This is a genomic window from Mesorhizobium sp. M1406 (genome assembly GCF_040317555.1).
Lineage (GTDB): Bacteria > Pseudomonadota > Alphaproteobacteria > Rhizobiales > Rhizobiaceae > Mesorhizobium.
The window spans coordinates 1-56,086 of sequence record NZ_JAMYKW010000024.1; the positions used below are offsets into that span (position 1 = coordinate 1).

Below are 56,086 nucleotides of genomic sequence, written 5' to 3' on the forward strand. Positions count from 1 at the left end.
CGTCGCAAGGAAGCTTCTCGTCGTCCTAAACGCCATCATTCGAGACAAAAAAGCTTTCGCATGAACACAGTTGCCATGCCGCGACATCAGCCGAGGAATGCAGCGGAACGGATTCTGGACCGTCGCAACGCCTTGATGTCGCGGGGATCCTGGGGTCTGCGCCGCGCTTCGCTCCTTGCTGCGCCCCAGGATGACGATGCGCGAGGTGTGTCAGCTAACCCCTTTTCCCCGTCAGCGTCATGTCGAAATCAACAATGTTGGAATAGATCGGCGTGCCGACATCCATGCCGTAGCGCGAGCGCAGCACCTTGCCGGTGACATGGAATTTTATGGTGCCAGCCTTGAGACCGCCAAGCTCGGCCGTGAATTTTTCCGGGAACGTCTTGCCGCGCGCCGTCAGCCGGCCGGTGACGAGGGCCGTGGTGTCGCTGGTGCGGGTCACGCTGGTCGAACGGAACTGGATTTCCGGGCTGTTGGCGGTGTCGAACACCGCGTCGGAGCGCAGAAAGGCATCGATGCGGCCCTGGCCGGTGCCGACGCTTTCGGGAAAGATGGTGAAATTGACCTGCGAGCGCCCGACCTCGGAATTGTCGATGCGGATCGTGCCCTTGAAGCGGGCGAAGGCGCCGTTGAGGCCGCCGCCGCCGACCTTGCCGATGGAAAAGCGGATGCTGGAGCTGGCCGGGCTGACCGAATAGCTGCCGGCGGCGGCGCCAAGCGCGACGGCAGCGGAAACAGGCATGGCAAGGCAAGCGGCGACCGCCGCAAATCCGAGGATGCGCATGTACATGGAGGTGTTCCTTTTTTGGGGCAGCACATTCTACGCGCCCTCTCCCAATGAACGAGCGAGCCGGCCGCTCTATTCCCCACTGTCTCCTGACGAAGGCGTGATCATGCGCGTGAGCACGCCATTCCTGAGCTGGAAATGGTGCCGCAGCGCCGCCGCGACATGGAGAGCGACCAGCGCCATGCCGGCATAGGCGAGATGCCAATGCGTTGCCGCCCAGAAACTCTCGGCCGCGTCCGATTCGGCCAGCGGCAGGTTCGGCATGACGAACAGATTGAACGGCAGGCTGGGGACCTCCAGCATCGAGACCGACACCAGCGCCCAGCCGGACAAGGGCAAGGCAAGCTGAAAGGCATAGAGCGCAAGATGCGCGAGCGGGGCGGCCCGACGCTCCAGGATCCCGACCGAGCGCGGCAGCGGCGGCCATACATTGCCAAGGCGCCAGGCGATGCGCAGGATGATCAGGCCGAGCAGCAGAAAGCCGAAGGATTTGTGCAGCTGGATCAGTTCGAAAGCGGTGCGCTGACTGGTCAGCCGCACCATGACGAAGCCCAGCCCGAACTGGCCGATGAAGACCAGCGCAATCAGCCAGTGGAGAATAATCGCGCCCCAGCCGTAGCGGGTTGGAGTGTTGGTGATCGATGTTTGCATGATTGGCAAACGCCGCCGAACTACGCTTTCTTCCCGACGGCAGCGCTGCCCCCTTCATTGCCCTGCCGGGCATTTCTCCCCGTAAACGGGGTGAAAGAAGCTGGCCGCGACGCCGGCGCAATCCTTGCGACGTCGGCGACTGGCGAAATCATCGATAAGGCGTCCCTCGCCCCGTTTTACGGGGAGAGGATGCCGGCAGGCAGGTGAGGGGCGGCGCCAGCCTTGGCTAGGCATACCCCCCAAACGGAGACGATTGCGCCGCCGCTCTCTACCCACTCACCTTGAAGAAATCGACAAACGCCCTGAGCGCTGGCCGCATCTGGCGTCGGCTCGGATAATAGACAAAGAAGCCATCGAAAGAGGGACACCAGTCCTCCAGCACGCGGATCAGCCTGCCGTCGGCCAGCGGGGCACGGACATAGTCCTCGAAGACGAAGGCGAGCCCGGCGCCGTCGACCGCTGCCTGCGCGATCAGATGGTCCTCGCCGACGATCAGCGGACCCTCGACGGAGATTTCGATCTCCTCGCCGTCCTTCTCGAACTCCCAGCGGTAGAGGATGCCGCTGGAGAAGCGGAAGCGGATGCAGCGGTGATCGGCGAGATCGTGCGGATGGCGCGGTTTGGGCATGGTCTCGAAATAGGAAGGAGCGGCAACCACGGCACCCCGGATCGATGGCCCGATCCGCACCGCGATCATGTCGCGCTGCAGGCTTTCGCCGAGCCGCACCCCGGCATCGAAGCCGCCTTCGACCACATCGGTGAAGCGATCCTCGACGACGATCTCCAGCACGATATCGGGAAAGGCCTGGGCAAAGGCGCCCAGCCGTGGCGCCAATGTGAGCTGTGCGGCGGTGCGGGGCACGGTCAGCCGCAGATTGCCCGCCGGCCGGTCCCGCGCCTCGACAGCCGTCTCCAGCGCCAGGTCGATCTCCGACAGCGCCGGCCGCAGCCGCTCCAGCAATTGCGCACCCTCTTCGGTGGGCGCGACGCTGCGCGTGCTGCGCGACAGAAGGCGAACGCCAAGCCGCGCTTCGAGGCTGGACACCGCATGGCTGACCGCCGACGGCGCGATGGCCAGTTCCCTGGCGGCGCCGCGAAAGCTGCCGCATTGGGCGACGGTCGCCAGAACCGCGAGTTGTGAGAAATGGGCTCGATTCATTGATCTATCTTTTAGTACAGGCCGTGCGGCCGAACGACGATTATCGAACATAGGGCAAGGCGCTATTTTTGTCGCATCACAACAAGGAGACGCGTGATGCAAACCCGCAAGCTTGGAACTGAATTGAACGTCTACCCGGTCGGCCTCGGCTGCATGGGCATGAGCTTCGCCTATGGCGGCCAGGCGGAAGTCGACGCGATCGCCACCCTGCACCGCGCCGTCGAGATCGGCGTCAACTTCTTCGACACGGCGGAAGTCTATGGCCCCTACGAGAACGAGATTCTGCTCGGCAAAGCGCTGAAACCGGTGCGCAACAAGGTGACCATCGCGACAAAATTCGGCTTCAAGATTTTGGAAGAAGGCACCGGCATCGACCGCATGGCCGGCGTCGACAGCCGTCCCGAGCACGTCAAGGCCGTCGCCGAGGCTTCGCTGAAGCGGCTGGGCACCGACGTCATCGACCTCTACTACCAGCACCGCGTCGACCCCAACGTGCCGATCGAGGATACAGTCGGCGCCATGGCCGAACTGGTGCGCGAGGGCAAAGTGCGCGCGCTCGGCCTGTCGGAAGCGAGTGCCGCGACCATCCGGCGGGCCCATGCCGTGCATCCGATCGCTGCCGTGCAGAGCGAATATTCACTGTGGAGCCGCGACCCGGAAGACGAGGTGTTCGCCGTCTGCCGCGAACTCGGCATCGGCTTCGTCCCCTACAGCCCGCTCGGCCGTGGCCTGCTCACCGGCACGATCGCCAAGCCCGAGGCTTTGAGCGATGACGACTGGCGCCGTGGCCTGCCGCGCTTCCAGGCGGACGCCATGGCCGCCAACGCCGCCGTCATCGCCACGCTGGAAATGCTGGCGGCTGAAAAGGGCGTGACCTCGGCGCAGCTGGCGCTGGCCTGGGTGCTGCACCAGGGCGATTTCATCGTGCCGATCCCGGGTGCGCGAAAAATCCATCATCTGGAGCAGAACACGGCAGCGGCCGGGATCGAGCTGAGCGTAGCCGAGGTGGCGGCCATCGGCGATGCGCTCTCGCCGGACAAGGTCGTGGGCAAGCGCTATACGGAGGAGCTGCTGGCGCTGGTGAATGGGTGAGTCAGGTCACCGTTGGAGGGGGCGCTTCGGCGCCCCTTTTTCATGCGAACGTGACAGCGAAGGTTGCGAGAAGTCAGCGCGAAACACCCCCTCTGTCCTGCCGGACATCTCCCCCGCAAGGGGGGAGATCGGATGCCGTTGCTGCTTTCGCCAATCGCCAAGGTTGCAGGAGGAGCGACAAGGCCGAAGCTGCCAATCTCCCTCCTTGCGGGGGAAATAGCCGGCAGGCCAGAGGGGGGTGCCTCGCGCCGACGTCTTTGCTTCGGCATCACTACCAAGGCACCACTGAAATCTCCGGCCAGTGCTCCCTTGCCCGCGCGCCCTTCACCTCATGCGTCCGTTGGTTGTCCAACACCCGGTTCGGCACGATGCGGAACGAGAAGATGTCGTCGAGCCCGAACGGCGCAACCAGATCGAGCTGCCCGTCCGCATCGTATCGGACACCGACCGCATGGGTCTTCGACGCGAAATAGCTGACGGATTCGCTGGAGCTCATATAGCGCGGGCACGACTGGCCGAATTTCTGCGGATACCACAGATGCACCCGTGCCTGGTTGCGCACCTCGACCGGCAGCCGCAGCCCTTCGAAATGCACCGCCGCCCGGCAGATCACCGCGTCCTCAGCCTCATAGGACAGGTCGCTGTCATCGAAATAGAACAGGTCGACATCCCTAATGCCGTAGCCCAGCGGCTTGCCGGTCAGCTGGTTCCAGATGGTGTTGTAGAGCGCGCCGGAAACCATAAGCCAGTCCGGCAGCTCCAGCGCACGCACGCGCGCCAGCGTTTCGGCAAGCAGCGGGTCAGCCGAGACGATCTCAAGAAACGCCGTGCGTTGCGTTTCGAAAGGAAGGCCGGAATAGCGCAGATGGTCCATCGCCCCTTGGAGGGCGATTCGCCACCTGCCTGCAAGTCTTGGTTCCTGCGCAATTCCCAAGGGAAAGCGCTATGCGCTTTCCATTGGAAAATCGCTACGCAGTTTTCCTGGAATTACTCTACCCGCGCAGAACGCCGCCGGTCTGCTTGCCGACATTGTCGACGATGCGCTTGGCCAGCGCCTCGAAATCCTCGTCGGTCAACGTCTTCTCGACCGGCTGGATCGATACTTCGATAGCGATCGACTTCTTGCCCGCTCCGAGCGAGGCACCTTCGAAAATATCGAAGACCGAAACGCCTGATATCAGCTTCTTGTCGGCGGCGAGCGCCGCGCGCGCCAGCGTGCCGGCCTCGACGGTCTTGTCGACGACGAAAGCGAAGTCGCGCTTGACCATCTGGAAGGCGGAGAGCTCGAGCTTCGGCTTGGTTTTCGTCGGCTTGGCCTTGGGCTCGGGCACGGCATCGACGAACACTTCGAAGCCGCAGAGCGGCCCGGAAACATCGAGGCCCTCAAGCGCCTTCGGGTGAAATTCACCGAACGTGCCGAGCACGGTTTTCGGGCCGAGCTTGATCGTGCCGGAACGGCCGGGATGATACCAGGCCGGACCGCCCGCCTCGATCTGCAGCCGCTCGACCGGCGCACCGCAGGCTTCGAGCGCGGCGATGGCATCGGCCTTGGCGTCGAACACGCCGACCGGGCTCGAATTGCCGGCCCAGTTGCGGCCGGAGCCGTCGAGCTTGGCGGTGCCACGGCGTACGCCGGCGGCAACGCGCCGCTGCTGGTCGGCGCCGTCGCCTTCGTAGGTGCCAGAGACTTCGAACAGCGCCACGTCGCCGATGCCCCTGTCGGCATTGCGCTGGGCGGCGGCAATCAGCCCCGGCAGCAGCGACGGCCGCATGTCGGACATGTCGGCGGCGATTGGGTTGGCAAGCTTCAGCGCGGTCTGGCCGCCACCGAACAGTTCGGCATGTTTGGCCGGAATGAACGACCAGGTGACGGCTTCCATCATACCGCGCACGGCAAGCGCGCGCTTGGCCGTGCGGGTACGGACCTGCAGCGTGGTGAGTATCCTGGCGTTGACCGCGTCATGCGCGCCGAGCGGCTGCGGGGCGATGTTGTCGACGCCGTGGATACGCATCACCTCCTCGACCAGATCGGCCTTGCCGTCGACATCGGGGCGCCAGGACGGCACGGCGACGTTGACGGTATCGCCCGACCCCTCGGGCTTGAAGCCGAGGCGCGACAGGATGTCGAGGCTTTCCGCCTTCGCCACCTCGATGCCCGTCAGCCGCTTCACTTCCGAAAGCGGGAAGGAGACGATCTTGGGCGTGTGGCCCGCATAGCCGGCCACTTCGATCTCCGTCGGCGTGCCGCCGCAGAAATCGAGCACCAATCTGGTCGCCAGCTCGACGCCGGGAACCATGAATTCAGGATCGACGCCACGTTCAAAGCGATAGCGCGCGTCGGTGATGATGCCGAGCGTGCGGCCGGTGCGCGCCGTGGTGATCGGATCCCAAAGTGCCGATTCGATCAGCACGTCCGACGTGTTCTCGTCGCAGCCCGAGTGCTCGCCGCCCATGATGCCGGCGATCGATTCGACGCCGTCTTCATCTGATATGACGCACATCTCCGGCGTCAGCGTGTATTCGCGGCCGTCGAGCGCCTGTACCTTTTCGCCATCGCGCGCGCGGCGCACGGTCAGATTGCCGGCGACTTTGCTGGCGTCGAACACATGCAGGGGCCGACCGCGGTCGAAGGTGACGTAATTGGTGATGTCGACCAGCGCGCTGATCGGCCTGAGACCAATGGCGATCAGCCGCTGCTGCAGCCATTTCGGCGACGGGCCGTTCTTGACGCCCTTGACCAGCCGCAGCGCGAAGCCGGGGCAGAGTTCCGGCGCTAGGATCGTCACCTTGACCGGGCACATGCCGTTGCCGACATGGGGCATGATAGCGCCGCCGACGAGACGGCCAAGTCCACTCGCCGCCAGATCCCTGGCGATGCCGTAGACGCTGGTGGCGTCCGGCCGGTTCGGCGTCAGGTTGATCTCGATGACCGGATCGTCGAGATGCGCGTAGGCAGCGAAGCTGGTGCCGACAGGCGCATCCTGGGGCAGGTCGATGATGCCGTGGTGCTCGTCGGACAGTTCCAGCTCGCGCTCGGAACACATCATGCCGTGGCTTTCGACGCCCCTGATCTTGCCGACCGTCAGCGTCACGTCGATGCCGGGCACGTAGGTGCCGGGCGCGGCAAAGGCGCCGATCAGACCGGCGCGGGCATTGGGCGCGCCGCAGACGACCTGCACCGGTGCCTTGCCGTCGCCGGTGTCGACGGTGAGCACGCGCAGCCGGTCGGCATCGGGATGCTGCACCGCCGTCAGCACCCTGGCGATGACGAAGGGTTTCAGGCTCGACTTGTCGTCGACATGCTCGACTTCGAGGCCGATCGAGGTCAGCCGCTCGACGATCTCGTCGAGCGAGGCGTCGGTCTCGAGGTGGTCCTTGAGCCAGGAGAGGGTGAATTTCATTGGACTATTCCGTCTGGTCTTTTGACGCTTGATTTCAGATGTCTCGGCAAGTCGTCGGACATATGTAGAAAGGGAAGCTGCTCGCTGACATAGGCATGCAGTGTCGGCTTGAAATCGGCCGGCATGTCCATGGCGCCGAGCATGAAATAGATGTCGTCCTCCAGCCGCTCGTCGACATAGGCGATGGGCGAGCCGCAGACGCCGCAGAAGGAGCGCGTCACCGGGCCGTTCTCGAACATCTTCAGCGCCTTGCCGGTGAACGCGACCTGACCGGCCAGGAAGCCGACAAAGGCCGATACCGGCGCGCCGCTCGCCCGCCGGCAATCGCCGCAATGGCAATAGCTGACGTGATGCGGTTCAGCCGAGGCCTCGAACCGCACGGCGCCGCAGCGACAGCCGCCGGTGTGCGGCGCTGTCATGCGCTTAGGCCTCCGAACAAGGTCGGCATGTCGAGCGGCCTGAAGCCGTAATGCGACAGCCAGCGAACATCGGCGTCGAAGAAGGCGCGCAGGTCCGGCATGCCGTATTTCAGCATTGCGATGCGGTCGATGCCCATGCCCCAGGCAAAGCCCTGATACTCGTCCGGATCGAGCCCGCCATGGCGCAGCACGTTGGGGTGCACCATACCGCAGCCGAGGATCTCCATCCAGTCGGAGCCTTCGCCGAAGCGCACCTCGCCGGGCCGCGAGCGGTCGCACTGGATGTCGACCTCGAGGCTCGGCTCGGTGAACGGAAAGAAGGATGGCCGGAAGCGCATCTTAACCTGCGGCACCTCGAAGAAGGCCTTGCAGAACTCCTCCAGCACCCACTTCATGTTCGCGACATTGGCCGTCTTGTCGATCACCAGCCCCTCGACCTGATGGAACATCGGCGAGTGGGTAGCGTCGGAATCCTGACGATAGGTCTTACCCGGAATGACGATGCGGATCGGCGGCTTCTTCGTCTCCATGGTGCGGATCTGCACGGGCGAGGTGTGGGTGCGCAAAAGCTTGCGCTCGCCCTTCTCGTCCGGCTGGAAGAAAAAGGTGTCGTGCATTTCGCGCGCCGGATGGCCTTCGGGGAAATTCAGCGCGGTGAAATTGTAGTAATCGCTCTCGATATCCGGACCTTCGGCTATGGAGAAACCGAGATCGCCGAAGATCGCCGCGATCTCGTCGATGACCTGGCTGATCGGATGGATGCGGCCGCGCTCAGCCGGCGACTGCCGCACCGGCAGCGTCACGTCGACCTTTTCAGCGGCCAGGCGGGCTGTGATCGCCACATCCCTGAGCTCGGCCTTGCGGGCCGTCAGGGCATCGGTGACGCGGTTCTTGAGGCCGTTGATGGCCGGACCCTTCACCTGACGCTCCTCGGCGGTCATGGCGCCGAGCGTCTTCAGCATTTCGGAGATGGAGCCCTTCTTGCCAAGAGCCGCGACGCGCACGGCCTCGATCGAGGCCTCGTCGGAGGCCGATGCGATGTCGGCAAGCAGCGAGGCCTCCAGGGCTTCAAGATTTCCGGCTGTGTCGTTCACGGCGAAACTCTCTCGATCGGGCGACCGGCACCATTTTGGTTCGTCGTCACCATTTTGTTTACATCAGGCATAAGAAAAACCCGCGCCAGCCGTGCCAGCGCGGGTTCCCCAAATCAGAATTGCGAATGCTTGGGAAGCGCTGGTCTTAGGCGACAGCGCTTTCAAAAGCGTTCGGCGTGGTGTTCTTCAGATATTCGAGCGCCACCTTGGCCTTGGCGACCAGGGCTGCGAAAGCCTGCGGCTCGTGGATGGCCATGTCCGACAGGATCTTGCGATCGATCTCGATGCCGGCCTTGTTGAGGCCGTCGATGAAGCGGCCGTAGGTCAGGCCATGCTCGTGGGTCGCCGCGTTGATGCGCTGGATCCACAGCGCGCGGAACGAGCGCTTGCGGTTCTTGCGGTCGCGGTAAGCGTACTGCAGCGACTTTTCCACCGCCTGCTTGGCGATGCGGATGGTGTTCTTGCGACGGCCGTAGAAGCCTTTCGCAGCTTTCAGGACCTTCTTGTGCTTGGCGTGCGAGGTGACGCCTCTCTTTACGCGTGCCATGTCATGATCTCCTTAAAAGCAATTCCAGGAAAAGTGCCCTTGCGGTTTTCCGTTCGGAATTGCGTAAAACAAATGCGTGTCCGGACCGAATGCCTTATTTGAGCGGGATGTTATCCAAAAAGTCTGCAACTTTTTGGCATCACGCCTTAGAGGCCGTTCGGCAGAAAATTCTTGATGACCTTCTTGCCATCCGGTTCAGCCAGAACCATCGTGCCGCGGGCATTTCGAATGAACTTGTTGGAACGCTTGATCATGCCGTGACGCTTGCCGGCCGCAGCCGACAGGACTTTACCCGTACCTGTGATCTTGAACCGCTTTTTTGCAGCGGACTTGGTCTTCATCTTGGGCATTTTGCTACTCCGTTTCTATGAGGTCCCTGTCGTGCCTCCGGCACTCCACGCCTCTTGTCTTGTTCGCTTCGGGCCGACCAAAGCCCGAAAAGCAAATGAAACCGCCACGGCATGCCCTGCCGGGCGGTTTTCTTGAACGGCGGTCCTATACGTCAAAGCCGGCTGCTGTGCAACACCTGTAGAGATGCGGCTCTGCCCTTGAGTCAGGGCAGCCGGAACAGCACCGGCAACATGCCCGACTGCTGGGCGCCATCGATCAGCTCGAAGGCCGGCAGCGCGACGAGGAACACCAGGCCGTCGAGCAGCGTGGTCAACAGCAGGCGCGGCTTGAAGCTGCCGGTATCACCCTCCTGGTAGAGGGAAAGCTTCGGGAAGAAGCGCGGCACTCTCGCCAGATAGGCCTGATATGTGGCGGGAAGCGCTTCCTTGAGGAATTTCTCCTCGCGCAGGATGACGATATGGAAGGCGCCCGCGCACAGCACCGCGAACAAGATGATGCCGGAGAATGAGCCGATCTGGGCGCCGACACCGGCCGCGGCCACGGTCGAGAACACATAAAGGGGGTTGCGGGTGATCGAGTAGGGCCCGCCGGTCACCACCTCGGAAGATTTGCGCCCGCCTATGTAGAGCGTCGACCAAAGGCGCCCGACGATGCCGAGGAAAATCAGCAGCACGCCGAACATTTCAATCGACTCATGCACCGGCGTGTCGGGCGGAAACGTCGATTGGCCGAATAGCAGCGCCGCGAACAGCACCGCCACGAGCCCGGCGAGCACCATCCGGCGCGTATGCTGGTAGTTACCCAGCCCGTATTTGAGTTCTTTGTCCAAGGTTGGAATCCGATCGTCGAAGAGCCTGATGTCGTCCCAAAAGTGGCCCCGGTTTTGGGAAGACGACATAAGAAAGAACCGGCGATCGCAGCCTCGGCCAAGAAAACGGGCGTCCCGCCGATCGCCGGGACGCCTTGGGATGTAATTCAGGCGGATTTAAGCGCGATACCAAGCCTGACGCCATCGCGTCTCAGGTGTGTTGCCCAGCACACCTTAGCGCGGCGACAGCACCATCATCATCTGGCGGCCTTCGAGCTTCGGTTCCGCCTCGACCTTGGCGATGGTCGCCACTTCCTCGCGGACCTTGTTCAGAAGCTGCATGCCGAGTTCCATATGCGCCATCTCGCGGCCACGGAACCGAAGCGTCAGCTTGACCTTGTCGCCTTCCTCGAAGAAGCGGCGAACCGCCTTCATCTTGGTCTCGTAGTCATGGCTGTCGATGTTCGGGCGCATCTTGATCTCCTTGATCTCGATGACCTTTTGGTTCTTGCGCGCCTCGGCCGCCTTCTTCTGGTTGGCGTATTTCAACTTGCCGAGATCGAGGATCTTGACGACGGGGGGCACCGCATTGGGCGATATCTCGACGAGATCGAGCCCAGCCTCTTCGGCGAGCAGCAATGCGTCGTTGATGGAAACATCGCCGCGGTTCTGGCCTTCGGCGTCGATAAGCTGGACCCGGGGAACCCGGATATCACGGTTGGAGCGCGGGCCATCCTTGGTCGGCGCCGCTGCTTTGAAAGGTCTGCGAATGGTCGTGGTCTCCTTGGCCGTTTCGTTCAGGGTTTGTCAGTGTTGATGCGTGACGCGTCAATGTGGTGAGCGCGCGGGCGGAGTCAATAGCACAGCATTGACAGAAAATCACCCTGATCGCTGCCCTGCACCAAACAAAGAACATCGCGAGCACTTTCCGCCTCGCCGCTGGCTGTGCCACAAGACCGACGTTGAGGAAAAAGCCATGACTGTCACGCCCCCACTCTTTCTGGATATCGATGGATCGCGCATCGCGGTGCGCCATGCTGCCGGCTCCGCCCCCGGCATCGTCTGGCTCGGCGGCTACAAGTCGGACATGCTGGGCACGAAGGCGCAGACGCTGTCGGACTGGGCGGCAAGGGAAGGCCGCGCGTTCCTGCGCCATGATTATTCCGGCCATGGCGAATCCGGCGGCGCCTTTGCCGACGGCACGATTTCGACATGGCTTGCGCAAAGCCTTGCCGTGTTCCGGCATTTCACCAAGGGCCGGCAGATCCTGGTCGGCTCCTCGATGGGCGCCTGGATCGCGCTGCGCATGCTGCAGGAATTGCGCAAGGCGGGCGACAGCAACGTCTCCGGCCTGGTGCTGCTGGCTCCGGCGCCAGACTTTACCGCTGAACTGGTCGAACCGGTGCTGACCAAGGCGCAGAAACGCGACCTCGCCAAAAAAGGCTTCTTCGAGGAGCCGTCGGACTATTCCGCCGAGCCCTACATCTACACACGCGCCCTGATCGAGGATGGGCGCGACAACAGGGTGATGACGGGCCCGATCGACACCCATTGCCCGGTGCACATCCTGCAGGGGCTGGCCGATACGGACGTGCCGACAAGCCATGCGCTGAAGCTGGTCAGCCTGCTGCCGGCCGACGACGTGACCTTGTCGCTGATCCCCGATGGCGACCACCGCCTGTCGCGGCCGCAGGATCTCGACATGCTGGTGCGGGCCGTAGACACGATGGCACAAAGGGGAAACTGATGCGCCTTTCCATTCCGATATCCGCCTTCGTCGCGGCGATCGTCGGCTTCGGGGGCACGCTGGCCATCGTCATTGCCGCCGCCAAGGCGGTCGGCGCGACGCAGATCGAGACGGCGAGTTGGGTAACGGCGATCTGCCTGGCGATGGCGATCGAGTGCCTGTGGCTGTCCTGGCGCACGAAAATGCCTGTTATCACCGCATGGTCGACGCTGGGTCTGGCGCTGATCGCCGCGTCGAGCGGCTTTTCGATGAACGAGGCGGTCGGCGCCTTCATCGTCACCGGCATCCTGTTGATCGCCACCGGCCTGTTCGGACCGCTGACGCGGCTGATCGCCAGGATACCGGCGTCGGTGGCATCCGGCATGCTGGCCGGCATCCTCGTCAGCTTCGCCATCAACGCGGTCAAGGCCATCCCGGCCGATCCCTGGCTGATCCTGCCGTTGATCGCGGCCTTTTTCGTCATCAGGCTGTTCAATCCGGCGGTGTCGGTGCTGGTCGTGCTGATCGGCGGCGGCCTCGCGGCATTTCTCACCGGCCGCGTCGGCGGCCTGCCGACACTGGAACTGTCGACGCTGACGCTGATCGCGCCGCGGTTCAGCGCCGCCGCGATCATCGGTCTCGCACTGCCGCTCTATCTCGTCACCATGGCTTCGCAGAACCTGTCCGGCCTCGCCGTGCTGCGCGCCGCCGGCTATCACCCGGAGCCGGGCCCGCTGATCGGCGTCACCGGCCTGTTTTCGCTGTTGTCGGCGCCATTTGGCGGCTCGACCACCAATCTGGCGGCGATTTCGGCGGCGATCTGCACCGGGCCCGACGTCCATCCGGACCCCACCGAGCGCTGGAAGACCGGCCCGTTCTATGCGCTCGCCTATCTCGTCTTCGCCATTTTCGGCGCGTCGCTGGTGGCGATCTTCGCCGTCCTGCCGCAGAGCCTGATCGTGCTGGTGGCGGGTCTGGCGCTGATGTCGCCGCTTGCCAATGCTTTGTCGATCGCCTTGAAGGACGAAGGCGAACGCATGCCCGCCACCGTCACCTTCGCCGTCACCGCTTCGGGGCTGACGCTGTTCGGCGTCGGCGCGGCATTTTGGGGACTTGTCGCCGGATTGGTCCTGCTTTTCCTCGAAGCACTCAAAAAGCAACAATCATTTCAGCCGCTTGTCCGGATTTGGCGGACATTGTCTTGAATCGCCGTTTTCTTCTTCCCATTTCGATTCCACGCAGCCGGTCTTGGCTGTCTCCAACCGAAGGAATGGGAGAAAATGAACACATCCGCATTGATCCGCCCGGCCTGGACGCCGGCAACCATCGCGTTGATGGTGATCGGTTTCATGGTGTTCTGGCCACTCGGCTTCGCCATGCTCGCCTACATCATCTGGGGCGACCGCCTCGAGGGCTTCAAGCGTGACGTCAACCGTGCCACCGACGGCATCTTCGCCGGCTGCCGCCGCGGTTCCGACAAGGCCGCGCGCTGGGGTCACGGCTCCGCCCGCACCGGCAACGTCGCTTTCGACGACTGGCGCGAAAAGGAACTCGAGCGCCTGAACGAAGAGCGCCGCAAGCTAGACGAGATGCTCACCCAGTTCGACGAGTACGCCCGCGAATTGCGTCGCGCCAAGGACCAGGACGAGTTCGACCGCTTCATGGCCAACCGCAACAAGTCGACGGCGCCGACGAAGACCGACCCGGGCACCGGAACGACCACCAAGCGTGGCAAGGGCTCGAACCTGCTTGACGACTAGCGCATCGGCCCGAAAATCGACTTCGATTTTCGGAAAGCACGATGCGTAGATTCAAAAGTGTTAGAGCGTACTTTGTGCGTCCAATTGGACGCACGTCGCTCTAATGACCCGGCGACTGGTCACATCGTGAAAAACGGCGTCGCGAAAGCGGCGCCGTTTCTTTTTTGTTCTATTCGTTTTCCTCGAATCACGTATCGTCCGGCCATGTCTTTCGGCTTCTTCCGCAATTTGACAAAGCCCAAGCCCGCGCCCGAAGAGCGCGAGCATGTCGTTGCCGGCCGCTCGCTGCCGCTCAAGATCGTCGAGAACGACCGCGCAAGGCGCCTGACGCTGCGCATCGATTCCGGTGGCCGTGGCCTGCGCATCACCGTGCCGCCGGGCCTGCGCCGGGGCGAGGTGGAAAAATTCCTCGACCGCCATCAGGACTGGCTGGAACAACGGCTGGCCAAGGTCCCGGCTCGGCCGCAGGTGCGCCCCGGCATCAAGATCCCGGTGCGTGGCGTGGCGCACCGCATCGTCCACGAGCCTTCAAACCGCGGGACCGTGACGGTGTCGAGCGATGAGCGCGGCCCGCTGCTGATCGTGCATGGCGACCGCATTCACCTGCCGCGCCGCATCGCCGACTTTCTCAAGCGCGAGGCCAAGAAGGAGATCGAGAAGCTGGTGCTCAAGCACACGCAGGCGCTGGGCAAGCGCGCCAAGGCCGTCCGCTTCAAGGACACGTCGAGCCGCTGGGGCTCCTGCACCTCCGACGGCAATCTGTCCTTTTCCTGGCGGATCATGATGGCGCCGTCGCCGGTCATAAATTATCTCGTCGCGCACGAGGTTGCGCATCTCAAGGAAATGAACCACGGTCCGAAATTCTGGAAGCTGTGCGAGCAGCTTTGCCCGGACACCGAGCGCTGCAAGGCCTGGCTGAAGCGCAATGGCGGCGCGCTGCAGGCGATTGCGTTCGAGTAACGTCAATCGTCATTCGCGGCGTTGAGTTCATCCGGTCGCAACCCCTCGTCGCCATGATGCGGCCACGGCAAAAAATTGCCGTCGAAGGCATCGCTGCCGAAATAGTCTAGAGCGCGGTGAGCCTCGGCGCCGTTGAAGGCGGCCTTGTCCATCAGGTGCGCGATGACCTCGCGCGCCTGCGAAATCTTCTGCCTGAGTTCGGCAACGGTTCTCTCGGTCATGATCCTGCTCCCGCCTTGTCCATCCATAAGTAGCGCCTTTGGCCTTGCCGGCAAACAGTATGCTTTTTCTCGACTCTTTTCGCTTTTCATGCCAATTCCCGCGCATGGCACTCGACATCAAGATCTGCGGCTTGAAGACCGACGGGGCACTCGCTGCGGCGCTGGCCGGCGGCGCCAGCCATGTCGGCTTTATTTTCTTCCCGAAAAGCCCACGCTATGTCGAGCCTGCCGAGGCTGGCCGCCTGCGCGAGGCTGCGCGCGGCAAGGCAATGGCGGTTGCCGTCACCGTCGATGCCAGCGACGCCTTCCTGGACGAAATCGTTGCCAAGATGCAGCCCGATATGCTGCAGTTGCACGGCTCGGAAACGCCGGAGCGGGTGGCCGAGGTCAAAGCCCGCTATGGCCTGTCGGTGATGAAGGCGCTGCCGCTCAGTGAAGTTGCCGATCTGGAGCGGATAAAGCCGTTCATCGGTGTCGCCGACCGCTTCCTGTTCGATGCCAAGCCGCCGAAAGGCTCCGAACTGCCGGGCGGCAATGGTGTTGCCTTCGACTGGCGCATTCTTGCCGGCCTTGACGGCGGCGTCGATTACATGCTTTCCGGTGGGCTCAACGCCGTCAACATCGGCGATGCCCTTCGGCTTGCCAACCCGCCCGGAATAGACATCTCCTCAGGCGTGGAAAGCGCGCCGGGCGTCAAGGATCCGGCGCTGATCGAACAATTTTTCCGGGCCGTCAGGGCAGCGCGAGACAACCGCGCCGCCTGACCGGTTCAATCCAGAGCATGTGGGAACCGGTTTTCCGACAAGGACATGCTCAAGACATCAAGATGCCAGGAGATCGGCGATGAACAAGCCGGCGACACCCAATTCCTTCCGCACCGGACCCGACGAACAGGGCATGTTCGGCATTTTCGGCGGTCGTTTCGTTGCCGAAACGCTGATGCCGCTGATCCTCGACCTGGAGCGGCACTGGAACGAGGTCAAGAACGATGCGGATTTCAGGGCTGAACTCACCGACCTGTCCACGCACTACGCCGGGCGGCCCTCAAAGCTCTATTTCGCCGAGGGGCTGACTAGGCATCTCGGTGGTGCAAAAGTCTATTTCAAGCGCGAGGATCTGAACCACACCGGTTCGCACAAGATCAACAACTGTCTCGGCCAGATCCTGCTGGCCAAGCGCATGGGCAAGAAGCGCATCATCGCCGAAACCGGTGCCGGCCAGCACGGCGTGGCCTCGGCCACGGTCGCGGCCCGCTTCGGCTTTCCCTGCGTCGTTTATATGGGGGCCACCGACGTTGCCCGGCAAAGCCCCAATGTCTTCCGCATGAAGCTGCTCGGCGCCGAAGTGCGGCCGGTAACCGCCGGCCACGGCACGCTGAAGGACGCCATGAACGAAGCCCTTCGTGATTGGGTGACCAATGTCGAGGATACTTATTACCTGATCGGCACCGCCGCCGGACCGCATCCCTATCCGGAGCTGGTGCGCGACTTCCAGTCGGTGATCGGCATCGAGGCGCGGGCGCAGATCCTCGAACAGGAAGGCCGGCTGCCGGACACCATCATCGCCGCTGTCGGCGGCGGTTCCAACGCCATCGGCCTGTTCCATCCGTTCCTGGACGACAAAGAGGTCCGCATCATCGGCATCGAGGCCGGCGGACGCGGCCTCGACGGCATCGAGCATTGCGCCTCGATGAATGCAGGAAAACCCGGCGTGCTGCACGGCAACCGCACCTATCTCCTGCAGAATGCGGACGGCCAGATCATGGACGGGCATTCGATCTCGGCCGGTCTCGACTATCCCGGCGTCGGTCCAGAGCATTCCTGGCTGCGCGACTCGGGCCGCGTCGAATATGTACCCATTCTCGACGACGAGGCGCTGGAGGCCTTCAAGCTGACGACGCGGGTCGAAGGCATCATCCCGGCGCTGGAATCGGCGCATGCCATCGCGCATGCGGTGAAGATCGTGCCTGGGATGGATAAGGACCAGATCGTCATCGTCAACCTGTCCGGTCGTGGCGACAAGGACGTGCATACGGTGGCCTCGATGCTGGGCATGGAGATCTGATCATGGTGACCCGCATCGATCGCCGCATGGCGAAGCTGAAGACCGAAGGCCGCCCGGCGCTCGTCACCTATTTCATGGGCGGCGACCCGGACTACGACACCTCGCTGTCGATCATGAAGGCACTGCCGGGCGCGGGCGCCGACATCATCGAGCTCGGCATGCCGTTTTCCGACCCGATGGCCGACGGTCCGGCTATCCAGGCCGCGGGCCTCAGGGCGCTGAAAGGCGGCCAGACGCTGGTCAGGACACTGAAAATGGCGTCGAAGTTCCGGACGGGCGACAATGAGACGCCGATCGTGCTGATGGGCTACTACAACCCGATCTACATCTACGGCGTCGACCGCTTCCTCACGGATGCTATTGCCAGCGGCATCGATGGGCTAATCGTCGTCGACCTGCCGCCGGAGATGGACGAGGAACTGTGCATTCCGGCGCTCAAGGCCGGCATCAACTTCATCCGGCTGGCAACGCCGACAACCGACGACAAGCGCCTGCCCAAGGTGCTGCAGAACACGTCAGGCTTCGTCTATTATGTGTCGATGACCGGCATCACCGGCTCGGCGCTGGCCGACACCGGCAAGGTGGCGGCGGCGGTCAAGCGCATCAAGGGCCACACCGACCTGCCGGTCTGCGTCGGCTTCGGCGTCAAGACCGCCGAGCAGGCCCGCGTGATCGGCGCCAATGCCGACGGCGTCGTCGTCGGCACCGCGATCGTCAATGCCGTGGCCAACGTGCTGGGGCCGAAAGGCGAGAAGACCGCCGACCCTGCCGAAGCCGTCGCCACGCTGGTCAGCGGCCTTGCGCAAGGTGTGCGCTCGGCCCGCCTTGCTGCCGCCGAATAGTTCTCCTACCTCAGCTTTGCGCATGTCGTTATCCCAAAACCGGTTTCCACTTTTGGGCGACATGCACTAACTCTTCGTCAGGACAGGAGCCGAAGCGATGAACTGGATCACCAATTACGTTCGTCCGAAGATCAATTCGATGCTCGGCCGGCGCACCGACATGCCCGAGAATCTCTGGATCAAGGATCCGGAGACCGGCGAGATGGTGTTCCACAAGGATCTGGAATCCAACCAGTTCGTCATCCCTTCGTCAGGTCATCACATGAAGATCTCGGCCAAGGAGCGGCTGAAATTCTTCTTCGACGACGGCAAATACGAGACCCTGGACAACCCCAAGGTCATGCAGGATCCGCTGAAATTCCGCGACGAGAAGCGCTATGTCGACCGGCTGAGGGACGCCAAGGCCAAGACCGGCCTGGAAGACGCGATCATCAACGCGCTGGGGACCGTCGAGGGCCTGCCGGTTGTGGTCACGGTGCAGGACTTCGCCTTCATGGGCGGATCGCTCGGTATGGCCGCGGGCGACGCCATCGTGCGTGGCTTTGAAGCGGCCCTGCAGCGCAAGCGGCCGTTGATCCTGTTCGCCGCCTCCGGCGGTGCCCGCATGCAGGAAGGTATTTTGTCGCTCATGCAATTGCCGAGGACCACGGTCGGCGTCGACAGGCTGAAGGAAGCAGGCCTTCCCTACATCGTTGTTTTGACCAACCCGACCACCGGCGGCGTCACTGCCTCCTACGCCATGCTGGGCGACGTACATATCGCCGAGCCCGGCGCGCTGATCGGCTTTGCCGGACCGCGCGTCATTGAACAGACGATCCGCGAGAAATTGCCGGACGGCTTCCAGCGCTCCGAATATCTGATGGAGCACGGCATGGTCGATATGGTGGTGTCGCGGCTGGAGTTGCGCGAAACCATCGCGCGGCTGCTCAAGATGCTGCTCAAGCTGCCGGAGGAGCAGAAGCCGCTGGAGCCGGAAATCCTGCCGCCGGCCACCATTGCGACGGAAGCCCGACCGCAAGCCTGACGCGACATCGTGCGCCGCGACCGCGATTGCGCGCGCCTCGCGACCCGCATAGGATTCTTCCATGATGACGCTTGCCGCCGACCGCGAAATCGAAGCCCTGATGGCGCTTCACCCGAAAGGCTTCGACCTTTCGCTCGACCGCATTTCGCGGCTGCTGGAGCGGCTTGATAATCCGCAGGACCGGCTGCCGCCGGTCATCCACATCGCCGGCACCAATGGCAAGGGCTCGTGCGCCGCCTTTTCGCGCGCCCTGCTCGAGGCGGCGGACTACCGCGTCCATGTCCACACCTCGCCGCATCTGGTCAACTGGCACGAGCGCTACCGGCTGGCCGCCGATGGCGGCGGCAGGCTGGTCGAGGACAGGGTGTTCGCCGATGCCATCGCCCGCGTCGCCAGGGCCAACGAAGGCGAGACGATCACCGTCTTCGAGATCCTCACCGCCGTCACCTTCCTCTTGTTTTCCGAACACCAGGCCGATGCCGCCATCATCGAGGTCGGGCTCGGCGGCCGCTTCGACGCCACCAATGTCGTCAAGGAGCCGGCCGTATCGGTGATCATGCCGGTGTCGCTCGACCACGAGGCCTATCTCGGCGACCGTGTCGAACTGATCGCCGCTGAAAAGGCCGGCATCATCAAGCCTGGCTGCCCGGTGGTCATCGGCGCACAGGAAAGCGAGACGGCGCTGCAGGTGCTGATCGAAACCGCGGAGCGGTTGGAGTGCCCGACCTTCGTCTACGGCCAGGATTTCCTCGCCTTCGAGGAAAACGGCCGCATGGTCTACCAGGACGAGGACGGTTTGATGGACCTGCCGCCGCCACGGCTGCCGGGGCGCCACCAATTCGCCAATGCGGCGGCGGCGATCGCCGCGGTCAAGGCGGCCGGTTTCGAGATCAGCCATCGCGCCGCCGAAAAGGCGATGATCAATGTCGCCTGGCCCGGCCGCATGCAGAAGCTGGCGCAGGGCCGGCTGGCCGAACTGGCGCCGAAGGGTGCCGACATCTGGCTGGACGGCGGCCACAACCCGGGCGCCGGCGTGGTTATTGCCGAAGCACTGGCGGAGCAGGAAGAAAAGAACCCGCGTCCGCTCTTGCTCATCTCCGGCATGATCAACACCAAGGACCAGAGCGGCTATTTCCGCGCCTTCAAAGGCTTGGCCCGGCATGTCTACACAGTGCCGGTGAGCCTCAGCGAGGCCGGCGTGCCGAACGACGAACTGGCGATCTGCGCGACGGAAGCGGGACTGACGGCCGAGCCGGTGAGTTCCGTTGCCAATGCGCTGATGCTGCTGCGCGACACCTGGGACGGCCCGCCGCCGCGCATCCTGATCGGCGGTTCATTGTACCTAGCCGGCGCGGTGCTGGCCGAGAACGGCACGCCGCCGACCTGAGGTTGGATATCGGCGACCGCGAGGAACCAGTCATGATCAAGGTCAAGCAGCTCGCTCACGTCTGTATCTTCGCTGACGACCTGGAGGTGACGCGAAGCTTTTACCGCGACGTGCTGGGCATGGACACCCGCTTCAATTTCCTGCGTGACGGCAAGATTTTCGGGTTCTATCTCGATTGCGGCGGGCGCAGCCATATCGAGGTGTTCCAGAAGGACGGGGCCAGCTACAGCGAGCTCAATCAGATCAACCATTTCTGCCTCGAAGTGGAAAATATCGATGCCGCGATCGCCCATATCAGGTCGAAGGGCATCGACGTCACGTCTAAGAAACTGGCCTGCGACGACACCTTCCAGGCCTGGATTCGCGACCCCAACGACGTGAAGATCGAGTTGTTCGAATATACCGAAAAAAGCGCGCAATTCGCCGGAGGCGATCGTATCGCCGACTGGTAGAGCATTCCGCCTTTTCCGTGAAACGGTGAAACGCTCTAGAAATCCCAAGGCGAGATCAGCTCAAGGTTGGCCGGGCCGAAGTCGTTGAGATTACGTGTTGCCAGCCGACCGCCGTTCACGCGCACTATCGCTGCAATCATGCCATCGGGTGCCGACATGCCCCGGCCCTGACGCGTCGCGGTTCCCATAATCTCGCCATAAGCCAGAGCCGCCTCCTCCGTCAGCCCAAAAATACGGTCGGCAAAGCGATGGCGCCATTGGGAGAGTCCTTGCTCCAGGCGATCGGCACGTTCATCAGGTCGTATCTTCTGGATGCCGAAAGCGATTTCGGCAATCGCCACCGTGGGAAGCGCCAGCTCGGCATCGTTGCGGACCAGCCAAGCCATGACAGCAGCGTCAGGCGCCTTTCTAAGGCTCTCCGAAATCACATTGGTGTCGACGAAAATCAAAGCTCCGGCCCTGTATGGACCTTGCGGCTTTCCCGGATGATTTCTTCCAGATCGATGTCGACGCCAACGCTTGCCGTCAGGCGAGAGTAGAAGGCGGATGCCGGTTCTCGCCCGGCCTCCCGAATCTCATAGGATTCAAGCGCGCGCTCGACGATATCAGCTATTGAGCGGTTTTCGCGACGAGCGAGTCGATGCGCAAGATCACGTGCTTTTGCGCTGCGGACGGAAAGCTGGGGTTCGGCCATTCAAACTCCCTTTTGAGAAAGATATAGTCTTTCCTGCGCCTGCCATCAAGATGGCAACTGATGGCATGCCATCACTTCAGTTCGATCTCGATGAAGGCATACTCCCCTTCGTTGGCGTTGATGACGTCGTGCTCGACGCCTTCCCTGCGGAAATAGGGCGCGCCCTTCTTCATCTCGGCGAAGCTCTCGCCGTCCTTGGTCAACAGCTTCACCTTGCCGTCCATCAGCGGCACCACGACATAGTCATGGCCATGGCGATGCCAGCCGGTGTTGTCGCCCGGCGCGAAGCGGTACTCGGTGACGATGACACGCTCGTTGTCGATGAAGACGGTGGCCTTGGCGGATCCGGTCATGTCGTTTCTCCCTGTTGGCGCTGCCAACAGAAGACATGGAGTGCGCGGACGTCAGGGCCAGAGCGGCCCAGCGCATGACCCAAGGACGCGCGGCGCTGTAGGTGACGCCAACAAAAAGCCCGGCGCGAAGGCCGGGCTTGATATATCAGGAATTTCAGACGGATCAGGCGAGGTTGCCATTGATCCAGTGCGACAGCGCTGTCTTCGGCGCGGCACCCACCTTCATGTCGGCCATTTCGCCGCCCTTGAAGATCATCAGTGTCGGGATCGAGCGCACGCCGAACTGGGCGGCGAGTTCGGGATTCTCGTCGATGTTCAGCTTGGCGATCTTCACCCTTGCGCCGAGTTCGGTGGCTATGTCTTCGAGCGCCGGCGCGATCATCTTGCAGGGACCGCACCATTCCGCCCAGAAATCGACGACGACCGGTACGTTGGCATCAAGCACATCGGCCTGAAAATTGCTCTTGTCGACCTTGACGGTGGCACCCATGCGGAAATCCTTTCGAAAATTTTTGTCCCACCAAATGTGGTGGTGATCGCGCCCTTCTTCAAGCAGGTGTTGTGTCACGCTCCCGTGAGTCGAGCAAGGGCGTCGTCCATGGCCTTGGCCGGCAGTTCGATCAGCCGCGGCGCTTCGGTGAACAGCAGGGCCGCCTTGACGTCGCGTCCGGGATAAAGCGGCTGCAGCAGGGCGCGATAGAGCGCGAGCTGCAGGACATAGGCCGGCGGAACCTCGGCCAGAGAGCCGGGCGCAGGCCGATTGGTCTTGTAGTCGACGATCGAAATCGCGTCCGGCGTCACCGCCAGCCGGTCGATCTTGCCGGAAATCGAGCGTTTTTTGCCCTTGACCTCCAGGCTGCCCATGATCGCGACCTCGGCACGCGACGACGGCGCAAACAGCGGACCGAAGCTGGCGTCGGCAAGGATTGATGTGACCGAAGCCAGGGCTTTCTCCCGCTCCGACGGGGACCACTGTGCGCCCGTTCGTGCGAGATAACGTTCCGCCGCGCCCAGGCGCTCGGGCTCGGCGATGCCGGGCAGCATCTGCAGCAGTTTGTGCAGGGCAAGCCCGCGCAGCACGGCAAAGCCCGGCTCGGTCTCGGCATCCAGCACCGGCGAGGCCTTGTCGACCACGGCTTCCTTGCTTTCGTCGATCAGTGCCGAGGCGCCGGATGGCGACAGCGGACGCGGCAGGTCCTCGAACGGCGGCAAGGGCCGGAACAGGCCCGTCGGCAAAGGCTCGAAAGCGTCGGCCTGCCGTGCCGGCTCGCTGGAAGCCAGCGCAACAGGCGGCAGTCTGGTGACATGGAATCGATGCACCGGCTCACCACCGGCGGGATGCGGACGCTGCTCGCTTTCCGGAGCGCCGAGCAGCGCGCGGCTGACGATCGAGTGCCAGGTGCCGGCGTTCGGCGCCCGCTTGCCGTGATAGCCGCAGACGATCAGCCTATCCTCGGCACGGGTCATGCCGACATAGAGCAGCCGGCGGTATTCGTCGTCGGCGAGTTCTCGTGCCCGCGCTGCCGCTGCTTTGGAAAAGCCGTTGGCAACATCGCTGGCCGAGCGCCAGAGATAGCCCTTGCCGTCCCAGTTTGCGCCGGAACCATCGAAGGGCATCAAGCGCGGCAGATGCTGGTCGCTGAACGGGGCGGAACCGCCATCGACCAGGAACACGACCGGCGCTTCCAGGCCCTTGGCGGCGTGCACGGTCATGACCCGGACCTCGTCGCGGGTCTGATCCATCTCACGCTTGATCTCGGGACCGGCGTTTTCCAGCGTCGACAGGAAGGCTTCCAGCCCCGGCAGGCCGGTTCGCTCCTCGGCGAGGCAGAAACTCAGGAACTCGTCGAGAATGTCGCCGGCCTCGGGCCCGAGCCGCGCGATCATCCTGCGGCGCACTCCATCGCGCGCCAGCAGCCCGGCATAGAATTCGAACACCGGCTTGAAGGCGGCCTCGTTCGTCCAGGTGTCGAGCTGGGTGACAACAGCTGCAAGTCGCTCGCTTTCGCCCGCATGCTGTCGCAGCGATGCGATCAACGACAGGCCAGCCGGCCTCTGCGAGGCGATCGTGAACAGCGTCTCCTCGGGCAGATCGAAGACCGGGCTGCGCAGCACGGCGGCGAGCGACAAATCGTCCTGCGGCTGGATGAGGAAATGGCCGAGCGCGATCAGGTCCTTGACCGCGATATGGCCGGGCAAGCTCAGCCGGTCGGCGCCGGCGACCGGGATGTCTCGGCGTTTCAAGGCGCGAGTCAACGCATGGACGAAGCGGTCGCGCTTGCGCACCAGCACCAGCACGTCGCCAGGCCGCAGCCGCTTGCCACGGCCTTCGATGATCTCCGTGGTGCCGATCCAGCCGGCAATGGTGGCCGCGACGTTCTCGGCGACGCGCACCGCCGGCGCATGCGCATGGTCGATGGCTTGCGTCCAGTCGTCCGGCTCGTCGACGACATCGGCGCCGACCGACGGCCACACCTCGACATAGCCCGGCGCATCGGTGCGGATCGCCTTGTGGCTCAGCGGATCGGGATCGTGGCTGATGCCGCGCCGCACGACGGGATCGGCGAAGACGCGGTCAACGGCGGCAAGAACGTCGTCGGTCGAGCGGAACGACCAGGTCAGCTTCAAATCGGCGAAGGACGCCTCGGCGTCGCGCACCCTGCCGGCAAACAACAGCCGGCTGTCGGCGAAGGAATCCGGCGCCGCACCCTGGAACGAATAGATGGACTGCTTCTCGTCACCGACGGCGAAGACCGTGCGATGGACCCTGTCGCGGGCGCCGAAGCCGGCGAAGAACTCTTCCGCCAGCCGCTTCACAACCTCCCATTGATCCGGGCTGGTGTCCTGCGCCTCGTCGAGCAGGATGTGGTCGATGCCCTGGTCGAGCTTGTATTGCACCCAGGGGCCGGCATCGGGCCGCGCCAGAAGGTTGACGGTGCGGATGATCAGGTCGTTGAAGTCGAGAAAGCCGCGGCTGCGCTTCAGCACTTCGTAGCGGGCGATCAGCCAGTCGGCGATGGTCAGCGCGGCAACCGTGCCTTCCAGCATCCGGAACAGGGCCAGCCGATCGACTGTTTCAACGATCGTGCTGGCCGCTGAGAGATAGCGCTCCGCCAGATCCGGCAGTCGGTCGACCAGCGCCTTCTTGAAGGCTTTTGCCGGGTCGTAGGCGTCGCCATCGGTCTTGAGGAAGGCTCTTGCGAGCAATTGCAGGCGACGAATGGGATCGCTTTCGACGAAAGCCTGGCGCGCATAGGGTAGGATGTTGTTCAGCACCGCTCTCGCATCGGTGGCGTCGGCGGCCTGGGCGAAGCCGGCAAAATAGTCCGGCAAGAAACCCGGCAGCGGCCAGGCCGATGCCGCTATGCCTTCGGCGGTCTGGCCGGGGCGGAAATGGAATTCGTCGAACAGCGCCTGGAAGCGCGTGCCCTCGCGCCCGACCGCGTCGATGAAATTGCGCAAGCCGTCGCGCTTGCGCACGATCTCGCCCAGCAAGGCGTCGAGCCCGGCTTCGCCGCCACGGTCGAGGATGGTGGCAAAGGCCTCGGCCAGATCCCTGTCGCCGGCGGCGGTTCCGGAGATCATGTCGCGGCGCGCGGCGGCAAACAGCGATGCCTCCATCTGGCCGTCGAGCATCTCGAAATGGGCCGGGATGTTGGCTTCCAGCGGGAACTGGTGCAGCACCGATTCGCAGAAGGCGTGAATGGTCTGGATCTTGAGCCCACCGGGCGTTTCCAGCGCCTCGGCGAACAGGCGCCGCGCCCGGCGCATGGTCTCGATATCGGGCCGGCGCCCTTCCAGCGCCTCGACCTTCGACGCCAGATCCGCGTCACCGAGCGTCGTCCATTCCGACAATGTCGAGAACACCCGATTGGACATGTTGGCGGCGGCGGCGCGCGTGTAGGTCAGACACAGGATCTTCGACGGATCGGTGCCGCGCAGCAGCAGCCGGATGACGCGCTGGGCCAGCACATGGGTCTTGCCGGAGCCGGCGTTCGCCGAGACCCAGGCGGAATTCTGAGGATCGGCGGCGCGGGCCTGGCTGGTCGCGGTGTCGCTGGGGATAGGATAGGCCTTCTTCATGCCTCCCCTCCCTCGTCACCGGCGTCGCCGCCGGCCGACCATTCGAGCACGCGGGCCAGATGGTCGTAGTCGCCATCGGTCTCGCCTTCGCGAAACGGCAGTGCGCGCGACAGATAGCCGGTTCCCGGGTCTGCGTAGTGGATCAAGAGCTTTTCCAGCCGCGCCCAGGCCTCTTCGGCCAGATCGGTGGCGGTTCGCGGCTGGCGGTTGTGTTCGAGGATGGATTCTTCGAACACCTCGCCATTCGGCTTCAACCTGATGAAGGCCAGTTGCGAGGGCTCGCGCGCGCCCAAATCCTTGAAGGCGCCGCGCCTGAGCAGCGCGCCCTCCAGTGCCAGTTGCGGCGCCAGCAGCGTGTGCGCCTGCGCCTTGGACGGCGAGGAGCCGGTCTTGTAGTCCAATATGTCGGCCATGCCGCCAGCCAGCAGGTCGACACGGTCGGCATAGCCGGACAGCGTCACGCCGGACTGGCCGACGACGGTCTTTCCGGCGCGCTCCTCGGCATGGCGCCGGATCACCGCGTCGGCGCGCGTGCGCTCCCATTCGATGATGTTGGCGGCGAGTTTTTCGAAACGCGGCCACCACACCGCCTCGACATCCGCCGGAAGAGCGACTTCGGCAAAACAGGCGCGGCCCGCGGCAATGAGGCCGGCGAGCGCATCGGGCGCGCGCGGGTCAGCCACCCGCGCCGAGAACAGATGCAGGATGGCGTGAAACAGTGTGCCGCGCTCGGCCGCACCTGGGTCTCGAATGACCGGGTCGAGCGGCATCAGTCCTAGAATGCGTCTCGCATAGACGGCGTAGGGGTCACGGCGGAGGGTCTCGATCTCGGTGACCGAGAAATGGCCGGGACGCACGGACAGTGGCGGCTTCGGCTGCGGCCGTGGCGCGAAATCCTGCCTTGGACCACTGTCGAGCGCGCGCGTCCATGTGAGCAGTTCGTCGCCACGCCGGCGCAATTCAGCTGCCTGGTCGTTGCCGATGAAGGTGAGCAGGCGCTGCAGCCAGCGCGACGGCACGGCGGGTGCGTCACCGGCGCGCGCCGAGCGGGCCAGCACCACCTTCCTGGCGCCCATGGCCATCTGGAAATCATGCGCGGCAAGGCCGATGCGCCGTTCCGGCGGTTCGAGGTCGATGCCGGTCTTCATCAGCCGCGACATGAAGCGGTCGCTCTCTGGCTTGCGCGGCCACACGCCCTCGTTGAGCCCGCCGATGACCAGCGTATCGACAGTCTGCAAGCGCGCTTCCAGCGCGCCCCAGATCGCGATGTTCCTGTCGGTGCCTTGCGCCGGCTTGACAGTTTCAGGCGCGATCAGCGCCGCCATCACATCGGGCCACTCGTTCGCCGCGAAGGACAGCGATGCGGAAGCCGCGACCAGCCCGCGCAGCAGTTCGGCAAGCTTTTCGCCGGCGTCACCGGCATAGAGTTCGGCAAGGCCGCCATCGACGGTGCGGCCGAGATTTTCGAGGGCGACGACACTGGCTGTGACCAGCGCGGCAAGGTCGGCGTCCGCTTGGCCACGGAAAGCCGCGAGCGGCGCAAGCGCCTGTCTGAGACGGTCGAGCAAATTCCGAGCGCCTTCGATGGAGCGCACGGTCAGCCGGGAAAACCAGAAGGGCGGCCGGCGGCCGCTGCCCAATTCGGTGAGGCGGCTATCAAACAGTTCCGGCAGCGAAACGATGTCCGGGCGGCCGGTGCCGCCACGCAGCGCCACCAGTTCGATCAGTTCCGCCGCATGGCGCACATCGGCACGTTCGAGGCCAAGCCCGAGCAACGGATGCTTGAGCAGCGACAGCAGGCCAACCGGATCGCCTGGCCGGAACACCGCTTCGAGCGCCAGTCTGAGCAGGCTGGCCGCCGGGGTGTTGGCGAGCGGCGTGCCGCCGGAATCGTCGGCGACGACGCCGAAGCGCTGGAGCTCGACCGAAACGCGTCGCGCCAGCGCGCGGTCGCCGGTGACGAGAGCGGCCCTTTGGCCTGATACTTCGACCGCGCGCTTCAGCGCGACGGCAATGGCCACGGCTTCATCGCGTTCGCTGGCCGCTTCGAGCAAGGTCACGCCGGCGAATGCCCCGGCGATGTCGGACGCTGAAAAGCCATTGCGCGTCTCGGCCCACAATTCGGTGGTCTCGGCCGGCCGCAGGGCTTCGCCGACAAGGGCGGCGCGCAGCGCAAGCCGTGGCTCGGCCGCGCCGATCTCCTCGACATCGCCGCGCAACACGCCGATCTTGCCGATCAGCCTGGCGAGACCGTATTGCGGGTGGCCAAGCACGGCCGGGCGGGCACCGGCCGCGGCGATTGCCTGGAAGGACGCCTCGTCCAGCGTCCGGTCGAGGCCGGGCAGCACGATGGCGCCGCCGGGCAAGCGCGAGATCGCGGCAAGCAGTTCGGCGGTGGCTGGTATCGAGCCGGTGGACCCCGCCGCGATGACGGGCCCGGCGGGCGGATTGCGCTGCAGCCGGGCGGCCTCGGCGCGGATGAGCGCGCTGCGATGCGCGGCCGGGTTGGAGCGATCGCTTTCTGCAAGGAATTTCGGCCAGGCGTCGGTGACGATACCGAGGAATTCGAGCGTCACCTGCCACCATCCGGCAAGGTTGCCGGTCACCAGATCGGTGAGCTTGGCCCAGTCCGTGCCTTCCGTCTCGATCTCGTCCATCAGCCCCGCGAGATCGCGCGCCAGCCAGATCGCGTCGGCGGTGGAGGCCGGGATGACGATCTCCTCGGCGAAGAGGGCGGCGACATGTGCCGGCAGCCGGCGTTTCCAGGCGCGCACCAGCGGCGTCAGCAGCAACAGGCGCTCAGAAGCGGCGATCGGCGGCGCGAGATCGATGGCCGCCGCTGCCTCGGTCTCGAACGCCGCCTCGTCCTCGTCGAACTCGCCGAGTGGCCGGATGACCGGCAGGATCGCCGAACCGCCGCCGCCGCGAGTTGCCAGGCTGTCGACGAAGACACCCCGCAGAGCGCGCGCCGCGCGGCGCGTCGGCACATAGATGGTGACATCGGCCAGAGCGAGCGGGTCGCCGTCAAACCGAAAACCTGGAACGAGGCGGCCGGCAAGCAGCGCCTCGGCAAGCGTCGGCAGAAACGGCGCTCCGGGGGGAATTGAGAAAACGCGGCTTGAGCCGCTCATTGCAACTCGGCTAGCGCGCCGGCGACCGCCGTTTCCGCGAGCGCGATGGCATCGGGCGTGCCGACGGTGATCCAATGGCCATGCATCGGCATGCCGAACAGGCGCCCTGCGGCTATGGCCGTATCGAAATAGGCATTGAGCGAGTGCGGCCCGGCCGGTGCGCCCTTGAACAGACGCGGATGGACGATCGCCGCGCCGGCATAGATCAAGCCCGCCGGATCCCCCTTTGAACGCCGCAAGCGGCCATCCGGCGCCACCAGGAAATCGGTGCTGCCGCAGTGTCCGGTCGCCTGATGGAGATCTGCCAGCATCAGCAGAATATCCATTTTCGCCGCGTCCCATGCAAGGGCGAGGCGCTGGAGATTGAGAGGACCGTCGTCGATCCAGAACGTGTCGGCGTTGAGGATATAGAAGGGCTGCGAGCCCAGTTCCGGCAACGCCTTGACGATGCCGCCGGCGGAATCGAGCAGTCTTTCGCTCTCATCGGAAATGACGATCCGCGGTGCGCGGCGCGCGGCGACATGGGCGACGATCTGTTCGGGAAAATAATGGACGTTGACCACGGCCTTGCCGACACCGGCGGCGGCCAGGCTGTCGAGACTCCAGTCGAGCAACGGCTTGCCGGCGACCCTGACCAGCGGCTTGGGAATGGTGTCGGTGATCGGCCGCATGCGTTTGCCGAGCCCGGCGGCGAGTACGATGGCAGTGTCCGGTCTTGCTGTCACAGCGCTCGCTCCTCCAGCAAACCGTTGGCGTTGTAGAAATCGCGCAGGCTTGCCAGCGCCGGGTGAGACAAGGCCCGGCGCAGATAATCGCGAATGCGCGGCAGGTGCTTTAGATAATAGGGCTTGCCGTCACGCTTTTCGAGCCGGACGAAGATGCCGAGGATCTTGGAGTTCCGCTGCGCCGCCATGATTGCGTAGGATTCCAGGAAACTTGCTTCGTCGAAAGTGCCGGCTGCGTGGCGCGCCCCGATATAGGCATTCAGCGTCTGTTTCTCGATCTCGGGTGACATGGTGACGCGCGCGTCCATGGCGAGCGAGGCGACGTCATAGGCGGACGGGCCGATCAGCGCGTCCTGGAAGTCGACGATGCCCAGCCGGTCATGACCGGAGCGGTCGCCGCGCCAGATGATGTTGGGCGAATGGAAGTCGCGCAGCATCAGCGTGACTTCGCGGTCGTGCAGCCGGTCGAGAAGCGCGTTCCACTCCCTGTGGTAGCCGGCGCGCAAGCTGTCGCTTGCCGGGCTGCCCGATAGCGCCGGCACGTACCAGTCGACCAGCAGATCGGCTTCGATCATCATGGCGTCGCGGTCGAAGGGCGGCACTTCATGGAAGCCGCCCAACCCTGTTTCCAGGCGCCGCGGCCAGGTCCTGCCATGCATCATGGCCAGCAGCTCGGCCGCCGCCGCGTAGCGATCGGCCAGCGGCTGACCATCGCCGCCGAGAAACCCTTCGGAACCAAGATGTTCGAGCAGCAAAAACCCCTGCTCCTGATCCTCGGCATGGATTTCCGGAACGCTGACGCCGCCGGCCTTCAAGGCGCGGTCGATGGCGACGAAGGCGGAGACCGACTGGGCGGTATGAGCGATCTCGGCATAGGGCTTGCCGTCGCGCACCGGCGGGCCGAGCACCAGCCGGGGCGAGTTCATCAGCACTCGCGGCTTCCGGTTCGGCAGCGAAACGATCTCGTAGGAGCGAGCCGAAGCATCGCCGATGAAATGGCGACGCCGCGCTTGCCCCCAGCCTGTATTTTCGAGAAAGTCGCGCATGGCCAGCGACCGTGCCGCCCGATCGAAGGCAGCGCCCTGCCCCGACAATCGCGCCAGCCGGCCGTCGCCTTGCTGGACGAGTTCGATCAGGACCGTGGTCTTCGGCAGATAATCTTCCGCTCGTTCCGGCCATTCGACCAACGCGGCGCCTTGGGCCAGGGCCTCGTCGAACCCGAGCTCATCGATCTCGGCGGCCGAGGACAGGCGGTAGAGATCGAAATGATGGACCGGGACGCGGGTGTCGTAGCTCTGCACCAGCGTGAAGGTCGGGCTCGGCACATCGAGGCCGGCATCGTCGGCCAAGGCCCTGATCAAGGCCCGGGCCAACGTCGACTTGCCGGCGCCGAGATCGCCCTTGAGGGCAAGCACATCGCCCGGGCGCAGCGACAGCGCCAGATCCTCGCCCAGCCGCGCTGTCTGTGTCTCGTCGGCGAGTAAACGCTCCAGCACCAATCCTGTCATCGAGCGCGCTACTCAGCCGCGGCGCGGATGCCCGGCATGTCGGGAAAGGTGCAGATGACGGTCGTGCCCTTGTCCCTGCCGGTTTCGATACGAACGCTGCCGCCATGCAGATCGACAAAGCTCTTGACGATCGACAGGCCGAGGCCGGCGCCGCGCCGGCGGCCGCCATTGGCGCGCGGCTCGAAACGGCGAAACACCGAATCGAGCAGATCCGGCGGCATGCCGGGGCCGTCGTCATGAACCGAGAATTCCACCCCGTCCGCCAGATGGCGGCAAGTGAGCCGGATGGTGCTGGCTTCCGGCGCGTAGTTGGCGGCGTTGCTGAGCAGATTGTAGAGTATCTGGCGGACGCGGATTTCGTCGCCGTGGAACGTCTTCGGCGCAGCGGTGGCGTCGACCTCGAGCCTGATCGAATGCTCTTCCAGCCGGTCGGCGACCAGTTCGGCCGCGGCCGCAATGGTGCGATCGACGTGCACCTCGGAAATGTCGAGCTGCATGATGCCGGCGTCCACCGTCGCCAGGTCGAGGATGTCGTTGACGATGGTGAGCAGCACCGAGGACGACGAGCTGACATGCTCGACATATTCGCGCTGCTTCTGCGTCAGCGGACCGGTCGTGGGCAACGACAGCAGTTCGGTGAAGCCGATGATGTTGGTCAGCGGCGAGCGCAGTTCATAGGAGACGTGCTGGACGAATTCGTTCTTGAGCTGGTCGGATTTTTGCAGCGCCTCGTTCTTGTCCTTCAGCGCCCTTTCGACATGAACGCTGTCGGTAACGTCGACGAAGGTCATCATCACCTGCCCGTTGGGTAACGGGATTATGGCGTAGCTCAGAACATTGCCGTTGTTGAGTTCGGTTTGGCCGTGGCGGTCGCGGCGCTCGTCGTCAAAGCCGGTGATGGCGGCTACGAAGCCAGGCCAGGGGCTGTCCGCCGCCTGCCGGTCGCAAAGGTCGCGGATCGTGGACACGTGCACATTCGGCTTGGCCGCTTCGCCGCTCAAACCCCAGAGTGTGGCAAAGGCGGGATTCGACAGCCGAAGCCTGCCGTCGGGGCCGAACACCGCCACGCCTTCGGCAAGATTGTCGAGCGTCTCGCCCTGGACCCGCACCGCTGTCTGGTAGCGGCTTTCGAGGTCCATCTTCTCGGTCAGGTTCTCGAATACCCAGGTCACGCCACCCTTGGGCTGCGGGTTGGCGACGACGCGGATGGTCTTGCCGTCCGGCAGATGCCACCAATGCTCCTGGGATTCCACGGCACGATAGGCGCCGAGCAGACCTTCCTTCCAGCGGCGCCATTCAGGTTGCTCGGCGATCTTGCCCTCGCTGCGCAGCCGGTCCAGCAGCAGCGCATTGTCGGGAGCACTGTGCAGGAAGCCGCTGTCGAGCCCCCACAACTTCTGGAAAGCCTGATTGAAGAACCGCAGCTTCTCGTCGGTATCGAAAATGGCGACCGCCGTATTGAGCTGGTCGAGCGTATCGGCGTGGCTCCTGACGGTCCGCTCGTATTCGCCGCGAACCGTCTCGATGGCGCTGGTGTCGCAAGCAAGGCCGGCCGAGCCATCGCTGCCGGCGAAATCGGTGACCGCAAACACACGGCGATCGCCTTCGATCACGGTGGAAAGCGACTGCGCGAAGACCGGATGCGTCTTGTGCTGGGCGGTAATCGCGTCGCGTGCCTGGCCGCCGAGGAACTCTTTGGCCTCCCGAACCGCGGCCTCGGCATTTTCGGCCTCGACCGCATCGGCATAGGCCCGGTTGACCCACTTCAGCCGCCCATCCTCGCTGCGAAGCCATGCCGGCATGTTCAGCGCGTCGAGCAGGCCGATCATCGTGTCATGGTCGGCGGCCAGCCGCTGGTTGTCGATCTTCAGCCTGGCCTGGCTGCGCTGCGTCTCCGAAAGCGAGACGAAGCGCACGAGCACATGCGCCGCGCTCTTGCGGCCATGCACTTCGAGCGGCGCGCCGGCCTGCGATTCGATGACGAGGTCGAAGGGTTTCGCTTTTTCACGCAATCCCGCAACGGCATGTTCAAGTGCTGCCGCCGAACGCGGCATCAGCCAGCGGCCGAAAGCGAGGAAAGCGGCCCGGTCCTCCGGAGCGCCGCTTTCGAGGGGCAATGTGCCGATGAGTTCGGGCTTCTTGTTTTCCGCGGCCCAGACGACCACGCGCTGGTCGCGCAGATTGAGCAGCGCCTCCGAGCGGCGGAGCGCCGCGTTGATGTCGGCGAGGCGGCTCCTGAGTTCGACATTCTCCGCCGAGGTGCGGGCTCTTTCGCGGATGAGGACGATGGCCGACAGAAGTGCGGCACCCGTCACGCCGACAAAGACGGCAAGCTGCATCACCTCGACGGCGCTCATCGACAATCCGGCGACGGCGGAACCGGCGGTCTCGGCATGGGCGACGGCACCTGCCAAGGGGCCGGCAAGCGCGGAGGTGGCAAGGAAGATCGACGCACGGGCGCGCCAGGACAGGCCCCCGCCTTGCAAGGCGGAGCCAGTGATCCTTGAATCGTCGTGGCCGCCGGAAACGGCCCGTCCCGCTCTGTGCGGGTGTTGCCCCGGCATGTCTTGGTCCTCTCCGCCGCCTGAATGCAAGACCGCCCTGATGCACACCTCTCTTGAACCCCTCTCGGGCTGGAAGCGTCGCGAATCACCTGACAATAACCCCTCGCCGAATCGTCGTGAAGGCGATTGCGCGCAAAAATAAAGCCGGGCGAAAAGTCAATCGCCCGGCCTCAATATCTGGTAGCAATTTTCGGTTTGGTTAATAGCGGTAGTGTTCCGGCTTGAACGGACCCTGAGGCGTGACGCCGATATAGGCGGCCTGCTCATCGGACAGTGCGGTCAGGCGGGCGCCAAGCTTGTCGAGATGCAGGCGCGCGACCTTTTCGTCGAGATGCTTGGGCAGGACGTAGACCTGGTTCTCGTACTGGCCGGGCTTGGTGTACAGCTCGATCTGAGCCAGCACCTGGTTGGTGAAGGACGCCGACATGACGAAGCTCGGATGGCCGGTGGCGTTACCGAGATTGAGCAGCCGGCCTTCCGACAGAAGGATCATCCGCTTGCCGTCCGGGAAGGTGATCATGTCGACCTGCGGCTTGACGTTGGTCCATTTCAGGTTGCGCAGCGCGGCCACCTGAATCTCGTTGTCGAAGTGACCGATGTTGCCGACGATCACCATGTCCTTCATCGAGCGCATGTGGTCGAGGGTGACGACATCCTTGTTGCCGGTGGTGGTGATGACGATGTCGGCGGTGGGGGCCGCGTCTTCCAGAGTGACGACTTCAAAACCGTCCATCGCCGCCTGCAGGGCGCAGATCGGATCGACCTCGGTGACCTTGACGCGGGCGCCGGCGCCCTTGAGCGAGGCCGACGAGCCCTTTCCGACGTCGCCATAGCCGCAGACGACGGCGACCTTGCCGGCCATCATCGTGTCGGTGCCGCGACGGATACCGTCGACCAGCGATTCCTTGCAGCCGTACTTGTTGTCGAACTTCGACTTGGTGACTGAGTCGTTGACGTTGATGGCGGGGAAGGGCAGCAGGCCCTTCTTCTGCAGCTGGTAAAGCCGGTTGACGCCGGTCGTGGTCTCTTCGGTGACGCCGCGGATCGCAGCCTTCTGCTTGGTGAAGAAGCCGGGCGAGGCCTTCAGGCGCTTCTTGACCTGCGCATAGAAGTACTCTTCCTCCTCGCTCTGCGGGTTGGACAGCACGTCCTCGCCGGCCTCGGCGCGGGCGCCGATAAGGATGTACATGGTGGCGTCGCCGCCATCATCGAGGATCATGTTGGAGAGGCCACCGTCGGTCCACTGGAAAATCTTGTCGGTGTAGTCCCAGTACTGCTCGAGGCTCTCGCCCTTGACGGCGAATACCGGGATGCCAGCCTCGGCGATGGCCGCGGCCGCGTGATCCTGCGTCGAGAAGATGTTGCAGGAGGCCCAGCGGATATCGGCGCCGAGCGCCTTCAGGGTCTCGATCAGCACCGCCGTCTGGATGGTCATGTGCAGCGAGCCGGTGATGCGCGCGCCCTTGAGCGGCTGCTTGTCGCCGAATTCCTCGCGGCTGGCCATCAGGCCCGGCATCTCGGTCTCGGCGATCTCGATTTCCTTGCGGCCCCAGCCGGCCAGCGAGATGTCGGCGACCACATAGTCCTTGCTACCCGTCATGGCAGTGCTCCGAATTGTTGTGCTGCGAATTGGTTGCGGATGCGCCCGCGCCGGTCGGCGCGTCGAAGGGCGCGAATTGCCGGCCTGACTAGCAGATCAGGGCGAAGACGACAATGGGATATAAAGAAATCTTTATCCCTGCATGTCTCCCGGACATGCATTGGCGGTTTGGCAGATCAGCTTTCCTCGCCGAAGCGGGACGCCACCAGCTGCTCCAGGGCGTCGATGACCTCCTGGGCCTCCGGCCCGCTGGCGGTGACGCGGATCGAGTAGCCGGGGCTTGCCGCCAGCATCATCAGGCCCATGATCGAGGTGCCGCCGACCTTGACGCCGTCCTTCTCGACATGCACCGAGGCGTCGAAGCCGCTGGCCAGCTGGACGAACTTCGCCGAGGCGCGCGCGTGCAGGCCGCGCTGGTTGATGATGGGAAAGTCCCTGGTGATGGTATCTTTGGCGATCTGAGCTTTTTCCGGGGACAGCGCGTTCATTTGCTGCTCAAGAGCTGGCTGGCGACATTGATGTATTTGCGGCCGGCCGCCTGAGCCTCGTCGAGTGCGGCGGCCATATTGTCGCCCTTGCGGATCGAAGAGAGCTTGATCAGCATCGGCAGGTTCATGCCGGCGATCACCTCGGTGCGGCCGGATTCCATTACCGAGATGGCGAGGTTGGAGGGCGTGCCGCCGAACATGTCGGTCAGCACGATGACCCCCGCCCCGGTGTCGACACGGGCAACGGCGTCGATGATGTCGCGGCGACGCTGCTCCATATCGTCGTCGGCGCCGATCGCCACGGTTTCGAAATTGTCTTGTGGCCCGACGACATGTTCCACGGCATGTCGAAACTCGGCGGCCAGTTGACCGTGCGTTACAAGCACGAGTCCGATCATTCTTTGGTGGCTCCCGTCATCGCCGCTTCACAGGCGCATTTTATGCTCGCCAGCCATTCCAGGCAGCGGGAGCGCTATCTTGTCGACGCACGGCCCGTTGACAAGCCCAAAATTGCGCAGGCCCATGCCATTTTGACGCATTGCAGCAAAAAACCCGGGGCGGATCATAGAAAAGGCGCGATCGACAGCCGCGCCATCACGGCGGGCAAGGCCGTGGCGGCGTTACGCTCGGCAAGGTCGATACGCGGCACTGGGCAGCCTGCGACCGGCTCGCTGATTTCCTCCTGGAAACGGGCCATCTCTGCCTTCGGCACCAGCCTCACATGCAGGTCGATCACTCCGCCTGGCTCGAATGGCAGCGGGCGCGGCATGAACCCAGGCACTTCGGCGAGACCGGCGATGGTCGCCGGCACGCGACAGACCAGCCGCCCGGCGCGGGCCGCGGCAAGCAGCCTGTCGTCGCCGATCAGCCGCGAGAACAGCCCGCGCGCGCGGCAATGGTCCAGGAGTGTGAGCGCCAGCGTCGTCTTGCCGGCGCCGGACGGCCCGGTGATAAGGACGCCGCGCTCGCCGATCAGGATCGCGGTTCCGTGAATGTTTTCAAGCTGCGCAACTGGATCAGGCACGATCTTGCACGATCATGTTTTTGGTTGAAGCATGATGATCTTGTCCGAAACCCGGTTTCCACTTTGAAGCATGATCTTGTCCGAAAACCGGTTCCCACTTTTCGGGATCATGCCTGTTGGATGAAGCATGATCTTGTCCGAAAACCGGTTCCCACTTTTCGGGATCATGCTTCGGCCGGCAGCGTCACGACAAAGCGCGCGCCCTTGATCTCGCCGGGTTTGGTGCCCGGGATGTTCTCGGCGGTCAGCGTGCCGCCATGGGCCTCGACGATCTGCCTGGATATCGACAGGCCAAGGCCAGAATTCTGGCCGAACGCCTCGCCGGCCGGCCGGTCGGTGTAGAAGCGTTCGAAGATGCGGTCGATGTTGTCGGCCCGGATGCCGGGACCATTGTCGTCGACGGTGACGATGTTGAACTTGCCGGCGCGCGCCAGCGACAGGCCGATGTGGCCATGATCCTCGGGAACGAAGGAACGGGCGTTCTCGATCAGGTTGGTGATGACCTGGCCGATGCGCAGATCATGCCCGACGACGAAATAACCTTTGACGCCCTGCGGCAGCTTGGCGACCTTGAACTCGATCTCGACCGCCTTCTTGTTGCGCGTGGCTTCACGCGAAACGGCGACGAGATCGGTGATGAATTTCTTCAGGTCGACGGTCCCAGCATCTTCGCGCGCGAGTTCCGCATCAAGGCGTGAGGCGTCGGAAATATCGGTGATGAGCCGGTCCAGCCGCCTGACGTCGTGCTGGATGACGTCCATCAACCGGCCGCGCGAATCGTCGTTCTTGGCAAGCGGCAAGGTTTCCACCGCGCTGCGCAGCGATGTCAGCGGGTTCTTCAATTCGTGCGACACGTCGGCCGCGAAGCTTTCGATCGCCTCGATGCGGGCGTAGAGCGCGTTGGTCATGTCGCGTATGGCGATCGACAGATTGCCGATCTCGTCCTGGCGGTCGGAAAAGTCGGGGATTTCCTCACGGCTCTTGACGCCGCGCCTAACCCGAACCGCCGCCGCCGACAGCCGGCGCAGCGGATTGGCGATGGTGGAGGCGAGCAGCATCGACAGGATGGCGGTGACCAGGGCCGCGATACCGAAGACGCGCAGGATCGCCTTGCGTTCGGCGGCGACGATCTTGTCGATGTCGCCGCCTTCGGTCGACAGCATCAGCACGCCGAGAACGGCGCGGAAGCGCTGGATCGGCACCGCCACGGAAACGATCTGCTCGCCCTGCTCCGAGACGCGCACGATGGTCGACGGGCTGCCGGTGAGCGCCTTGACCACTTCCGGGAAGGCGGCGCCATTGCCGCCCGGCTGCTCGTGATAGACCGGCAGTTCGGTGTTGCGGAAGAAGTCGAAGACGAATTTCTGGATGCGCTCGACCAGATCGGGCTCTTCCTCTTCGACCGGCGGCAGGTCGTAGCGCAGGATCTGGCCGCGCGAGTAGAGATGGCGTGAATCGAGCAGCAGATTGGCGTCGCGGTCATAGATGCGGGCGCGGGTCCGGGTCGGCGAGATCAGCCTTCTCAGCACCGGCGCGACGCGCTCCGGATTGATCGGGAAGTCGAGATTGTCGAGCTGGTCGGAGCCCGGCCCCAGGCTTTCGCCGGCCTGCAGCTCAAGCAGCTTTTCCGGGTCGATGCTGATCGAATCCGTCTCGACCGTCGCCGACGCCGCGATCGCGCCGGCGATGATCTCGCCCTGTGTCATCAGGCTTTCGACGCGGGCGTCGATCAGCCCGTCGCGGAAAGTGTTGAGATAGAGGATGCCGGTCACCAGGACGGCAAGGCCGGCAAGGTTGAGGAAAAGGATACGCCGCGTCAGGCTGGAAAAGATATGATGGCCGAGGAAGCGGCGCATCGGCACCGTGATCTTCGACACGAAGGACGGCATGATCCGCGACGGCCGCCTGGAGGCGCCCGCCGGTCTTGTTCGCTGTGCTTCGACTGCCATCGAATAGCAGGTCCTGCCTAGTAATTAGTCGGTAGTGAGTAGGCAGTAGGGAATAGAGAAATGGTTGGCTGAGATCGCGGCTATGCATGAGTGCCGCTCGCACCATTCAAAAATGACTACCGACTATTCCCTACTGCCTATTGCCTATTCACGCCTCGCGGAACCGGTATCCGACTCCGTAAAGGGTTTCGATCATCTCGAAGTCGTCGTCGACGGCCTTGAACTTCTTGCGCAGCCGCTTGATGTGGCTGTCGATGGTACGGTCGTCGACATAGACCTGTTCATCATAGGCCGAATCCATCAGCGCATCACGGCTTTTTACGACACCGGGACGCTGCGCCAGCGAATGCAGGATCAGGAACTCGGTGACCGTGAGCGTCACCGGTTCGCCCTTCCAGGTGCAGGTATGACGTTCCTGGTCCATGACGAGCTGACCGCGCTCAAGCGAGCGGGCCTGTTGGCTGGGTGTCTTGGCGGCGGCCTCGCGGGCACTGGCACGGCGCAGCACGGCGCGCACCCGCTCGACCAGCAGACGCTGCGAGAACGGTTTGCGGATGAAATCGTCGGCGCCCATCTTGAGGCCGAACAATTCATCGATCTCGTCGTCCTTCGAGGTCAGGAAGATCACCGGGAGGTCGGACTTCTGGCGCATCCGGCGCAGCAGTTCCATGCCGTCCATGCGCGGCATCTTGATGTCGAGGATGGCAAGATTCGGCGGGCGTGCCGCCAATCCTTCCAGCGCTGACGCACCATCCGTGTAGGTCTCGACGCGATACCCCTCGGATTCGAGGGCGATCGACACCGATGTTAGAATGTTGCGGTCGTCATCGACAAGCGCGATTGTTGCCATTTCAAGCGGCTCCCTCATGAGCTGTCCCTTCTTTCGTAGAGAAGGGGCTTTTGCAGGACAAATTAGGTACAAAATGTGGCATAGGCCTTGTCCGCTGTCACGCGCGGCATGCCGGCGGCCACAATCCTACCTCGATATGGATTGGACGAACGAACATCGCCAATCCTTTGGGCAACCGCGGAACTTTTTGCACATATAAACGATTTAAACAACTTTCAAAATTTTTAAATCGATTAATGATTTGATATCATTTGGCTTTTCTGGTTCTGACCATTTCAGTCCGCAGTGCGGGCTTGCCGGAAACACGCCGGCAAACGATGCGGCAAATCCAAGAAGGGACCCCCATGTCGGAAGTCGGCAAACGCAATCCTGCCTGCGCGATCTATCATATCGGCCTGAAAACCACCGGCGTAGTGCGCTATAATTTCGGTGCGGCAGCCCTTTATGAGGAATCGATCCGACGCGGTGAAGCCAGGCTGACCGCGCATGGCGCACTGCTCGCCGAGACCGGCCAGCACACCGGCCGCTCGCCCAAGGACAAATTCGTCGTCCGCGACGGCGCCACCGAGCCGCATATCTGGTGGGACAACAACAAGGCGATCTCGCCGGCCCGGTTCGACACGCTGCTTGCCGATTTCCAGGCGCATGCCGCGGACAAGGATCTTTACGTCCAGGATCTGGTCGGCGGCGCCGATGAGGAGCTGAAGCTGCCCACCAGGGTCATCACCGAGTTTGCCTGGCACTCGCTGTTCATCCGCAATCTGCTCATCCGCCCGAATGCCGCCGAACTCGAGCATTTCGTGCCCGAGATGACGATCATCGACCTGCCGTCCTTCCGCGCCGATCCCGCCCGCCACGGCAGCCGCACCGAAACGGTGATCGCCGTCGACCTCACGCGCAAGATCGTGCTGATCGGCGGCACCTCCTATGCCGGCGAGATGAAGAAGTCGGTGTTCACCATGCTCAACTATCTGCTGCCGGCGAAAGGCGTGATGCCGATGCATTGCTCGGCCAATGAGGGCGCGGCCGGCGATGCAGCCATCTTCTTCGGCCTGTCGGGCACCGGCAAGACGACGCTCTCGGCCGATCCCTCGCGCACGCTGATCGGCGACGACGAGCATGGCTGGGGCCCGCACGGCATCTTCAATTTCGAAGGTGGCTGCTACGCCAAGACGATCAAGCTGTCGGCGGAAGCCGAGCCGGAAATATTCGCCACCACGCAGCGCTTCGGCACCGTGCTGGAAAATGTCGTGCTCGACGCTGATGGCGTGCCGGATTTCAACGATGGAAGGCTCACCGAAAACACGCGCTGCGCCTACCCGCTGGATTTCATCCCCAACGCCAGCAAGACCGGGCGCGCCAATCATCCGAAGAACATCATCATGCTGACCGCCGACGCCTTCGGCGTGATGCCGCCGATCGCCCGGCTGAGCCCGGCGCAGGCGATGTATCATTTCCTGTCCGGCTACACCGCCAAGGTGGCCGGGACCGAAAAGGGCGTGACCGAGCCCGAAGCGACGTTTTCGACCTGCTTCGGCGCGCCGTTCATGCCGCGCCATCCATCGGAATATGGCAATCTGCTGCGCGAGCTGATCGCCCGGCATGGCGCCGATTGCTGGCTGGTCAACACCGGCTGGACCGGCGGCGCCTACGGTACCGGTAAGCGCATGCCGATCAAGGCGACGCGGGCCTTGCTTGCCGCCGCACTCGACGGCTCGCTGAAGACGGCCGAGTTCCGCACCGACCCTCATTTCGGTTTCGAGGTGCCGGTGGCGGTTCGCGGCGTCGACAGCGCCATTCTCGACCCGCGCTCGACCTGGGCCGACAAGGCCGGATATGACCGGCAGGCGGCAAGGCTGGTCGGCATGTTCGCCGTCAACTTCGAGAAATTCGAATGCCATGTCGACGCCGTGGTGCTGGGTGCCGCCCCGCGCATGCAGGAAGCGGCGGAGTAATCACGCCATCGGACTCAGCAGTCGTTGAAAGGCCCGGCTTCGATCGGACGGCTTCGATCGGGCCTTTTCTTTTTCGATCCGCCGCGCCATGACTGCGGCATGGCGAGCGACGACAACATCATCATATCAGGCGATGCGGTGATCTACCCGGGCGACCTGCACGAGGACTTCATCCGTTCGTCCGGTCCGGGCGGCCAGAACGTCAACAAGGTGGCGACGGCGGTGCAGTTGCGCTTCGACGCAGCCAACGCAACGGGCCTGTCGGAGCGCGTGCGCGAGCGGACGATCAAGCTTGCCGGCCAACGTGCCACCAAGGACGGGGTCATCGTCATCGAGGCAGGCCGCTTCCGCACCCAGGAACAGAACCGGGCGGACGCACGGGCCCGGCTCACGGCGCTGGTCGCCAAGGCCGCCGAACCGCCGCCGCCGCCGCGCAAGAAGACGCGGCCATCGAAGGGTGCGGTGGAGCGGCGGCTGAAGAGCAAGGCCGGACGCGGCACGATCAAGAAACTGCGCGGCCGGGTGGAGAACGACTAAGCACTACACCCCAATGGCGAGCACAAGAAGCTACGGCAAGCGCCAACAACACGGTCGTTTTCGAGGCCATACCGATGTGACCCATGCCGGCAAGATTGCCGCGGATACCAGACCTCGCCTGACCGGGGCGATCGCCAGCTAGACATGAGCGGCGGCTTTCGGGTCGCCCTTTTTGTTCGATCGTGACATTCTACGGTTCCGAACCCTCCGCAAGGTGCCCGAATCCGTGCTCGTCCTGCCCAAAGGCGTCCGCCACATGCCGGCTTACCTGTCACGCAGCGTGCAGGAAGCGCTGGTCGATAAGGTGAGAAGCATCGTGCAGCAGGCGCCGCTGTTCGTGCCGGCCATGCCGCGCACCGGCAAGGAGATGAGCGTGCGCATGACCAATTGCGGCCCGCTCGGCTGGGTCACCGACAAGGAGCAAGGCTACCGCTATCAGCCGACGCATCCAGTGACCGGAGCGCCATGGCCGCCAATCCCGAATAGCCTGCTCGAACTGTGGCGACAGGTCTCGGGCTGTCCGCATCCGCCGGAAGCGTGCCTGGTCAATTTCTATACGCCGGAGGCAAAAATGGGCCTGCACCAAGACCGCGACGAGGCCGATTTTTCGGCGCCGGTGGTTTCCGTCTCACTGGGTGATGATTGCCTGTTCCGGGTCGGCCAGACGACGCGTGACGGCGCCACGAAGTCGTTCAGGCTGCAAAGCGGTGACGTCGTGGTGCTCGGCGGCGAAGGGCGGCTGTGCTTTCATGGCGTCGACCGCATCTACCCCTCGACTTCGGCGCTGCTGAAAAATGGCGGCAGGATCAATCTGACGTTGCGGCGGGTCAACCCGTGACTCTCAGTTGATCGAGGTGAGTTTTCCTGAACCCTTGCGAAGGTAGACGCGAATGTTCTCATCTTCGCTCAGAACTCGATAGTCATTCATGAAGCTCGAAAAATCGTCACGTTGCATGACGCGTGAAATCCAGAAAGTATCCGTTTTCTGGACGATCATCAGGTCGGGCTTCGCGGCCTTCAGCTCGCGTATCTTGGCGTCGAGAAAATTGCGCACGATCGCGTCAAGACGTGCCGCTTCGACCGTGTTGCCCTGCGCACGTGCAATTCTCGCAAAAAGGACAGCGAGGCCGCCAAGCCAATCGCTGCAATAGGCAGATATCCATCGGCCTCCGATCGTCCGAGTAAGCGGATGGCCGCTTTCCATACCCGAGCCGATCAAGCCGATGGTGGGATGATCGACTGCGGCGCGCAGGCTCGCAACAAAGTCTGCCGCGGGTTTCCCGGTATATTTGAAAGGCAACCAATTGACTGCAACGATGGCGGCCAGCAGCATTTTCTGGACAATGTCCAACCGCGCCACGCCGCGTGCCGATGACCGCTCGACAGCACAGCAGGTGATCGCCGCCAGCATCAGCGCCAGCGCCGGATAGGCATGATAGGCCCAACCCTTGCCCTGGTAGACCAGGGGAACAAAGCCGGCAACAGAACCGATCGCCAGCACCATGACCAGTGGCGACAGCGCCCGGCCGTTGCGCAAAAACAGGAGGAAGCAGATCGAAACAAGGTATGCTCCGCCGTAGGTGGCGAGCACCGGCCCGTACTGTTTGTAGCGCAAGTAGGTGTCGGCTAGATTCGGGTAGACGTCGCGCATGAACTCGGGATAAAGCCAGAGCACTGCGGCCAGATAGCTCAGGCAGACAAAGCCGACGATCCAGTATTCGATTGCAAACAGCGACCTGATGCTGCCACATAAGATGCCGGCGCTATGATCATGATCGCATAGTAGGGCTTCACCAGCACCATGGCACTGCCGGACAGACCGGCCAATGCGGCTACCCACCATTCCAGCGGCGATGACGGGTCATTCGCCGCGCGCCAGGCCATGAGCACCAGCAACGGCAAGAGCAGGGCGACCCCCAGATTCTCGCGCTCGCTGAAACTGTTGCCGGGAAACAGCACGAGCAAAGCCAGAAACGCCGGTAACAGCGTGTAGAGCCCGGAATTTTCGGGGAATCGGGCGCGACGCGCAACGAAGCTGGCAAACCACAGGCCGAAAATGCACAATGCATAGCTGTAGGCATAGACCAGATATTCCGGCACGACGCCGAGCAGTTTCGCGAGGTACACCGCCGGCAGGTATAGCCATATGGTGAAGGGCGGATTGGTCTCGATCACATCGATATAGAGGCGATCGCCGGCCAGCAGCCGCTCACTGATTGTGATGTTCCAGCTCGTATCGCCATTGACGCCCCAGTGCATCTGCCAAGGGACGGCAATGGCCAGAACGGCCATCGACAGAACAAGCGGCCAAAGCCGCTCGGTCCGGCCGCTGGCGGCGCGAGCATCAGGACCAGGACGGACCGCGATCGCGCTCATCCCGGCCAACCAATGTGAATGAAAGGCGCGTTCATTGCCTGTCGGAGCCCGCGAAGTGTCCTCGGTTCGACAGTAGGAAAGCGGGGTTAAGATGACTTTAAGGGCCCCAGAAATCAAGGAACGTCCCGGAAATTCAGAGTTTCCTGAGCGCCACTTCCTCGATCAGGTGGTCGGCGCCCTTGCGCAGGATCAAGTCGGCGCGGGCCCGCGTCGGCAGGATGTTCTCGCGCAGATTCTTCAGGTTGATGTTGGTCCACAGACCTTCGGCGATGGCGCGCGCCGAACCCTCCGAGAGCTGCGAGTAGCGGTGAAAGAAGGAGTCCGGATTGCGGAAGGCTGTCTCGCGCAGCCGCATGAAGCGGGAGATGTACCAGTTGTGGATCAGCTTCTCGTCGGCATCGATGTAGATGGCGAAGTCGAAAAAATCCGACAGGAAGGGCACGATCTTGCCATCCTGCGGCAGCTTGCCGGGCTGCAGGACATTGATGCCTTCGAAGATCAGGATGTCGGGCCGATCGATGGTGACGAACTCGCCGGGAATGACGTCGTAGGTCAGATGCGAATAGACCGGCGCGCGGATATCGGGCAGCGCCGACTTGATGCCCGAGAGAAAGCGCAGCAGCGCGCCGACATCGTAGCTGTCGGGAAACCCCTTGCGTTCCATCAGGTTCTCGCGGCGCAGGACCTCGTTGGGAAGCAGGAAGCCGTCGGTGGTGATAAGGTCCACCTTGGGGCTCGACGGCCAACGCGCCAACAGCTCCTTCAACACGCGCGCCGTGGTCGATTTGCCGACCGCGACAGAACCGGCAATGCCGATGATAAAAGGCGTCTTGACGATGTCCACCGCGTTGAAGAAGGCCTGGCGTTGCCTGAACAGCAGCTGGCTCGCCTCGACATGCGCGGACAAAAGCCGCGACAGCGACAGATAGATGCGCTTGACCTCTTCGAGGTCGATCGGGTCGTTGAGCGAACGCAAGCGGCGGAATTCGTCCGCGCTCAGCGTCAATGGCGTGTCGGCGCGGAATTGCGACCATTGCTCGGCGGTGAAGAAACGAAAGGGGGAATATTTCTCGGTTGGCGCGAGCTGATCCATCGAGATACCTGCCCTCCTCGCGGTCAGCCCTTGGGCCGTGACGCCTTCTCGGCGATGCCCGAACGCCTGGTGCGGCCTTCGAGTTCCCTCAGCACGTCGCTCAGCGGAACCCCGGAGAGGCCGAGAACGACGAGCCAATGATATACAAGATCGGCACTTTCCGAAACGAGGGCCTGCTTATCGCCCTTGACGGCGGCAATGACGGTCTCGACCGCCTCTTCGCCAAGCTTCTGCGCCGCCTTGTCGATGCCGCGCGCAAACAGGTTTGCGGTCCAGGAGTCCGGATCACCGGAATGGGCGCGTTCCCCGACGATTTTTTCCAGGTCGGATAGCGAAAACTCGGTCATGACCGTCATCTATCTGCTTGTTTAAGCATGATCTTTTTCCGAAAACCGGTTCCCGCTTTTCGGGATCATGCTTTAAGACCGATTACCGAGGGAGTCCAGCCGCATCGGCAGCCCTGCGGCGGCCATATGCGCCTTGGCCTGCGCTATCGTGTAGGTGCCGAAATGGAAGATGGAGGCCGCCAGCACCGCGCCGGCATGGCCATCGCGAATGCCTTCGACCATGTGATCGAGCGTACCGACACCGCCGGAAGCGATCACCGGCGCGCGCACCGCGTCGGCGACGGCGCGGGTCAGCGCGATGTCGTAGCCGGCCTTGGTGCCGTCGCGATCCATCGACGTCAGCAGGATCTCGCCGGCGCCGCGATCGACCATCAGCCGAGCGAATTCGACCGCGTCGATGCCGGTCTTCTCACGCCCGCCATGGGTGAATATCTCCCAGCGATCGGCCTCGCCGACGCCGGACACTTTCTTGGCGTCGATGGCGACGACGATGCACTGGTTGCCGAACTTGTCGGCCGCCTCGGCGACGAAATCCGGGCTCTTCACCGCCGCCGTGTTGATCGACACCTTGTCGGCGCCGGCCAGCAGCAGCTTCCTGATGTCGGCGACCTGGCGCACGCCGCCGCCGACGGTCAGCGGCATGAAGCATTGTTCGGCGGTGCGGGCGACGATGTCGAAGATGGTCTCGCGATTGTCCGACGAAGCGGTGATGTCGAGAAAGCAAAGCTCGTCGGCGCCGGCCGCGTCATAGGCCTTGGCCGCCTCGACCGGATCGCCGGCATCGATCAGATCGACGAAGTTGACACCCTTCACGACACGGCCGTTCTTGACGTCGAGGCAAGGGATGACACGGGCTTTCAGCATCAGCGGCCCTCTATCGTGGCGATGAGATCGTTGAGCATCTGGCCGACCAGCGGCGGGACATCGCCCTGCGCGTCGAAGGCCGGATCATAGGCGGAAACAGTGATGCCGACGACCGGCACCGCAAGCGCCACGGCGCAAGCCGCGTCGCGCAACTGTTCCGGGCTCGGCCCGCCGGAACTGACGTAGCGGTTGGCCTGCAGCTCCTGGGGATCATGCACGTCGAGATCGAGATGCATGTGCACGCGTCTGGCGCCGGCGACCTTCAATCTTTCGGTCGCCTGGGCCACCCCAGGACATTCCGTCCGGATGATCGGCAATGTCTCGAGGACCTGCTTTTCCGCCCCGATCGAGATCGCGTGCGTTGACGAGCACGCAGCGTGACGGATCGATCGGCTTGAAGCCGGGAATGGCCGCCGCCATCGGCCGCCAGCACAGGCCCAGAACAGTGGCCAGCGCCATTCCGTCGAGAAAGCCATATATGGATGTCTCGGGTGTGTTGAGGTCACCATGCTGGTCGGCCCAGATGATCGCATCGGCGCCCTCACCGGCGACCGCACCGGCACTGGTCAGGCAGTTTCCGGCGAGAACGATGGGAAAGCGGCCACCATCCAGGGCAAGGCGAACCTCGGTCGCAACCGCGTTGCAGACGGCAAAGCCGGTGGCGATCTCGCGCTCCTGGTTGTCTCCGACCTTGCCGATGTCTTCCACGGCGACATCGTGGCCAGCCATGGTCAGCGCATCGACAAGACCGCCCGATATCAGCGCATCCGGGCCTTGGCCCATGCCGCCGTGGTAATGGCCGCTGTCATAGGAGGCCAGAATGATGGAGATTTTCACGACCGCGTCTCCGCCGCCGGCCGGCCTTTCAGGATCGCCAGCGCCTCGGACGGATCGATGCGGCCATCATAGAGGGCACGGCCTGAGATCGCGCCTTCGAGCTTTCGCGCGTCGGGCATGGTCATGCGCACGATGTCGGCGATCGAGGCGAGGCCGCCGGACGCGATCACCGGGATCGACACGGCGTCGGCGAGATCGATAGTGGCATCCCAGTTGATGCCGGTCAGCACGCCGTCGCGGTCGATGTCGGTGTAGATGATGGCGGCGACGCCGGCGCCCTCGAATTTTTTCGCCAGTTCGATGACGCCGAGGCTCGACGCCTCGGCCCAGCCCTCGACGGCGACCTTGCCGTCCTTGGCGTCGATGCCGACGGCCACCTTGCCCGGGAACGTCTTGCAGGCCTGCTTGACCAGGTCGGGATCGCGCACCGCCACCGTGCCGAGGATGACGCGGGCCAGCCCGCGATCGAGCCAGTCCTCGATCTGCGCCAGCGTGCGGATGCCGCCGCCGAGTTGCACCGGGTTTTTCGTCGCCTTGAGGATGGCGCCAACCGCCGCACTGTTGACGCTCTGGCCCTGGAAGGCGCCATTGAGGTCGACGACATGCAGCCACTCGAAGCCCTGTTGCTCGAAGGCTTTGGCCTGGGCCGCCGGGTCGTCATTGTAGATGGTCGCGGTGGCCATGTCGCCGTGCTTGAGGCGCACGCATTGGCCGTCCTTGAGATCGATGGCGGGGAAAAGGATCATCCGTTCAGGCGCCTTCAACGATGACGAAATGGCCTGATGAGGCGGCAAGCCGGAACTTCGAGGCGTACTGATATTCCGGCGAATGATAGCATTCGACCGCCTTGTCGTAGGAGTCGAACTCGACCAGCACATGACGGTTGCCGGTCGGTCCTTCGGGATTCTCGTAGCGACCGGCCCGCACTGGGAATTTCGCGCCGTATTTCGCAAAGGCCACCGCATTCGCCTCGATATACTGCTTGTAAACATCGGGATCGCGGACATCGATCATCGCCATCCAATAGCCCTTCTTGCTCATGTGTTTCAGGGCCTCCAGCGCAGGAAATTGGTGATCAGCGCCAGGCCCAGCGCCTGGCTCTTTTCAGGATGGAACTGCGTGCCGACGAGATTGTCGCGGGCGACGGTCGCCGTCACCGAGCCGCCATAATCGGCGACCGCCAGGACTTCATCCGCCTTGCGCGCATCGAGATGGTAGGAATGCACGAAATAGGCATGCAGCCCGTCCGGCCCGGTCGGAATGCCGGCAAACAGCGGATGCTGGCGTTTGAGGTCGATCGTGTTCCAGCCGATCTGCGGGATTTTCAGCGCCGGATCGGCCGGCGTGATCTCCTTGACGTCGCCCGAAATCCAGCCGAAGCCGTTGGTGACAGTCTTTTCCAAGCCGCGCTGCGACATCAGCTGCATGCCGACGCAGATGCCGAGGAAAGGCCGGCCCTTGGCGATCGCGACCTCCTCGACCGCTTCCCACATGCCTTCGACGGCATGCAAGCCGGCCGCGCAGTCGGCATAGGCGCCGACGCCGGGCAGGACGATGCGGTCGGCCGTGCGCACCCTGTCCGCATCGGCGGTCAGGTCGATTTCCGCGGATATGCCGGCTTCACGCGCGGCGCGCTCGAATGCCTTGGTGGCCGAGCGCAGATTGCCCGAGCCGTAATCGATGATGGCAACCCGCATGTCAGCGTCTTCCCGGAATGTGGGTCAGCCCCAGCGCGATGCCCGGCTGCGACGGCCGCGCCAGGGCAGCGTCCGGGACCATGCGCGGTGCCGGTGCGGGTTGATCGGAAAGCGCTTCCGTCTCGAGCGCATAGCGGGTATCGGCATCGTCGAGCCATCCGGCCTCGACCACGCCCCATTCGTGCCAGCCGCGCCGGCGAAGCGCCGACATGCGCAGCACCTGTCCTTCCAGTCCGACATACAGCGAAACCAGCAACGACAGCAGCGATGCGGCCGGCCCAAGGCCGAGCTTTTGGCCAAGCATGGAAAGCAGGCCCATGACGACGAAGGCAAGGCCTGCTTCGATCCACAGCCGATGCCAGGCGAACCAGAGTGGCGGCACCAGAAAACCCAGCCAGGCGAAGCCATCGCGGACAAAGGCCGTCGTATCGGCCTTCTCGCCGCGGCCGGGCGGTTCCATGACGACATAGGCGGCCATGACGCTATCCCTTCAAAGATCCTTTGGTGGAGGGTACCGCGTCCGGCTGGCGCGGGTCGCGTTCAAGTGCCGTGCGCAGCGCACGCGCCACCGCCTTGAAGCAAGTCTCGGCGATGTGGTGGTTGTTGGCGCCATAATGGTTGGTGACATGCAGCGTGATGCCGGCGTTCTGCGCCAGCGCCTGGAAGAACTCTCGCACCAGTTCGGTGTCGAACGTGCCGATTTTCGGCGACGAGAAAGAAACGTTCCAGACCAGGAACGGACGGCCGGACACGTCGATCGCCGCACGCGTCAGCGTCTCGTCCATGGCAAGGTCGATCGAGGCATAGCGCATGATGCCGCGCCGTTCGCCGAGCGCCTTGGCCAGCGCCTGGCCGAGCGCGATGCCGGTGTCCTCGACCGTGTGGTGATCGTCGATATGCAGGTCGCCCTTGGCCGTGACCGTCATATCGATCAGCGAGTGGCGCGAAAGCTGGTCCAGCATATGGTCGAAGAAGCCGACGCCCGTCGAAATGTCCGACTTGCCCGAGCCGTCGACATCGACCGATACCGCGATATCGGTTTCCTTGGTCTTGCGGCTGGCTTCGGCGGAGCGGGGCGACATGACCTTGTCCTTGTCCCAGGGTTTCACGCTTTCAAGCCCTCACCGGCTTGAAAACGAGAGCCTTCTAGCAGCATGATCCGGCGATTGCCAGTTGCCATCCGGGTCGGTATCGAGCGGTTTGCAATCATCGGGCCCATGCATACATATGGCCGATCAAGTCACTCGTACCGCGCCAATCGCCTTTTGGGATAGCGCTGCTCGGAGCCAGGAAATGTCGAACGAACTGACCATGCACGCCACGACCATCGTGACGGTGCGCAAAGGCAACAAGGTGGTGATCGCCGGCGACGGCCAGGTCAGCCTTGGCCAGACCATCATGAAGGGCAACGCCAAAAAGGTTCGTCGCATCGGCAAGGGCGGCAATGTGATCGCCGGTTTCGCCGGCGCCACGGCCGACGCCTTCACGCTTCTGGAGCGGCTTGAAGCCAAGCTCGAACAATATCCCGACCAGCTGACGCGCGCCTGCGTCGAACTCGCCAAGGACTGGCGCACCGACCGCTATCTGCGCCGGCTGGAAGCGATGATGCTGGTTGCCGACAAGTCAGTCTCGCTGGCGCTGACCGGCACCGGCGACGTGCTCGAGCCCGAACATGGCGTCATGGCCATCGGTTCGGGCGGCAATTACGCGCTGGCCGCGGCGCGCGCCCTGATGGACAGCGACAAGGACGCCGAGGAGATCGCCCGCAAGGCGATGCAGATCGCATCCGATATCTGCGTCTACACCAACAACAATTTCGTCTTCGAAACGCTCGATGCCGGCTGACCCGGCCGCCGACCATGATCCCGAAAAGTGGCAACCGGTTTTCGGGAAAGATCATGGTGCAACAAGAAGATAGGTATGATTTTCGGCCGGTGACGGAGAAGGACTTGCCGATGATCGCCGGCTGGCTCGCCGAGCCGCATGTGGCGGAGTGGTGGGACGATCCCGAAACGGAAATCGCCGAGATTCGCGATCATATCGACTCGATTTCGGTCGAGCCGCTGATCGTCGAATTCGACGGCAAGCCGATCGCCTATCTGCAGAGCTACGACCCGCATCTGGAAGACGACCACCCCTATGCCGACCAGCCTTACGGAACGCTCGGCATCGACCTGTCGATCGGCCGTCCGGAACTGCTCGGGCTCGGCCACGGCTCGGCAATCGTGCGCCAGTTCGTCGAACAACTGTTCGAGGAAGGCGTGCCGCGCGTCATCATCGACCCGGATCCCGCCAACGGGCGGGCTATCCGCGCTTATGAAAAGGCCGGCTTTGTTGCCTTTGACACCAGAATATCGGAATACGGGCCAGCATTGATGATGGCGCGCGACGCGCCACAGGAGCCCGATTGATCCGCGCGGAAACACTCGACAAGGCAATCGCCTCGGGTCTGATTTCGCAGGCGCTGCGGGATCAACTTGAGGCCATGGAACGCTCGGTCGCGGCTGAGGCCCAGCGCGTCGATGATGAGGGTGACGAGGAAAACCTGCGACTGGTCGGCGGCGGCAATGATCTGTTCATCACCGTGGGGACTGTTCTGCTCAACGCCGGTATTTTCTTCGTCCTCATCACCATGCTTCCTGGTCAGACGTTCTGGATTGCCTGCATTCTTGCGGTTTTCGCCTGGGCGCTCGCCGAAATTGTCACGCGCCAGCACCGGATGAAATTGTCTTCTTCCGTGCTTGCCCTGATCTTCATTGTCGCCATCCTGGTCGCGCTGGCGCTGGGGGTTAGGGCCAGCTTTGACATCCGCATGCCGGAGACCATCTGGCAGCTATTGGCGTTGCGCCAAACGGCTTCCCGGGCCGGATATCTGTTTCTCGGCGGGGGAATAGCGGCGGCGGTGATCTATTTCTGGCGCTTTCGCGTCCCCGTCCTTGCCGGGGTCATCGCCATCGCCTTCACCCTACTTGCTTTCCTGCAAACGGCGATAATCCTGTACGACGGCGTGACGACGGGCGCGGTTGCGCCGCCAAGCCTCGAGGATGTTCCCGAATTGCTCCGCGCGGCACTCTACATGCCGCTGATCTGCGGCCTAATCGTATTCTCGACGGCCGTGGCTTTCGACATCCACGACCGAGATCGACGCAAGATCTGGTCCGATTGTGCGTTCTGGCTGCATGTCGTATCGGCGCCCATGCTGGTGCATCCGCTCTTTATCATGGCAACTGGCCAGAACGTCGCATTCGGACATATCGCACCCGACGCCAATGCGACCATCATGCTGACGATCCTGATCCTTAGCTTCGTTTATGTTGCGCTCGCCATAGACCGCCGTTCGCTGTTAGTTCCCACATTGGCCTATTTCGGCTCGCTGGGCATCTACTATCTGGTCAACTCCGCCTCCCATTCGACTGGCATTCCGCCTTTTGCCTTGATTTAGGTCGTTGTCGGCGCGTTGATCATCCTTTTCGGGGCGGGCTGGCAGCGTATCCGGCGAATTGTCGTCAAGCCCACTTTGCCGGCGGCCGTAATCCGCTGGCTGCCGCCGCTGAAGGCGTAGCGGGCTGCGATGACCGAAGAGTTCGAAGGGCATGAGGGGGAATGACGGCATGAAAGCATCCGGCGAGGACAAAAACCTATCGGCCTACGAAAACAGTTGGCGGATGGGGGTTCTCATCGTGCTTGGACTGATCATCGTCCAGGCCGTCACGCTCTATTTGATGGGACGGACACCGATCTGCACCTGCGGCTACGTCAAACTCTGGCATGGTGTCGTGCAGAGCTCGGAGAATTCCCAGCATATTTCCGACTGGTACACGCCATCGCATTTCATCCACGGCTTCCTGTTCTATGCCTTGGCGCGGTTTTTGTTTCCACGCTCACCGATCGGACTGAGGCTGGCATTCGCTGTCCTCATCGAAGGCGGCTGGGAGCTGGTCGAGAACAGCCCGTTCATCATCGACCGCTACCGCGCCGGCACCATCTCGCTCGATTATTACGGCGACAGCATCATCAATTCGGTGTCCGACACACTGGCCATGGTGCTGGGATTTGTGATGGCGCGAACGCTACCTATATGGGTGATCGTCAGCCTGGCCGTCATCTTCGAACTGGGTACCGGCTATCTCATCCGGGACAATCTGACACTCAACGTGATCATGCTGCTGCATCCGTTAGAGGCCATCAAGCAGTGGCAAAGTGGAATTTAGTCATATGAGCACATTTTCTCCCCGCGAAATCGTTTCGGAACTCGACCGTTTCATCATCGGCCAGAAGGACGCCAAGCGCGCCGTGGCCATCGCCTTGCGCAACCGCTGGCGCCGCCAGCAGCTGGAAGGCCAGATGCGCGAAGAGGTGATGCCGAAGAACATCCTGATGATCGGGCCGACGGGCGTCGGCAAGACCGAGATTTCGCGCCGCCTGGCGCGGCTGGCCGGTGCGCCTTTCGTCAAGGTCGAGGCGACCAAATTCACCGAAGTCGGTTATGTCGGCCGCGATGTCGAGCAGATCATCCGCGATCTGGTCGAGATCGCCATCGGCCTGGTGCGCGAGAAGATGCGCGAGGACGTCAAGGCGCGCGCCCATATCAATGCCGAGGAACGCGTGCTGGAATCGCTTGTCGGCAAGACGGCGAGCCCGGCCACCCGCGATAGCTTTCGCAAGAAGCTGCGCGACGGTGAGCTCGACGACAAGGAGATCGAGATCGAAGTCGCCGACACCGGCACTGGCGGCATGCCCGGCTTCGAGATTCCCGGCATGCCGGGCGCCAATATCGGCGTGCTCAACATCAACGACATGCTGTCGAAGGCGATGGGCGGCAAGAAGACCAAGTCGCGCAAGACGACGGTCAAGGAATCCTACGCGCTGCTGGTCAATGATGAGTCCGACAAGCTGCTCGATCAGGACGAAGTGGTGCGCCGGGCGCTCGACGCGACGGAAAATGACGGCATCGTCTTCCTCGACGAGATCGACAAGATCGCGTCACGGGAAGGCGGCATGGGCGCCGGCGTTTCCCGCGAAGGCGTGCAGCGCGACCTGCTGCCGCTGATCGAGGGCACGACGGTGGCGACCAAATACGGACCGTTGAAGACCGACCACATCCTGTTCATCGCCTCGGGCGCGTTCCACGTTTCCAAACCGTCCGACCTTTTGCCGGAATTGCAGGGCCGACTGCCGATCCGCGTCGAGCTGCGCGCGCTGGAGAAGGACGATTTCGTCCGCATCCTGACCGAGACCGAGGCCAGCCTGATCAAGCAGTATATCGCGCTGATGAAGACCGAAGGCGTCGACCTGACCTTCACCGACGACGCCATCGATTCGCTGGCCGGCATCGCCGTCGACCTCAACGCCAGCGTGGAGAACATCGGCGCAAGGCGGCTGCAGACGGTGATGGAGCGGGTGCTGGACGAAATCTCCTATGACGCGCCGGACCGCAACGGAACGAGCGTCACGATCGACGCCGCCTATGTGGAAAAGCACGTCGGCGATCTGTCGCGCAACACGGATTTGTCGCGATTCATCCTTTAAACGGCGGCGCCGGGTCATCCCGGCGCCGGTCCAGGCGACACGTCGGGCAAACAAGTTTCGGGTGTGGCCAGATGGTACCATCTGGCCATCTTTCGTAATGCTGGGTGAAGGGGTGCTCTCGACTCGATCAAGAGCTTTACCTAGTTTGCGCGGCATTCTCGATCTCTTGGTTGACGCAATTCCGGACGTAAAACCGTTTCACACTTTTCCTGGAATTGCTTGGGCGGCGGCGCATGAAAAAACTGATCCTCCTCATTCTCGGCTTGACGCTGGCGGCGACCCTGTTCGCCACTGAGGCGGCGACATTGGTGCCGGCGGGAAACCGCAATGCCGTACAGCCGGACATTCCCGGCGCTTCAAGCCGGCGCACGCAGGCGACCAACACCACCTTCCAGGCGAAGTACCGCAAGGTTTACGCCTTGCTACAGAACGACGCCGACCTGCGCGGCAAGATCAAGAAGGCAGCGGCCACCTACGGCATCGATCCCCTGCACATCGTCGGCGCCATCGTCGGCGAGCACACCTACAATGTCGACGCCTACGACCGGCTGCAGACCTACTATGTCAAGGCGATCTCATATCTCTCCAGCAAGCTGTCCTTCGCCTATGACGGCGAGGACATCACGGATTTCGTGCAGCGGCCGGAATTCAAGAAATGCGCCGGGGTGTCGGACAGCTACGATCTGTGGGAATGCCGCGAGCAGGTGTGGAACCATTCGTTTCGCGGCAAGAGCGTCGGCGGGACAAGCTTTCCCGACGACCGCTTCGGCGCCACCTTCTTCCAGCCCTATTATGCCGGCCAGACCTTCGGCCTCGGCCAGCTCAATCCGCTGACCGCCCTGCAGATGAGCGACCTGGTGCACAAGGTTTCCGGCCTGCCGAAACTCGACGTCGCCGATCCCAACTCGGTCTACAAGACCATCATGGATCCCGACCTGACGCTGCCTTACGTCGCCGCGACGATCAGGAAATCGATCGACGCCTACAAGAGCATCGCCGGCTTCGACATTTCGGGCAATCCGGGACTGAGCGCCACGCTCTACAATGTCGGCAATCCGGAGCAGCGCGCCTATGCGCTGAAGGCGGAGAACGGCAGGCGCCGCGCCGCCGGCGAGCCGGAGAAGCTGCCGGAGGAGA

Annotated in this window: 57 protein-coding genes and 1 pseudogene (1 of these 58 cut by a window edge); 20 read left to right on the forward strand and 38 right to left on the reverse strand. The window is 63.4% G+C overall.

The features are described from left to right. Positions 1–214: 214 nt before the first annotated feature. From NKH03_RS19940 to NKH03_RS19950, 3 genes are all read right to left on the reverse strand, one after another. Positions 215–790: a YceI family protein gene (locus NKH03_RS19940; RefSeq protein ID WP_352970005.1), complete on the reverse strand. Its 576-nt coding sequence runs from the start codon at positions 788–790 to the stop codon at positions 215–217. 69 nt (positions 791–859) lie between these two features. Further along, positions 860–1,438 carry a cytochrome b gene (locus NKH03_RS19945; RefSeq protein ID WP_352970007.1) on the reverse strand — a complete coding sequence of 193 codons (579 nt, stop codon included), beginning with the start codon at positions 1,436–1,438 and terminating at the stop codon, positions 860–862. A gap of 268 nt (positions 1,439–1,706) precedes the next feature. Continuing rightward, entirely contained in the window at positions 1,707–2,597 is an 891-nt protein-coding gene (locus tag NKH03_RS19950; RefSeq protein WP_352970009.1) for a LysR family transcriptional regulator, read from the reverse strand. Between the two features lie 96 nt (positions 2,598–2,693). Here NKH03_RS19950 and NKH03_RS19955 point away from each other — a divergent pair, with 96 nt between their 5' ends. Further along, entirely contained in the window at positions 2,694–3,689 is a 996-nt protein-coding gene (locus NKH03_RS19955; protein WP_352970010.1) for an aldo/keto reductase, read from the forward strand. A 271-nt stretch (positions 3,690–3,960) separates the two neighbouring features. Here the strand turns inward: NKH03_RS19955 and NKH03_RS19960 are convergent, their stop codons facing one another. From NKH03_RS19960 to infC, 8 genes are all read right to left on the reverse strand, one after another. Beyond that, positions 3,961–4,563, reverse strand: a complete 603-nt coding sequence (locus NKH03_RS19960) for a nucleotidyltransferase family protein (protein ID WP_352970012.1) — start codon at positions 4,561–4,563, stop codon at positions 3,961–3,963. A 118-nt stretch (positions 4,564–4,681) separates the two neighbouring features. Further along, positions 4,682–7,090 (reverse strand): phenylalanine--tRNA ligase subunit beta, encoded by a 2,409-nt coding sequence (gene pheT, locus NKH03_RS19965; protein ID WP_352970014.1) that lies wholly within the window; start codon positions 7,088–7,090, stop codon positions 4,682–4,684. Then, positions 7,087–7,509 carry a GFA family protein gene (locus tag NKH03_RS19970; RefSeq protein WP_352970016.1) on the reverse strand — a complete coding sequence of 141 codons (423 nt, stop codon included), beginning with the start codon at positions 7,507–7,509 and terminating at the stop codon, positions 7,087–7,089. Before NKH03_RS19970 ends, pheT begins: the two co-directional genes overlap by 4 nt. After that, complete coding sequence (pheS, locus tag NKH03_RS19975; RefSeq protein ID WP_352970017.1) at positions 7,506–8,603, reverse strand: phenylalanine--tRNA ligase subunit alpha; 1,098 nt, start codon at positions 8,601–8,603, stop codon at positions 7,506–7,508. Before pheS ends, NKH03_RS19970 begins: the two co-directional genes overlap by 4 nt. Before the next feature lie 145 nt (positions 8,604–8,748). Then, positions 8,749–9,150 (reverse strand): 50S ribosomal protein L20, encoded by a 402-nt coding sequence (rplT, locus tag NKH03_RS19980; protein WP_006201247.1) that lies wholly within the window; start codon positions 9,148–9,150, stop codon positions 8,749–8,751. Positions 9,151–9,296: 146 nt separating this feature from the next. Continuing rightward, positions 9,297–9,500 carry a 50S ribosomal protein L35 gene (gene rpmI, locus NKH03_RS19985; RefSeq protein ID WP_006201248.1) on the reverse strand — a complete coding sequence of 68 codons (204 nt, stop codon included), beginning with the start codon at positions 9,498–9,500 and terminating at the stop codon, positions 9,297–9,299. 203 nt (positions 9,501–9,703) lie between these two features. Continuing rightward, a complete protein-coding gene (locus NKH03_RS19990; protein WP_352970020.1) occupies positions 9,704–10,330 on the reverse strand; it encodes a methyltransferase family protein in 627 nt (208 codons plus the stop codon). Positions 10,331–10,543: 213 nt separating this feature from the next. Further along, the gene (infC, locus tag NKH03_RS19995; RefSeq protein WP_013528312.1) at positions 10,544–11,080 is read right to left on the reverse strand and encodes a translation initiation factor IF-3; all 537 of its coding nucleotides are present in this window, start codon (positions 11,078–11,080) and stop codon (positions 10,544–10,546) included. 205 nt (positions 11,081–11,285) lie between these two features. Here infC and NKH03_RS20000 point away from each other — a divergent pair, with 205 nt between their 5' ends. From NKH03_RS20000 to NKH03_RS20015, 4 genes are all read left to right on the forward strand, one after another. Continuing rightward, the gene (locus tag NKH03_RS20000) at positions 11,286–12,056 is read left to right on the forward strand and encodes an alpha/beta hydrolase (protein WP_352970022.1); all 771 of its coding nucleotides are present in this window, start codon (positions 11,286–11,288) and stop codon (positions 12,054–12,056) included. Continuing rightward, entirely contained in the window at positions 12,056–13,240 is a 1,185-nt protein-coding gene (locus NKH03_RS20005; protein WP_352970024.1) for a benzoate/H(+) symporter BenE family transporter, read from the forward strand. Before NKH03_RS20000 ends, NKH03_RS20005 begins: the two co-directional genes overlap by 1 nt. Before the next feature lie 75 nt (positions 13,241–13,315). Continuing rightward, on the forward strand, positions 13,316–13,795 hold the full coding sequence (locus NKH03_RS20010) for a DUF2852 domain-containing protein (RefSeq protein WP_352870667.1): 480 nt from the start codon (positions 13,316–13,318) through the stop codon (positions 13,793–13,795). 204 nt (positions 13,796–13,999) lie between these two features. Beyond that, positions 14,000–14,755: a M48 family metallopeptidase gene (locus NKH03_RS20015; RefSeq protein ID WP_352879320.1), complete on the forward strand. Its 756-nt coding sequence runs from the start codon at positions 14,000–14,002 to the stop codon at positions 14,753–14,755. A 2-nt stretch (positions 14,756–14,757) separates the two neighbouring features. On the opposite strand, the gene NKH03_RS20020 is transcribed toward NKH03_RS20015, so the two are convergent. Further along, positions 14,758–14,976: a hypothetical protein gene (locus NKH03_RS20020; protein ID WP_352870665.1), complete on the reverse strand. Its 219-nt coding sequence runs from the start codon at positions 14,974–14,976 to the stop codon at positions 14,758–14,760. 104 nt (positions 14,977–15,080) lie between these two features. On the opposite strand from NKH03_RS20020, the gene NKH03_RS20025 reads away from it, so the two are divergent. From NKH03_RS20025 to NKH03_RS20050, 6 genes are all read left to right on the forward strand, one after another. Further along, positions 15,081–15,740 carry a phosphoribosylanthranilate isomerase gene (locus tag NKH03_RS20025; RefSeq protein WP_352970026.1) on the forward strand — a complete coding sequence of 220 codons (660 nt, stop codon included), beginning with the start codon at positions 15,081–15,083 and terminating at the stop codon, positions 15,738–15,740. A 79-nt stretch (positions 15,741–15,819) separates the two neighbouring features. Further along, entirely contained in the window at positions 15,820–17,040 is a 1,221-nt protein-coding gene (trpB, locus tag NKH03_RS20030) for a tryptophan synthase subunit beta (protein WP_352970028.1), read from the forward strand. 2 nt (positions 17,041–17,042) lie between these two features. Beyond that, complete coding sequence (gene trpA, locus NKH03_RS20035; protein ID WP_352970029.1) at positions 17,043–17,882, forward strand: tryptophan synthase subunit alpha; 840 nt, start codon at positions 17,043–17,045, stop codon at positions 17,880–17,882. 97 nt (positions 17,883–17,979) lie between these two features. Next, positions 17,980–18,906, forward strand: a complete 927-nt coding sequence (gene accD, locus NKH03_RS20040; RefSeq protein WP_352870661.1) for an acetyl-CoA carboxylase, carboxyltransferase subunit beta — start codon at positions 17,980–17,982, stop codon at positions 18,904–18,906. A gap of 61 nt (positions 18,907–18,967) precedes the next feature. Continuing rightward, on the forward strand, positions 18,968–20,293 hold the full coding sequence (locus NKH03_RS20045) for a bifunctional folylpolyglutamate synthase/dihydrofolate synthase (protein ID WP_352970032.1): 1,326 nt from the start codon (positions 18,968–18,970) through the stop codon (positions 20,291–20,293). Positions 20,294–20,325: 32 nt separating this feature from the next. Then, complete coding sequence (locus NKH03_RS20050) at positions 20,326–20,745, forward strand: VOC family protein (RefSeq protein ID WP_352970034.1); 420 nt, start codon at positions 20,326–20,328, stop codon at positions 20,743–20,745. A 35-nt stretch (positions 20,746–20,780) separates the two neighbouring features. Here the strand turns inward: NKH03_RS20050 and NKH03_RS20055 are convergent, their stop codons facing one another. The 15 genes from NKH03_RS20055 to NKH03_RS20125 all read right to left on the reverse strand — a co-directional run bounded on the left by NKH03_RS20055 (position 20,781) and on the right by NKH03_RS20125 (position 39,714). Beyond that, the gene (locus NKH03_RS20055) at positions 20,781–21,194 is read right to left on the reverse strand and encodes a type II toxin-antitoxin system VapC family toxin (protein ID WP_352870658.1); all 414 of its coding nucleotides are present in this window, start codon (positions 21,192–21,194) and stop codon (positions 20,781–20,783) included. After that, a complete protein-coding gene (locus NKH03_RS20060) occupies positions 21,191–21,439 on the reverse strand; it encodes a hypothetical protein (RefSeq protein ID WP_023761145.1) in 249 nt (82 codons plus the stop codon). Before NKH03_RS20060 ends, NKH03_RS20055 begins: the two co-directional genes overlap by 4 nt. A 71-nt stretch (positions 21,440–21,510) precedes the next feature. Beyond that, positions 21,511–21,792 carry a cupin domain-containing protein gene (locus tag NKH03_RS20065; RefSeq protein WP_352970036.1) on the reverse strand — a complete coding sequence of 94 codons (282 nt, stop codon included), beginning with the start codon at positions 21,790–21,792 and terminating at the stop codon, positions 21,511–21,513. 163 nt (positions 21,793–21,955) lie between these two features. After that, positions 21,956–22,282 (reverse strand): thioredoxin, encoded by a 327-nt coding sequence (gene trxA / locus NKH03_RS20070; protein WP_352870657.1) that lies wholly within the window; start codon positions 22,280–22,282, stop codon positions 21,956–21,958. 74 nt (positions 22,283–22,356) lie between these two features. Beyond that, the gene (gene addA, locus NKH03_RS20075; RefSeq protein ID WP_352970039.1) at positions 22,357–25,875 is read right to left on the reverse strand and encodes a double-strand break repair helicase AddA; all 3,519 of its coding nucleotides are present in this window, start codon (positions 25,873–25,875) and stop codon (positions 22,357–22,359) included. Further along, positions 25,872–29,006, reverse strand: coding sequence for a double-strand break repair protein AddB (gene addB / locus NKH03_RS20080; RefSeq protein ID WP_352970042.1), 3,135 nt, complete (start codon positions 29,004–29,006; stop codon positions 25,872–25,874). The genes addA and addB overlap by 4 nt, the downstream gene beginning before the upstream one ends. Continuing rightward, positions 29,003–29,731 carry a nucleotidyltransferase family protein gene (locus NKH03_RS20085; RefSeq protein ID WP_352970043.1) on the reverse strand — a complete coding sequence of 243 codons (729 nt, stop codon included), beginning with the start codon at positions 29,729–29,731 and terminating at the stop codon, positions 29,003–29,005. Before NKH03_RS20085 ends, addB begins: the two co-directional genes overlap by 4 nt. Further along, on the reverse strand, positions 29,728–31,239 hold the full coding sequence (gene tsaE / locus NKH03_RS20090) for a tRNA (adenosine(37)-N6)-threonylcarbamoyltransferase complex ATPase subunit type 1 TsaE (RefSeq protein WP_352970045.1): 1,512 nt from the start codon (positions 31,237–31,239) through the stop codon (positions 29,728–29,730). The genes NKH03_RS20085 and tsaE overlap by 4 nt, the downstream gene beginning before the upstream one ends. A gap of 8 nt (positions 31,240–31,247) precedes the next feature. Next, positions 31,248–33,803 carry an ATP-binding protein gene (locus tag NKH03_RS20095; RefSeq protein WP_352970047.1) on the reverse strand — a complete coding sequence of 852 codons (2,556 nt, stop codon included), beginning with the start codon at positions 33,801–33,803 and terminating at the stop codon, positions 31,248–31,250. A gap of 199 nt (positions 33,804–34,002) precedes the next feature. Continuing rightward, positions 34,003–35,403, reverse strand: a complete 1,401-nt coding sequence (ahcY, locus tag NKH03_RS20100) for an adenosylhomocysteinase (protein WP_352870651.1) — start codon at positions 35,401–35,403, stop codon at positions 34,003–34,005. Positions 35,404–35,579: 176 nt separating this feature from the next. Beyond that, the gene (locus NKH03_RS20105; RefSeq protein WP_352870650.1) at positions 35,580–35,891 is read right to left on the reverse strand and encodes an HPr family phosphocarrier protein; all 312 of its coding nucleotides are present in this window, start codon (positions 35,889–35,891) and stop codon (positions 35,580–35,582) included. Continuing rightward, the gene (locus NKH03_RS20110; RefSeq protein WP_352879341.1) at positions 35,888–36,289 is read right to left on the reverse strand and encodes a PTS sugar transporter subunit IIA; all 402 of its coding nucleotides are present in this window, start codon (positions 36,287–36,289) and stop codon (positions 35,888–35,890) included. Before NKH03_RS20110 ends, NKH03_RS20105 begins: the two co-directional genes overlap by 4 nt. A gap of 164 nt (positions 36,290–36,453) precedes the next feature. Continuing rightward, complete coding sequence (locus NKH03_RS20115) at positions 36,454–36,915, reverse strand: HPr kinase/phosphorylase (protein WP_352970048.1); 462 nt, start codon at positions 36,913–36,915, stop codon at positions 36,454–36,456. Positions 36,916–37,079: 164 nt separating this feature from the next. Further along, positions 37,080–38,864 carry a sensor histidine kinase gene (locus NKH03_RS20120; RefSeq protein ID WP_352970049.1) on the reverse strand — a complete coding sequence of 595 codons (1,785 nt, stop codon included), beginning with the start codon at positions 38,862–38,864 and terminating at the stop codon, positions 37,080–37,082. Between the two features lie 148 nt (positions 38,865–39,012). Next, positions 39,013–39,714: a response regulator transcription factor gene (locus NKH03_RS20125; RefSeq protein ID WP_013528337.1), complete on the reverse strand. Its 702-nt coding sequence runs from the start codon at positions 39,712–39,714 to the stop codon at positions 39,013–39,015. 344 nt (positions 39,715–40,058) lie between these two features. On the opposite strand from NKH03_RS20125, the gene NKH03_RS20130 reads away from it, so the two are divergent. From NKH03_RS20130 to NKH03_RS20140, 3 genes are all read left to right on the forward strand, one after another. Next, positions 40,059–41,669 carry a phosphoenolpyruvate carboxykinase gene (locus tag NKH03_RS20130; protein WP_352970050.1) on the forward strand — a complete coding sequence of 537 codons (1,611 nt, stop codon included), beginning with the start codon at positions 40,059–40,061 and terminating at the stop codon, positions 41,667–41,669. A 99-nt stretch (positions 41,670–41,768) separates the two neighbouring features. After that, positions 41,769–42,206 (forward strand): alternative ribosome rescue aminoacyl-tRNA hydrolase ArfB, encoded by a 438-nt coding sequence (gene arfB, locus NKH03_RS20135; protein WP_109666974.1) that lies wholly within the window; start codon positions 41,769–41,771, stop codon positions 42,204–42,206. A 226-nt stretch (positions 42,207–42,432) separates the two neighbouring features. After that, positions 42,433–43,044, forward strand: a complete 612-nt coding sequence (locus NKH03_RS20140; RefSeq protein ID WP_352970052.1) for an alpha-ketoglutarate-dependent dioxygenase AlkB family protein — start codon at positions 42,433–42,435, stop codon at positions 43,042–43,044. 3 nt (positions 43,045–43,047) lie between these two features. On the opposite strand, the gene NKH03_RS20145 is transcribed toward NKH03_RS20140, so the two are convergent. From NKH03_RS20145 to hisB, 11 genes and pseudogenes are all read right to left on the reverse strand, one after another. Further along, on the reverse strand, positions 43,048–43,857 hold the full coding sequence (locus NKH03_RS20145) for a hypothetical protein (protein WP_352970053.1): 810 nt from the start codon (positions 43,855–43,857) through the stop codon (positions 43,048–43,050). Between the two features lie 38 nt (positions 43,858–43,895). Beyond that, positions 43,896–44,498 carry a hypothetical protein gene (locus NKH03_RS20150; protein WP_352970054.1) on the reverse strand — a complete coding sequence of 201 codons (603 nt, stop codon included), beginning with the start codon at positions 44,496–44,498 and terminating at the stop codon, positions 43,896–43,898. A gap of 217 nt (positions 44,499–44,715) precedes the next feature. After that, positions 44,716–45,675 carry a type I pantothenate kinase gene (coaA, locus tag NKH03_RS20155; RefSeq protein WP_352970056.1) on the reverse strand — a complete coding sequence of 320 codons (960 nt, stop codon included), beginning with the start codon at positions 45,673–45,675 and terminating at the stop codon, positions 44,716–44,718. A 23-nt stretch (positions 45,676–45,698) separates the two neighbouring features. Next, complete coding sequence (locus NKH03_RS20160; protein ID WP_352870642.1) at positions 45,699–46,022, reverse strand: phosphoribosyl-ATP diphosphatase; 324 nt, start codon at positions 46,020–46,022, stop codon at positions 45,699–45,701. Between the two features lie 72 nt (positions 46,023–46,094). Then, positions 46,095–46,886, reverse strand: a complete 792-nt coding sequence (gene hisF / locus NKH03_RS20165) for an imidazole glycerol phosphate synthase subunit HisF (RefSeq protein ID WP_352970057.1) — start codon at positions 46,884–46,886, stop codon at positions 46,095–46,097. Further along, positions 46,886–47,723: pseudogene (locus tag NKH03_RS20170) on the reverse strand (arginase family protein). Before NKH03_RS20170 ends, hisF begins: the two are co-directional and overlap by 1 nt. Next, positions 47,720–48,469 carry a 1-(5-phosphoribosyl)-5-[(5-phosphoribosylamino)methylideneamino]imidazole-4-carboxamide isomerase gene (gene hisA, locus NKH03_RS20175; RefSeq protein WP_352879359.1) on the reverse strand — a complete coding sequence of 250 codons (750 nt, stop codon included), beginning with the start codon at positions 48,467–48,469 and terminating at the stop codon, positions 47,720–47,722. The pseudogene NKH03_RS20170 and the gene hisA overlap by 4 nt, the downstream one beginning before the upstream one ends. A gap of 4 nt (positions 48,470–48,473) precedes the next feature. After that, positions 48,474–48,764, reverse strand: coding sequence for a DUF1330 domain-containing protein (locus NKH03_RS20180; RefSeq protein ID WP_352970059.1), 291 nt, complete (start codon positions 48,762–48,764; stop codon positions 48,474–48,476). Positions 48,765–48,769: 5 nt separating this feature from the next. Further along, the gene (gene hisH / locus NKH03_RS20185; RefSeq protein WP_352970061.1) at positions 48,770–49,420 is read right to left on the reverse strand and encodes an imidazole glycerol phosphate synthase subunit HisH; all 651 of its coding nucleotides are present in this window, start codon (positions 49,418–49,420) and stop codon (positions 48,770–48,772) included. A gap of 1 nt (position 49,421) precedes the next feature. After that, positions 49,422–49,898: a DUF2628 domain-containing protein gene (locus tag NKH03_RS20190; RefSeq protein WP_352879362.1), complete on the reverse strand. Its 477-nt coding sequence runs from the start codon at positions 49,896–49,898 to the stop codon at positions 49,422–49,424. Positions 49,899–49,902: 4 nt separating this feature from the next. Further along, positions 49,903–50,502: an imidazoleglycerol-phosphate dehydratase HisB gene (hisB, locus tag NKH03_RS20195; protein ID WP_352870635.1), complete on the reverse strand. Its 600-nt coding sequence runs from the start codon at positions 50,500–50,502 to the stop codon at positions 49,903–49,905. Between the two features lie 211 nt (positions 50,503–50,713). Between hisB and hslV the strand changes: the two genes are divergently transcribed. The 6 genes from hslV to NKH03_RS20225 form a co-directional block, all read left to right on the forward strand. Next, on the forward strand, positions 50,714–51,265 hold the full coding sequence (gene hslV, locus NKH03_RS20200; protein WP_352870634.1) for an ATP-dependent protease subunit HslV: 552 nt from the start codon (positions 50,714–50,716) through the stop codon (positions 51,263–51,265). A gap of 53 nt (positions 51,266–51,318) precedes the next feature. After that, positions 51,319–51,831, forward strand: a complete 513-nt coding sequence (locus tag NKH03_RS20205) for a GNAT family N-acetyltransferase (RefSeq protein WP_352970063.1) — start codon at positions 51,319–51,321, stop codon at positions 51,829–51,831. Beyond that, positions 51,828–52,862 (forward strand): hypothetical protein, encoded by a 1,035-nt coding sequence (locus tag NKH03_RS20210; protein ID WP_352970065.1) that lies wholly within the window; start codon positions 51,828–51,830, stop codon positions 52,860–52,862. Before NKH03_RS20205 ends, NKH03_RS20210 begins: the two co-directional genes overlap by 4 nt. A 169-nt stretch (positions 52,863–53,031) precedes the next feature. Then, a complete protein-coding gene (locus tag NKH03_RS20215; RefSeq protein ID WP_352970067.1) occupies positions 53,032–53,631 on the forward strand; it encodes a DUF2585 domain-containing protein in 600 nt (199 codons plus the stop codon). A 4-nt stretch (positions 53,632–53,635) separates the two neighbouring features. Next, a complete protein-coding gene (gene hslU / locus NKH03_RS20220) occupies positions 53,636–54,949 on the forward strand; it encodes an ATP-dependent protease ATPase subunit HslU (protein ID WP_352729331.1) in 1,314 nt (437 codons plus the stop codon). 233 nt (positions 54,950–55,182) lie between these two features. After that, on the forward strand, positions 55,183–56,086 hold the 5' portion of the coding sequence (locus NKH03_RS20225; RefSeq protein ID WP_502913537.1) for a DUF1402 family protein. It continues 56 nt past the right edge of the window; only the first 904 of its 960 coding nucleotides appear in the window; it begins with the start codon at positions 55,183–55,185; the stop codon falls past the right edge of the window.

Excerpts from the sequence above, each read along its gene's own strand:
- NKH03_RS19940 (WP_352970005.1), bottom strand. The coding sequence starts at position 790 with ATGTACATGCGCATCCTCGGATTTGCGGCGGTCGCCGCTTGCCTTGCC.
- NKH03_RS19945 (WP_352970007.1), bottom strand. The coding sequence starts at position 1,438 with ATGCAAACATCGATCACCAACACTCCAACCCGCTACGGCTGGGGCGCG.
- NKH03_RS19950 (WP_352970009.1), bottom strand. The coding sequence starts at position 2,597 with ATGAATCGAGCCCATTTCTCACAACTCGCGGTTCTGGCGACCGTCGCC.
- NKH03_RS19955 (WP_352970010.1), top strand. The coding sequence starts at position 2,694 with ATGCAAACCCGCAAGCTTGGAACTGAATTGAACGTCTACCCGGTCGGC.
- NKH03_RS19960 (WP_352970012.1), bottom strand. The coding sequence starts at position 4,563 with ATGGACCATCTGCGCTATTCCGGCCTTCCTTTCGAAACGCAACGCACG.
- pheT (WP_352970014.1), bottom strand. The coding sequence starts at position 7,090 with ATGAAATTCACCCTCTCCTGGCTCAAGGACCACCTCGAGACCGACGCC.
- NKH03_RS19970 (WP_352970016.1), bottom strand. The coding sequence starts at position 7,509 with ATGACAGCGCCGCACACCGGCGGCTGTCGCTGCGGCGCCGTGCGGTTC.
- rplT (WP_006201247.1), bottom strand. The coding sequence starts at position 9,150 with ATGGCACGCGTAAAGAGAGGCGTCACCTCGCACGCCAAGCACAAGAAG.
- rpmI (WP_006201248.1), bottom strand. The coding sequence starts at position 9,500 with ATGCCCAAGATGAAGACCAAGTCCGCTGCAAAAAAGCGGTTCAAGATC.
- NKH03_RS20000 (WP_352970022.1), top strand. The coding sequence starts at position 11,286 with ATGACTGTCACGCCCCCACTCTTTCTGGATATCGATGGATCGCGCATC.
- NKH03_RS20005 (WP_352970024.1), top strand. The coding sequence starts at position 12,056 with ATGCGCCTTTCCATTCCGATATCCGCCTTCGTCGCGGCGATCGTCGGC.
- NKH03_RS20010 (WP_352870667.1), top strand. The coding sequence starts at position 13,316 with ATGAACACATCCGCATTGATCCGCCCGGCCTGGACGCCGGCAACCATC.
- NKH03_RS20015 (WP_352879320.1), top strand. The coding sequence starts at position 14,000 with ATGTCTTTCGGCTTCTTCCGCAATTTGACAAAGCCCAAGCCCGCGCCC.
- NKH03_RS20020 (WP_352870665.1), bottom strand. The coding sequence starts at position 14,976 with ATGACCGAGAGAACCGTTGCCGAACTCAGGCAGAAGATTTCGCAGGCG.
- NKH03_RS20025 (WP_352970026.1), top strand. The coding sequence starts at position 15,081 with ATGGCACTCGACATCAAGATCTGCGGCTTGAAGACCGACGGGGCACTC.
- trpB (WP_352970028.1), top strand. The coding sequence starts at position 15,820 with ATGAACAAGCCGGCGACACCCAATTCCTTCCGCACCGGACCCGACGAA.
- trpA (WP_352970029.1), top strand. The coding sequence starts at position 17,043 with ATGGTGACCCGCATCGATCGCCGCATGGCGAAGCTGAAGACCGAAGGC.
- accD (WP_352870661.1), top strand. The coding sequence starts at position 17,980 with ATGAACTGGATCACCAATTACGTTCGTCCGAAGATCAATTCGATGCTC.
- NKH03_RS20045 (WP_352970032.1), top strand. The coding sequence starts at position 18,968 with ATGATGACGCTTGCCGCCGACCGCGAAATCGAAGCCCTGATGGCGCTT.
- NKH03_RS20050 (WP_352970034.1), top strand. The coding sequence starts at position 20,326 with ATGATCAAGGTCAAGCAGCTCGCTCACGTCTGTATCTTCGCTGACGAC.
- NKH03_RS20060 (WP_023761145.1), bottom strand. The coding sequence starts at position 21,439 with ATGGCCGAACCCCAGCTTTCCGTCCGCAGCGCAAAAGCACGTGATCTT.
- NKH03_RS20065 (WP_352970036.1), bottom strand. The coding sequence starts at position 21,792 with ATGACCGGATCCGCCAAGGCCACCGTCTTCATCGACAACGAGCGTGTC.
- trxA (WP_352870657.1), bottom strand. The coding sequence starts at position 22,282 with ATGGGTGCCACCGTCAAGGTCGACAAGAGCAATTTTCAGGCCGATGTG.
- addA (WP_352970039.1), bottom strand. The coding sequence starts at position 25,875 with ATGAAGAAGGCCTATCCTATCCCCAGCGACACCGCGACCAGCCAGGCC.
- addB (WP_352970042.1), bottom strand. The coding sequence starts at position 29,006 with ATGAGCGGCTCAAGCCGCGTTTTCTCAATTCCCCCCGGAGCGCCGTTT.
- tsaE (WP_352970045.1), bottom strand. The coding sequence starts at position 31,239 with ATGACAGGATTGGTGCTGGAGCGTTTACTCGCCGACGAGACACAGACA.
- NKH03_RS20095 (WP_352970047.1), bottom strand. The coding sequence starts at position 33,803 with ATGCCGGGGCAACACCCGCACAGAGCGGGACGGGCCGTTTCCGGCGGC.
- ahcY (WP_352870651.1), bottom strand. The coding sequence starts at position 35,403 with ATGACGGGTAGCAAGGACTATGTGGTCGCCGACATCTCGCTGGCCGGC.
- NKH03_RS20105 (WP_352870650.1), bottom strand. The coding sequence starts at position 35,891 with ATGAACGCGCTGTCCCCGGAAAAAGCTCAGATCGCCAAAGATACCATC.
- NKH03_RS20110 (WP_352879341.1), bottom strand. The coding sequence starts at position 36,289 with ATGATCGGACTCGTGCTTGTAACGCACGGTCAACTGGCCGCCGAGTTT.
- NKH03_RS20120 (WP_352970049.1), bottom strand. The coding sequence starts at position 38,864 with ATGGCAGTCGAAGCACAGCGAACAAGACCGGCGGGCGCCTCCAGGCGG.
- NKH03_RS20125 (WP_013528337.1), bottom strand. The coding sequence starts at position 39,714 with ATGGCAACAATCGCGCTTGTCGATGACGACCGCAACATTCTAACATCG.
- NKH03_RS20130 (WP_352970050.1), top strand. The coding sequence starts at position 40,059 with ATGTCGGAAGTCGGCAAACGCAATCCTGCCTGCGCGATCTATCATATC.
- arfB (WP_109666974.1), top strand. The coding sequence starts at position 41,769 with ATGGCGAGCGACGACAACATCATCATATCAGGCGATGCGGTGATCTAC.
- NKH03_RS20145 (WP_352970053.1), bottom strand. The coding sequence starts at position 43,857 with ATGCGCGACGTCTACCCGAATCTAGCCGACACCTACTTGCGCTACAAA.
- NKH03_RS20150 (WP_352970054.1), bottom strand. The coding sequence starts at position 44,498 with ATGGCCGTTCTGGCCATTGCCGTCCCTTGGCAGATGCACTGGGGCGTC.
- coaA (WP_352970056.1), bottom strand. The coding sequence starts at position 45,675 with ATGGATCAGCTCGCGCCAACCGAGAAATATTCCCCCTTTCGTTTCTTC.
- NKH03_RS20160 (WP_352870642.1), bottom strand. The coding sequence starts at position 46,022 with ATGACCGAGTTTTCGCTATCCGACCTGGAAAAAATCGTCGGGGAACGC.
- hisF (WP_352970057.1), bottom strand. The coding sequence starts at position 46,886 with ATGCTGAAAGCCCGTGTCATCCCTTGCCTCGACGTCAAGAACGGCCGT.
- hisA (WP_352879359.1), bottom strand. The coding sequence starts at position 48,469 with ATGATCCTTTTCCCCGCCATCGATCTCAAGGACGGCCAATGCGTGCGC.
- NKH03_RS20180 (WP_352970059.1), bottom strand. The coding sequence starts at position 48,764 with ATGAGCAAGAAGGGCTATTGGATGGCGATGATCGATGTCCGCGATCCC.
- hisH (WP_352970061.1), bottom strand. The coding sequence starts at position 49,420 with ATGCGGGTTGCCATCATCGATTACGGCTCGGGCAATCTGCGCTCGGCC.
- NKH03_RS20190 (WP_352879362.1), bottom strand. The coding sequence starts at position 49,898 with ATGGCCGCCTATGTCGTCATGGAACCGCCCGGCCGCGGCGAGAAGGCC.
- hisB (WP_352870635.1), bottom strand. The coding sequence starts at position 50,502 with ATGTCGCCCCGCTCCGCCGAAGCCAGCCGCAAGACCAAGGAAACCGAT.
- hslV (WP_352870634.1), top strand. The coding sequence starts at position 50,714 with ATGTCGAACGAACTGACCATGCACGCCACGACCATCGTGACGGTGCGC.
- NKH03_RS20205 (WP_352970063.1), top strand. The coding sequence starts at position 51,319 with ATGGTGCAACAAGAAGATAGGTATGATTTTCGGCCGGTGACGGAGAAG.
- NKH03_RS20215 (WP_352970067.1), top strand. The coding sequence starts at position 53,032 with ATGAAAGCATCCGGCGAGGACAAAAACCTATCGGCCTACGAAAACAGT.
- hslU (WP_352729331.1), top strand. The coding sequence starts at position 53,636 with ATGAGCACATTTTCTCCCCGCGAAATCGTTTCGGAACTCGACCGTTTC.